General features: G+C 35.9%; 46 protein-coding genes (1 of these 46 running past the window's edge). 23 read left to right on the top strand and 23 right to left on the bottom strand.

The window, feature by feature from the left end; genetic code table 11:
* On the bottom strand, positions 1 to 1,265 hold the 5' portion of the coding sequence (locus BUA71_RS11115) for a DUF4091 domain-containing protein (RefSeq protein WP_245812575.1). Its footprint begins 469 nt before the window's first position; the window shows 1,265 of its 1,734 coding nt (coding positions 1-1,265); it begins with the start codon at positions 1,263 to 1,265; its stop codon lies beyond the left edge, outside the window.
* 345 nt (positions 1,266 to 1,610) lie between these two features.
* Here BUA71_RS11115 and BUA71_RS17620 point away from each other — a divergent pair, with 345 nt between their 5' ends.
* From BUA71_RS17620 to BUA71_RS11135, 5 genes are all read left to right on the top strand, one after another.
* On the top strand, positions 1,611 to 1,760 hold the full coding sequence (locus BUA71_RS17620; protein WP_175545952.1) for a hypothetical protein: 150 nt from the start codon (positions 1,611 to 1,613) through the stop codon (positions 1,758 to 1,760).
* A gap of 1,036 nt (positions 1,761 to 2,796) precedes the next feature.
* A complete protein-coding gene (locus BUA71_RS11120; RefSeq protein WP_072879741.1) occupies positions 2,797 to 3,351 on the top strand; it encodes a hypothetical protein in 555 nt (184 codons plus the stop codon).
* Between the two features lie 485 nt (positions 3,352 to 3,836).
* Positions 3,837 to 4,601, top strand: coding sequence for a LytR/AlgR family response regulator transcription factor (locus BUA71_RS11125; RefSeq protein ID WP_072879743.1), 765 nt, complete (start codon positions 3,837 to 3,839; stop codon positions 4,599 to 4,601).
* A gap of 11 nt (positions 4,602 to 4,612) precedes the next feature.
* Entirely contained in the window at positions 4,613 to 5,725 is a 1,113-nt protein-coding gene (locus tag BUA71_RS11130) for a sensor histidine kinase (protein ID WP_072879745.1), read from the top strand.
* A 352-nt stretch (positions 5,726 to 6,077) separates the two neighbouring features.
* A complete protein-coding gene (locus BUA71_RS11135; RefSeq protein WP_072879832.1) occupies positions 6,078 to 6,845 on the top strand; it encodes a hypothetical protein in 768 nt (255 codons plus the stop codon).
* A gap of 248 nt (positions 6,846 to 7,093) precedes the next feature.
* Here BUA71_RS11135 and BUA71_RS11140 read toward each other — a convergent pair whose 3' ends face one another.
* A complete protein-coding gene (locus BUA71_RS11140) occupies positions 7,094 to 8,341 on the bottom strand; it encodes an ABC transporter permease (RefSeq protein ID WP_072879747.1) in 1,248 nt (415 codons plus the stop codon).
* A gap of 143 nt (positions 8,342 to 8,484) precedes the next feature.
* Between BUA71_RS11140 and hisS the strand changes: the two genes are divergently transcribed.
* Complete coding sequence (gene hisS / locus BUA71_RS11145) at positions 8,485 to 9,855, top strand: histidine--tRNA ligase (RefSeq protein ID WP_072879749.1); 1,371 nt, start codon at positions 8,485 to 8,487, stop codon at positions 9,853 to 9,855.
* 155 nt (positions 9,856 to 10,010) lie between these two features.
* Here the strand turns inward: hisS and BUA71_RS11150 are convergent, their stop codons facing one another.
* Together BUA71_RS11150 and BUA71_RS11155 are read right to left on the bottom strand one after the other, a co-directional pair.
* Positions 10,011 to 10,964, bottom strand: a complete 954-nt coding sequence (locus BUA71_RS11150; RefSeq protein WP_072879751.1) for an aldo/keto reductase — start codon at positions 10,962 to 10,964, stop codon at positions 10,011 to 10,013.
* 263 nt (positions 10,965 to 11,227) lie between these two features.
* The gene (locus BUA71_RS11155) at positions 11,228 to 11,437 is read right to left on the bottom strand and encodes a hypothetical protein (RefSeq protein ID WP_072879753.1); all 210 of its coding nucleotides are present in this window, start codon (positions 11,435 to 11,437) and stop codon (positions 11,228 to 11,230) included.
* A gap of 742 nt (positions 11,438 to 12,179) precedes the next feature.
* Here BUA71_RS11155 and BUA71_RS11160 point away from each other — a divergent pair.
* Positions 12,180 to 13,514 carry a clostripain-related cysteine peptidase gene (locus BUA71_RS11160; protein WP_072879755.1) on the top strand — a complete coding sequence of 445 codons (1,335 nt, stop codon included), beginning with the start codon at positions 12,180 to 12,182 and terminating at the stop codon, positions 13,512 to 13,514.
* A 73-nt stretch (positions 13,515 to 13,587) separates the two neighbouring features.
* On the opposite strand, the gene BUA71_RS11165 is transcribed toward BUA71_RS11160, so the two are convergent.
* Positions 13,588 to 15,843, bottom strand: a complete 2,256-nt coding sequence (locus BUA71_RS11165; RefSeq protein ID WP_072879756.1) for a nitric-oxide reductase large subunit — start codon at positions 15,841 to 15,843, stop codon at positions 13,588 to 13,590.
* A gap of 329 nt (positions 15,844 to 16,172) precedes the next feature.
* Complete coding sequence (gene ric / locus BUA71_RS11170) at positions 16,173 to 16,901, bottom strand: iron-sulfur cluster repair di-iron protein (protein WP_072879758.1); 729 nt, start codon at positions 16,899 to 16,901, stop codon at positions 16,173 to 16,175.
* 377 nt (positions 16,902 to 17,278) lie between these two features.
* Between ric and BUA71_RS11175 the strand changes: the two genes are divergently transcribed.
* Both BUA71_RS11175 and priA read left to right on the top strand, forming a co-directional pair.
* Positions 17,279 to 18,793, top strand: coding sequence for a DEAD/DEAH box helicase (locus BUA71_RS11175; RefSeq protein ID WP_072879760.1), 1,515 nt, complete (start codon positions 17,279 to 17,281; stop codon positions 18,791 to 18,793).
* 204 nt (positions 18,794 to 18,997) lie between these two features.
* Positions 18,998 to 21,451 carry a replication restart helicase PriA gene (priA, locus tag BUA71_RS11180; protein ID WP_072879762.1) on the top strand — a complete coding sequence of 818 codons (2,454 nt, stop codon included), beginning with the start codon at positions 18,998 to 19,000 and terminating at the stop codon, positions 21,449 to 21,451.
* Between the two features lie 127 nt (positions 21,452 to 21,578).
* Here the strand turns inward: priA and BUA71_RS11185 are convergent, their stop codons facing one another.
* Both BUA71_RS11185 and BUA71_RS11190 read right to left on the bottom strand, forming a co-directional pair.
* The gene (locus tag BUA71_RS11185; protein WP_072879764.1) at positions 21,579 to 22,199 is read right to left on the bottom strand and encodes a YqaA family protein; all 621 of its coding nucleotides are present in this window, start codon (positions 22,197 to 22,199) and stop codon (positions 21,579 to 21,581) included.
* 149 nt (positions 22,200 to 22,348) lie between these two features.
* Positions 22,349 to 22,723: a hypothetical protein gene (locus tag BUA71_RS11190; RefSeq protein WP_072879766.1), complete on the bottom strand. Its 375-nt coding sequence runs from the start codon at positions 22,721 to 22,723 to the stop codon at positions 22,349 to 22,351.
* Between the two features lie 172 nt (positions 22,724 to 22,895).
* Between BUA71_RS11190 and BUA71_RS11195 the strand changes: the two genes are divergently transcribed.
* Together BUA71_RS11195 and BUA71_RS11200 are read left to right on the top strand one after the other, a co-directional pair.
* Positions 22,896 to 23,606: an SDR family oxidoreductase gene (locus tag BUA71_RS11195; protein ID WP_175545953.1), complete on the top strand. Its 711-nt coding sequence runs from the start codon at positions 22,896 to 22,898 to the stop codon at positions 23,604 to 23,606.
* 204 nt (positions 23,607 to 23,810) lie between these two features.
* On the top strand, positions 23,811 to 24,872 hold the full coding sequence (locus tag BUA71_RS11200; protein ID WP_072879768.1) for an ArsO family NAD(P)H-dependent flavin-containing monooxygenase: 1,062 nt from the start codon (positions 23,811 to 23,813) through the stop codon (positions 24,870 to 24,872).
* Between the two features lie 569 nt (positions 24,873 to 25,441).
* Here the strand turns inward: BUA71_RS11200 and BUA71_RS11205 are convergent.
* Entirely contained in the window at positions 25,442 to 26,437 is a 996-nt protein-coding gene (locus BUA71_RS11205) for an NADP-dependent oxidoreductase (RefSeq protein WP_072879770.1), read from the bottom strand.
* A 689-nt stretch (positions 26,438 to 27,126) separates the two neighbouring features.
* Here BUA71_RS11205 and BUA71_RS11210 point away from each other — a divergent pair.
* Positions 27,127 to 29,370 (top strand): FUSC family protein, encoded by a 2,244-nt coding sequence (locus tag BUA71_RS11210; protein ID WP_072879772.1) that lies wholly within the window; start codon positions 27,127 to 27,129, stop codon positions 29,368 to 29,370.
* Positions 29,371 to 29,892 carry a DUF6155 family protein gene (locus tag BUA71_RS11215; protein WP_072879774.1) on the top strand — a complete coding sequence of 174 codons (522 nt, stop codon included), beginning with the start codon at positions 29,371 to 29,373 and terminating at the stop codon, positions 29,890 to 29,892.
* Between the two features lie 210 nt (positions 29,893 to 30,102).
* Here the strand turns inward: BUA71_RS11215 and BUA71_RS11220 are convergent, their stop codons facing one another.
* Positions 30,103 to 31,314 (bottom strand): MFS transporter, encoded by a 1,212-nt coding sequence (locus BUA71_RS11220; RefSeq protein ID WP_072879776.1) that lies wholly within the window; start codon positions 31,312 to 31,314, stop codon positions 30,103 to 30,105.
* A 356-nt stretch (positions 31,315 to 31,670) separates the two neighbouring features.
* On the opposite strand from BUA71_RS11220, the gene BUA71_RS17495 reads away from it, so the two are divergent.
* Together BUA71_RS17495 and BUA71_RS11225 are read left to right on the top strand one after the other, a co-directional pair.
* Positions 31,671 to 31,832, top strand: a complete 162-nt coding sequence (locus tag BUA71_RS17495; protein WP_139277092.1) for a lmo0937 family membrane protein — start codon at positions 31,671 to 31,673, stop codon at positions 31,830 to 31,832.
* Between the two features lie 109 nt (positions 31,833 to 31,941).
* Complete coding sequence (locus BUA71_RS11225; RefSeq protein WP_072879778.1) at positions 31,942 to 32,466, top strand: DUF1697 domain-containing protein; 525 nt, start codon at positions 31,942 to 31,944, stop codon at positions 32,464 to 32,466.
* Between the two features lie 148 nt (positions 32,467 to 32,614).
* Here BUA71_RS11225 and BUA71_RS11230 read toward each other — a convergent pair whose 3' ends face one another.
* The gene (locus tag BUA71_RS11230) at positions 32,615 to 33,133 is read right to left on the bottom strand and encodes a DUF4251 domain-containing protein (protein WP_072879780.1); all 519 of its coding nucleotides are present in this window, start codon (positions 33,131 to 33,133) and stop codon (positions 32,615 to 32,617) included.
* A gap of 269 nt (positions 33,134 to 33,402) precedes the next feature.
* On the opposite strand from BUA71_RS11230, the gene BUA71_RS11235 reads away from it, so the two are divergent.
* Together BUA71_RS11235 and hpf are read left to right on the top strand one after the other, a co-directional pair.
* On the top strand, positions 33,403 to 34,341 hold the full coding sequence (locus BUA71_RS11235) for a cation diffusion facilitator family transporter (protein WP_072879782.1): 939 nt from the start codon (positions 33,403 to 33,405) through the stop codon (positions 34,339 to 34,341).
* 269 nt (positions 34,342 to 34,610) lie between these two features.
* Complete coding sequence (gene hpf / locus BUA71_RS11240) at positions 34,611 to 34,916, top strand: ribosome hibernation-promoting factor, HPF/YfiA family (RefSeq protein ID WP_072879784.1); 306 nt, start codon at positions 34,611 to 34,613, stop codon at positions 34,914 to 34,916.
* A gap of 212 nt (positions 34,917 to 35,128) precedes the next feature.
* Here the strand turns inward: hpf and BUA71_RS17625 are convergent, their stop codons facing one another.
* Together BUA71_RS17625 and BUA71_RS11245 are read right to left on the bottom strand one after the other, a co-directional pair.
* On the bottom strand, positions 35,129 to 35,281 hold the full coding sequence (locus BUA71_RS17625; RefSeq protein ID WP_175545954.1) for a hypothetical protein: 153 nt from the start codon (positions 35,279 to 35,281) through the stop codon (positions 35,129 to 35,131).
* A gap of 635 nt (positions 35,282 to 35,916) precedes the next feature.
* A complete protein-coding gene (locus BUA71_RS11245) occupies positions 35,917 to 36,501 on the bottom strand; it encodes an RNA polymerase sigma factor (protein WP_072879786.1) in 585 nt (194 codons plus the stop codon).
* Positions 36,502 to 36,733: 232 nt separating this feature from the next.
* Here BUA71_RS11245 and uvrA point away from each other — a divergent pair, with 232 nt between their 5' ends.
* The gene (gene uvrA, locus BUA71_RS11250; protein WP_072879788.1) at positions 36,734 to 39,520 is read left to right on the top strand and encodes an excinuclease ABC subunit UvrA; all 2,787 of its coding nucleotides are present in this window, start codon (positions 36,734 to 36,736) and stop codon (positions 39,518 to 39,520) included.
* A 349-nt stretch (positions 39,521 to 39,869) separates the two neighbouring features.
* Here the strand turns inward: uvrA and BUA71_RS11255 are convergent, their stop codons facing one another.
* From BUA71_RS11255 to rlmH, 4 genes are all read right to left on the bottom strand, one after another.
* Positions 39,870 to 40,625, bottom strand: a complete 756-nt coding sequence (locus BUA71_RS11255; RefSeq protein WP_072879789.1) for a carboxypeptidase-like regulatory domain-containing protein — start codon at positions 40,623 to 40,625, stop codon at positions 39,870 to 39,872.
* 245 nt (positions 40,626 to 40,870) lie between these two features.
* Positions 40,871 to 42,655, bottom strand: coding sequence for a DEAD/DEAH box helicase (locus BUA71_RS11260; RefSeq protein ID WP_072879791.1), 1,785 nt, complete (start codon positions 42,653 to 42,655; stop codon positions 40,871 to 40,873).
* Between the two features lie 63 nt (positions 42,656 to 42,718).
* Positions 42,719 to 43,291: a non-canonical purine NTP diphosphatase gene (locus tag BUA71_RS11265; protein WP_072879793.1), complete on the bottom strand. Its 573-nt coding sequence runs from the start codon at positions 43,289 to 43,291 to the stop codon at positions 42,719 to 42,721.
* Positions 43,292 to 43,400: 109 nt separating this feature from the next.
* A complete protein-coding gene (gene rlmH / locus BUA71_RS11270) occupies positions 43,401 to 43,874 on the bottom strand; it encodes a 23S rRNA (pseudouridine(1915)-N(3))-methyltransferase RlmH (protein ID WP_072879795.1) in 474 nt (157 codons plus the stop codon).
* A 52-nt stretch (positions 43,875 to 43,926) separates the two neighbouring features.
* On the opposite strand from rlmH, the gene nadC reads away from it, so the two are divergent.
* From nadC to BUA71_RS11290, 4 genes are read left to right on the top strand one after another with little or no spacing between them, the layout of a single operon-like run.
* Positions 43,927 to 44,784 carry a carboxylating nicotinate-nucleotide diphosphorylase gene (gene nadC / locus BUA71_RS11275; protein ID WP_072879797.1) on the top strand — a complete coding sequence of 286 codons (858 nt, stop codon included), beginning with the start codon at positions 43,927 to 43,929 and terminating at the stop codon, positions 44,782 to 44,784.
* Positions 44,785 to 44,788: 4 nt separating this feature from the next.
* Entirely contained in the window at positions 44,789 to 45,703 is a 915-nt protein-coding gene (locus BUA71_RS11280) for a YihY/virulence factor BrkB family protein (protein ID WP_072879799.1), read from the top strand.
* Between the two features lie 26 nt (positions 45,704 to 45,729).
* Positions 45,730 to 46,290, top strand: coding sequence for a chalcone isomerase family protein (locus tag BUA71_RS11285; protein WP_072879801.1), 561 nt, complete (start codon positions 45,730 to 45,732; stop codon positions 46,288 to 46,290).
* 17 nt (positions 46,291 to 46,307) lie between these two features.
* Entirely contained in the window at positions 46,308 to 46,751 is a 444-nt protein-coding gene (locus tag BUA71_RS11290; protein ID WP_083572089.1) for a DUF2147 domain-containing protein, read from the top strand.
* Positions 46,752 to 46,838: 87 nt separating this feature from the next.
* Here the strand turns inward: BUA71_RS11290 and cysM are convergent, their stop codons facing one another.
* From cysM to BUA71_RS11315, 5 genes are all read right to left on the bottom strand, one after another.
* Positions 46,839 to 47,723, bottom strand: coding sequence for a cysteine synthase CysM (cysM, locus tag BUA71_RS11295; protein ID WP_072879803.1), 885 nt, complete (start codon positions 47,721 to 47,723; stop codon positions 46,839 to 46,841).
* Positions 47,723 to 48,511 carry a serine O-acetyltransferase gene (locus BUA71_RS11300; RefSeq protein ID WP_072879805.1) on the bottom strand — a complete coding sequence of 263 codons (789 nt, stop codon included), beginning with the start codon at positions 48,509 to 48,511 and terminating at the stop codon, positions 47,723 to 47,725. Before BUA71_RS11300 ends, cysM begins: the two co-directional genes overlap by 1 nt.
* Positions 48,512 to 49,105: 594 nt before the next feature.
* On the bottom strand, positions 49,106 to 50,413 hold the full coding sequence (locus BUA71_RS11305; protein ID WP_072879807.1) for a DEAD/DEAH box helicase: 1,308 nt from the start codon (positions 50,411 to 50,413) through the stop codon (positions 49,106 to 49,108).
* A 143-nt stretch (positions 50,414 to 50,556) separates the two neighbouring features.
* Positions 50,557 to 51,009 carry a cold-shock protein gene (locus BUA71_RS11310; RefSeq protein WP_072879809.1) on the bottom strand — a complete coding sequence of 151 codons (453 nt, stop codon included), beginning with the start codon at positions 51,007 to 51,009 and terminating at the stop codon, positions 50,557 to 50,559.
* Between the two features lie 226 nt (positions 51,010 to 51,235).
* Entirely contained in the window at positions 51,236 to 52,090 is an 855-nt protein-coding gene (locus BUA71_RS11315) for an SdiA-regulated domain-containing protein (protein ID WP_072879811.1), read from the bottom strand.
* 274 nt (positions 52,091 to 52,364) lie between these two features.
* On the opposite strand from BUA71_RS11315, the gene BUA71_RS11320 reads away from it, so the two are divergent.
* Positions 52,365 to 54,668 carry a transglycosylase domain-containing protein gene (locus BUA71_RS11320; RefSeq protein WP_072879812.1) on the top strand — a complete coding sequence of 768 codons (2,304 nt, stop codon included), beginning with the start codon at positions 52,365 to 52,367 and terminating at the stop codon, positions 54,666 to 54,668.
* Between the two features lie 73 nt (positions 54,669 to 54,741).
* On the opposite strand, the gene BUA71_RS11325 is transcribed toward BUA71_RS11320, so the two are convergent.
* Complete coding sequence (locus BUA71_RS11325) at positions 54,742 to 56,565, bottom strand: hypothetical protein (protein ID WP_072879814.1); 1,824 nt, start codon at positions 56,563 to 56,565, stop codon at positions 54,742 to 54,744.
* Positions 56,566 to 56,883 lie beyond the last annotated feature (318 nt).

Genomic DNA, 56,883 nt, shown 5'->3' on the forward strand with positions numbered 1-56,883 from the left:
TCGCTTTCCAGGGTTAAGCAATAGTCATCTACATCGGGATATAATTCGGGGTGTTTGGCACCTGCAAAAGAAATTTTAAAATCTTTATCGGCTTTATGGATCACTTTTATAGTTTCCTGCATAGTTTCCATTGGACGCTCATCCATTGCGATATACGTTTTTTCAAACCAGCCTTTCTCTTTTAAATGGTCGGCAAAAGATGACAGCATGGCTACCCAAACTTCTTCATAAAGCTTTTCGCCGGGTTGGGTTTCCAAGTGTTGAGTTTTGTTTGAGGCTTCGTCAAAATAAGCAAAACTGAGTTTCCAGGGAATCATGGTATAGGCATTAATTTGTTTGGTGATGCCCTGGTCCATCATAAACTCCACCCATTTATCAAAAACTTCAAAATTAAAATGCCATTGGCCGTCTAAGGTCTTCGTCCAGCGTACCATGGAATTAAAAGGATCATGAGTTTGGCCATCCCAGGGGCGATCAATAATACTGGCGGTTATAGATTTACCACCGGCATTGGCATAATGGCCCATTTCTTTTTCTAAAGCCTTAAAATGAGCTTCACTCCATAGTTCGGTTTGATGGTAACGCGCTACCGCATAAGGGTTTTGCCAAAGGTCCAGATGAAAATCCCAATCTTTGGCTTCCGGTAAGATTCGGTCGATTACTTTTATGGAGATTGGCAGTTTTTTCAGGGTTTTATTATCCGACAGAATTTTAACCGTGCCGGTATATGAACCTGCTTTGGTGTTTTTGGGAATTTCTATAGAAATCCATCCCGGTCGGGTGTTGTGTTTTGCTATTTTTAAAGTAGGAGTAATAGGGTCAATAATATCGGCTACCAGGCTTGAATCAAAGTCGGCAGGCTTTCTGTGTCCGCAGGCACCCTTTTTATCTTTATTGAGCTCATCGGTTAACACGTAACGCACAAATGCGCTCTCCATGTGATTTTTTGAAATTTTACTATTTCCACTTTTCTCCTTCAAATCTGAAAGTTCTACGGAAATATTAAGATCTTTCCTGCCTGCAGAAACCACCCATTGCGCAGAAACTTTCTCGCCTTTCCAGGCTTGTAGGTTTATTTTTTCTGAAAGTGTAGCTTTTGAGGTTGGTACCTCTTTTTTATAACGGCTATGTGTATCGCCCCAACCAATGGTATTTTTGGTATGTTTCTTCCATTGTTGAATTGGAATAGGAGTGGGGTTTTCCAACTCCTTAAAGGATTGTACCGGAAATTTTTGCTGTCCGGTTTTTTGACCAGAGTGAGTCATTCCTTCTTTGGTTTGGGAGAAGGAAAAACTAAAAGTTAAGCAAAAGAAAATAAGCGATAGCCGGAGGTAAGTAGTTTTCATAAATCAAATAAAATTATTGCATAAAAATAACGCCTAATATAACCAGATTTCGCGGGATTACCCCTATAAAAAAATAGCTTAAATGAACTTATCTTAAATATAACTTTTTGGGACAAATACTAAAGTGAATTTATGGTATAAAACTACTTTTAAAAATAAAATGTTTGTAGCCTATCTTATGTTCTAAAACATAGAATGATTAAACATTTTTTCTCACTTCCGTTTCCTAAAAAATTTAATGTCGAACCTTTTAAATTTTGAGTTATGGATATTTTCAACATTTTCTTCGAAAATTATAAACATGCAACTGCTGGATTTCATTTTATGGCAAAAGCTTTTATTCTACTAATTCTTGCATTTATACTACTCGCTGTAGGATTTGCTATTGTAGGTACCATACAAATGTACTTTTAGCTATCCTATTCTCTTGAATGGTAAAAAGATATTTCTGGCATGCAATTGAAACGATTTATGCAGGAAAAGAGAAAGAAATAAACTTTGACCAACAGGGAAGTCTGTGTTTTTCTAACTAATCTTTCTAGATTACTCTTTCTAGTGAAGATTTCAAAAAGCAAAAAGATTAATTATGAAATCGCTTAGGTTTGGCTATAAAAGATAGTTCGCTAATTAGAAATTTATTTCTTGAATATCAATATTATTCTAAAGTTTGATGGCGAAAAAAAATTTCATAACTCGGCATAAACATATTTAATTAAATTCTATATCCAATTTTTATTTATAAGATTAGTTTCGTTATTTTGAAAAGGTGTTCAAAAGACTAGAGATATCGACTCTGGCCTTTTTTGAGCTAAGAAATGAAAGACATTCCGTGATATTTCTACGATTACCAATTAAACTGGTTTCTAGACGAATATCTAAGTACTTTTTAACCACTTTTCTGCTATTTACAATTTAGGAAGTTTTTGCAGCTAAAACTTATAATTTCCTTGATTTAGCTTGATATAAGCTTCAAAGCCATAATTTTTACTCGATAATGGAGATTTATCGGGGTAATTATCCGGAACTCCAAAGTTTGTCTCGAAATCAAATTAATTTTCTTCTATAATACCTCGTGGGCTTGCCCTAGGGGCAGTTTATTCTTAATTAACACCCCATACACTTTCTTGAAAACGACTTATAAAGTAAATTGTATCTCACCCAAAATCATGAACCTTTGAAATTATTCTTCAGTTTTAACCGACACCTCTATAACCTGACCCCAAATGAAAAAAACAGACCTTTAAAACCCGGTTTATTTTGAGATAGGACTTTATGATTTTTATATGGAAGTATAATTCTTATTTAATTATATCAGAATATAGTGTATTCAATATCAACACTTAGCGTTTCAAATCATTCTCATAGTTTCAGCATAGCTTTTTTCTAATTTTAGATTAATAAAAATTACAAGCTTGTATTTAAACTATTTATTAATTCTAAAATTTATATTATGAAAACATTAGCTATTACAGTATTAATCTTATGTTCAGGGCTAACCTGTTTTTCACAGGAGATTAAAAAACTAGAGCCGGTAGAAGTCACCCTATCACCTATTAGTTTGGTAGAAACTAAAGAACCACACAGATATGCCTACACCGTAGATAGGAACTATAACGTAGAATTTGCGAAGAATCCAATTAAATTTATGCAGAAATATTTTAATATCCAAGACTTCATTTCTTCTGTAAATCATAAGAAATACGATTCTTTCGACGTTATTTTCAATGCCGAAAATGGCTTTCTTAATGCTTCTTATTCTAAAAATGGCAAGCTTACAGGAACAAGCCAACGGTTTAAGAATGTAGCTTTACCTTATGCTGTGCGACTTGAGCTTTACAAGAAAACCAAAGGTTGGAATATGATTAAGAATGTATATGTAGCCTATGGAAAAGGAAATATTTTAAATAAGGAACGCTATCGAATTAAGGTGGAAAAAGATGGAAAAACAAAAAGTTTAAAAATCGATCCTAGAGAACTTAATACAGGTAGCCTGGCTAAAATCTAAAATTAAAATGTAAAGAATTTTAAACAGAGAATGGTAAATGATAAAATTTACACCAAGTCACCGATTTTATTGAAGTAAAAATCATCAAAACTCTTAAGTAATGATGATTTTTTTTGCAATTAAGACAGATAAGTCACTAAAGATCATAATGATGCTTCTCTAAATATCGTTTAAAGCAAATTTTAGATCATTTACATCAAAAAAGATGGACTACAAATCAGAAATTAATGTATTGCAAATTACTATTGTAAATTATAAAGCTTAATTTTTTCAATAAAAACCATCAAGATAGATCGAAAAGTTTTAATTTAACAGGAGCTATTTTGTTGATAATTATCAAAGTAAGGACTTAACCTGCAATAAGCATTTTTTAAAAAATTATCATTACAAAAATTCCTATTTGATAAACCAATCAATACTGCCTTAAAAATGATTGGCTCATTAAGAAGTGGTATATATTTTTAATTAACCTTAGGGTATTACGAATGAGGGCAATTGTTATAGACGATGAAGCTTTAGCTAGAAAAAGAATCTTAAACCTTCTTACTACTGTTCATGAAGTGGAGGTGTTGGACGAGTGCGCCAACGGTAAAACAGCTATTAAACAAATTAATAGTTTGGAACCCGAATTAGTTTTTTTAGATATAAGTATGAAAGATATGAATGGTTTTGAGGTATTACAACAAATTAAAACCAATTCTAAACCTATTGTAGTTTTTGTAACCGCTTATGATAATTATGCTATAAAAGCGTTTGACGTAGATGCTATTGATTTTCTCTTAAAACCATTTAGAGACGAACGTTTTTATAAAACCATTAAAAAAGTATTAGCCCTTTCTCATACAGAAGCTCAGCACCATTTTGAAAAAAGACTAAAAAATCTTTTTCAGGTTTATAACGCTGACTATCAAAAATCAAGACAAATTTTAAAATTACCAATTAGACAGGGTAACAAAACCATTTTACTGGAAGTTGAGGGAATTCTTTACATCTGCGCATCTGGGTATTATGCAGAAATTTTTACAGCTGAAAAAAAATACGTACTTCGGGAGTCGTTAACAAATCTCGAATATTTACTAAAGGATTATTCCTTTGTTAGAGTTCATCGTTCTGCCATTATAAACCTAAATTTTATTAAAGAGATTGTACATTCAGAATATGCAGAAGTAGATGTGAGGATGATAGATGATAAACTTTTACGCATTAGTAAACCAAACAAGAAAGATTTATTCGATAAACTGGGTATTTAAAAATCACGCTAATGAAATTTTTAGCTTTTAAAAAAAAGTACATAGATGTAAAACTTATCCTATTATTAGCAGGTTTTTATACGCTTTTTAATTTGGTTTATTTTCTGAAGCTGGCTTATATAAGAGCCTATGCGAGCAAGGAAGTACTCACACCGTGGAGTGATATTATTTTCCACAACTTAATTTACGATTGGTTCATAGTAGTGATTTACATGAGCCTTATTGCAGTAAGTACAAAACGATTGCTCAATAAACGTTATTCCTGGTATAAGATTTTTTTACTTCATACTTTATTCTCTATCCTTATTGGTTTTGTAATACGTTTTGTATTTGATGTACAGGGAATCCTTTTTGGCCGAATGAAGTTTTCAGAATATAGTTTTAAAGCCAGTATCGACAGGATGATGTATGTAATAGAATTAAATTTTCTTATTTATTTTGCGATGATTTTTATTATCTATACCTACTATTATTTAAAACAGGTAAAGGAAGCAGAAATACAAAGAAGTCAGTTGGAAAGCCAGCTTTCAAATACACGAATGAAAATGCTTTCTTCGCAATTACAACCACATTTTTTATTCAATACACTTAATTCTATCTCTGCGCTCGTAGATATTGACACAAAAAAAGCCCAGAATACCATTGCAGATCTTAGTGACTTATTACGTGAAATTCTTTACAGCGGTGAAAACTATAAAGTAAGTTTAAGTAAAGAAATAAGGATGTTAGACTACTATCTTAATATTTTAAATCTTAGATTTTCAGACCATCTAAAACTAAAAAAACACATAGATAGCAAGTTATTAGATCGTTTGGTGCCAGCTCTAATTTTGCAACCCCTTATAGAAAACTCTGTGAAACACGGCTATTCTTATAGGCATACTACCTTAGTCATTAATATCTCCATTTTAAAAAAAAACAAATTTCTTATTTTAAAAGTGGCAAATGATGGCAAACATCTACCCCAGGAAAAATTAAACATTTTTGAAAAAGGGGTAGGACTAAAAAATATCCGAGATCGACTTTTTACTCTGTATGGCGAAAAAGCGAAAATCATTATTAGAAATAGGAAAGAAAAAGGTGTTGAAACCATTATAAAAATACCAATTTCTCAAACTCATTAATTTCTATTTTACTAATAAATTTAAATAAACTTCAAGTTTAGAAAATTACTTTAAAATACTCTTTTTTTCGTAAAAATTCCTATTACAACAATTTGATTTTGTAAATCGCATAGAAATTAAAGTTACCTTTCTGCTTTATGACACTACAATAGGTTTGTATAGCGCCTCTGTACTAAGATTTAGTCGAAGTATAGCTTATGGAGAATAAGAGCAAGGAAATTAGGAGAAGTATGAACGAGCTTGAATGCGTGACTATATGGTTAAATTGGTATTAAAATCTTTTGCGATTTTTTTGATCCAGAGTGGCTATGTATCTTTAAAAGATAATTGTAATATAAAAATCTACAATACTATGAATTTCATTTCTAGAACCTCAATATTAAGCTTGTGTAGTATATTTTTATTTTTCTGCGGAAGCCTTATCGCCCAGGACACCAATGTTATGATAAGAGCCCTGGCTAAAGATGCCAAGTTTATAGGAAGTTCTATTGGCGGTGCAAAAATTATTGTTCGTAATGCCGAAACCGGAGAAATCCTGGATGAAGGTGTAACCAGCGGAAGTACCGGCAATACCAATCTCATCGTGAAGAAAGCCCGTGAAAGGTATGAGAAAATGAGCGATGAGAATGCCGCAGGTTATAATGCGACCCTGGATATCAAAAAACCAACCTTTGTGACCGTTGAAGCTATCGCTCCGATAAATAAGAAGCAAGCCAGGGTAGTTTCATCTACCCAGTTATGGATCATTCCAGGCAAAGATATAACCGGTGATGGTTTGGTTTTAGAAGTCCCAGGGTTTGTGATAGATATTCTTTCCCCCCAAACGCACGAAGCCATTGCAGCTTCAAACAAGATCAATATTAAGGCTAACGTAGTGATGATGTGCGGTTGCCCGGTAACCGAAGACGGTATTTGGGATGCCAATCAATATGAAATAAAAGCGCTAATTACTGCCGAAAACGGTACCACTCAAGAAATACCATTAAAACCAACCGATAAATCCAGTACTTTTAAACTGGAAGCCACACTAGATAAAGGACTTTATGAAATTGCTGTTTATGCTTACGATCCCGTAACCGGAAACACAGGACTGGATAAAACCAATATTATTGTAAAATAAGCTTGAACCAGTAGGCAGTCCCAGTAGGCAGTGAGCAAAATAAAGAAAAATCCAGGTTCAAAGTATCAGATTATCAATAAACCGCAAGAGATTGCCACGTCCTTCTTCCTTGCGATAATTTATAAAAAGTAGGCAGTTGCAGTATTCAGTAAACAAAATAATAAATACCAAACAGTTTACTGTATTAATTATTCAACATCGACTAATCGAACCGACTGAACGGATAACACAAAATTGATAACTGATTTCTACTCGTATCTTAGTGACTCAATGGGGTCTTGTTTTGCTGCTTTGGCAGCTGGATAACTTCCGGCGAGTATAGCGACAATAATAGTGATGGCAGTAGCCCAAATAATTGCGATCCACGGGGTGGTGAAATTGAAGTCGGCTGCTGCCGAAACTCCAAGACCAATCAAAACCCCAAAAATAATTCCAACAATTCCGCCAATTTGTCCAATAATTAATGTTTCCATAAAAAACTGGGTAGCTATGGTTTTTCGTTTTGCGCCCAAAGCTTTACGCACACCAATTTCCCGGGTTCGCTCGGTAACACTTACCAGCATAATATTCATTAGCGCAATAGAAGAACCAAATATGGTAATGATAGAAATGATCCAGGCCGCATAATTAAGATAACTGGTAATTGAAAAAATTCTATTTATAAGATCATCACTGCGTTCCAATCCGAAGTTGTTTTCTTCAATTGGGTTTAATTTTCTAATATTTCTAAAGGTCAAAATAGCTTCATCCTGGGCACCTTCCAATAAGGCTTTATCATCTACCTTAACACTTAAATTATAATTTATTTTGGGTTGGGTAAAAATAGACCTGGCCAATTGAATAGGCATAAGCACTCGTAAATCCTGGTTATTTCCAAAAGTGGATCCCTTAGATTCCAAAATTCCAATAACTTTAAATTTTGCGCCACGAATACTTATGATTTTATCCAGCGGATTGGTATTTTGAAACAAGCCCTCTTCTTTGGCAAAATCTGAACCCAGAACCACAACATTATTATTGTTTTGAATATCGAAAACATTAAATTCCCGACCGATTTCTACTTTAGAGCCAGAGTTCTCTAAAAAATTCTCGTTTACCCCAAGAACGCGTACTTCAGGATCTGTTTTTTCATTTCTAAATTTAACCTCAGCTCCTGAAGTTCCTGTAAAAGATACTGCAGTTTTTGCCTGCGGATATGCATAATTGTCTTCAAACTTTTTTACCTCACGGTAACTGATTATTGGGTTGATTTTTTCAATTTCCCCGCCACCACGTCGTTGCGAACTAAAATCATAACGCTGTATATTAAAAGTATTTGCCCCCATAGAAGCAAAGTCGCTGCTTATAGTGTTTTCTAAAGCACTAACAGCACTTAGAATCCCTACTAAAGCTGTAATGCCAATAGCAATAATCAACACCGTTAAAATGGTTCTAAGCAACTGACTTTTAATAGAATTAAAAGCAATGCTAATATTTTCCCTTAGCAATCCAAACATAGAAAGTTTTTTCAGTACGCATCTATTAGACTTCAAACCTGTTATAATGTTACTTAAAAATTGAAATTTGTTTGGGTTCAGGTAAAATTTAAGATATTTGCAGCCAGAAACAGTTAAGAATACCCTACCTATATTTATATTTTATGGCACAGAAACCTTCTATTCCAAAGGGAACCCGGGATTTTAATCCGGCAGAAGTAGCAAAACGCAATTATATTTTTGAAACTATTAAAGCCGAATTCAAAAAGTTTGGATTTCAACCTATCGAAACTCCAAGTTTTGAGAATTCAGATACTTTAATGGGCAAGTATGGGGAAGAAGGCGATCGTTTAATCTTTAAAATACTTAATTCTGGTGATTTTCTAAAAAAAGCAGATTCCAAAGCTTACGAGGTTAAAGACAGTTTAAAAATAACAGCTTCTATTAGCGAAAAAGCTCTGCGATATGACCTTACCGTGCCCTTTGCCCGTTATGTGGTTCAGCATCAAAATGAGATTGATTTTCCGTTTAAGCGTTATCAAATTCAGCCGGTATGGAGAGCCGATAGACCCCAAAAAGGACGTTTTAGAGAGTTTTTTCAATGTGATGCAGATGTGGTAGGAAGCAAGAGTCTTTGGCAGGAAGTAGAATTTGTACAGCTGTATGATGCTGTTTTTTCTGCCCTAAAGCTGGAAGGAGTGACCATTAAAATCAATAATCGCAAAGTACTCTCTGGTTTTGCTGAAGTTATTGGTGAGAAGGACAAGTTAATCGATTTCACAGTGGCCCTGGATAAATTAGACAAAATAGGGGAGGAAGGCGTTGTAAAAGAAATGATGCAGAAAGGTATTGCTGAAAGTGCTATAGAAAAGATCCAGCCTATTTTTAAACTTCAGGGCAGTTTTGCTGAAAAAATTAATGGGATTAAAGCCATTCTTAAAACTTCAGAAACGGGGAAAGAAGGCATTAAAGAGTTAGAATTTATAGAGCAGGCTATTCAGGAAATGCCTTTAAACTCAGCTAAACTAGATTTGGATGTAACTTTGGCCCGCGGACTTAACTATTACACGGGTGCAATTTTTGAAATTTCTGCTCCGGAAAATGTAAAAATGGGCTCCATAGGTGGGGGTGGAAGATATGACGACCTTACCGGTATTTTCGGATTAAAAAATATGAGTGGGGTGGGAATCTCTTTTGGCTTAGATAGAATTTACCTGGTATTAGAAGAGTTAAACCTTTTTCCAAAAGCAGTTACACAAAACACCAAAGCCTTATTTATTAATTTTGGTGATAAAGAAGCACTTTACGCTCTAAAAGCAGTGCAAAAATTGAGAAAGGAAAATATAACTGCTGAATTGTTTCCCGATAGTAGCAAAATGAAAAAACAAATGAACTATGCTAATAAGCGGGAAATTCCGTATGTGATCTTAGCAGGTGGGGAAGAGATGGAACAGGAGAAATTTACTTTGAAAAATATGAAATCTGGCGAACAGCAAAAAGTAGATTTTGCAGCAATGGTTAAAACTCTGAGCTAGTTTTATCTGAGTATTGAGAATACCTGGTACTCTATATATACTACTTCGGGACAAGCATAGGAGCTCCCAATAATATCTGGATAAAACCCGATTATTGAATAAAATCCGTCACGCAATATTTTTGAAATATTGAATGACGGATTTTTATATTGTGACTATTTTTCACTTGCCTTATTTAAAACCTCCATATCTTCTTGAGAAAGTGAGGTTTCTACAGCTTCCTTGAAAGACTTTAGATGAGAGGATTTTGTAGCGCTGGCAATTGGAGCACTTATCCCCGGTCTTTGTATCAACCAGGCTAAAGCCACCCCTGCTTGAGAAATATTATGTTTTTCTGAAACCTCATCCAGACCCTTTAATACTTCCTTTCCACGGTCATTTAAATACTGTTCAACAAACATTTTTCGGGATTGCCCTTCAAAATCTGCTTCTGTCCTGTATTTTCCGGTAAGAAAACCACTGGCTAACGAGAAGTAATTGATAACCCCCATATTATTCTCCTCACATAGTTTCAGGATTTCACCTTCAAATTTATCACGTACCATTAGGTTGTACTCTGGTTGAAACACCTCATAGGCAGGAAGATTTTTTTCTTCAGCAGTATCTAAAGCTTTTTGTAATCTTTCCGCAGAAAAATTTGAAGCGCCAATATGCTTAATTTCCTTGCGGTCTATAAAGGCTTTGTACGCGGCTAACGCCTCTTCAACCGGGGTTTCTTCATCATCATAGTGTGTTAAATATAAATCGATATAATCGGTTTGCAATCTGGCCAGGGAATCTTTAACCGCACCGGTGAGATAATCTTTAGAATTATCTTTTGGGCCTTTGGCGTGTAAGCTGGAACCACCTTTGGTTATTAAAGTAATTTGATCCCTTACTTTTCGCTCTTTCATCCATTTTCCTATGATGCGTTCTGAAGTTCCGTGAGGAACTCCATTAGCCCAGCGGGAATAAACATCGGCGGTATCTATGGTAGTGAATCCAAGCTCTAAGAGCTCATCTAGCATTTTAAAAGATTCTTTTTCATTTAAGGTCCATCCAAATACATTTCCTCCAAAAACAATTGGAGCAGATTTTAGTCCAGATTTTCCTAAATCGATAGTATTCATTGCTTGTCTTTTTTCTAAAATTAAGCAACAAGTTGAAGAAAAAAGAATTAATGCTTCTATTTTAGAAAGGTTTAACCTTAAGGAGAGCTTTTAGTAGCCGAAAAGCTGATGTTGCATTTTTTTATAAGAAAAATGCGTTTTTACTAACAGTTAATTATAAGCAAAATGAAGTTTCACAGGCATACCGATTAGGTGAAAAAGAAGAATAGTCGCATGAATCGCTGTAGAAGTAGTGTTGTAAAAAAAAGAAAAACCGGGATTGGTTATTTGAGCCCCGGAATTTCTTTCATTTTACCATTTTCAGATTTTCCTAAAACTATTACTTCTTTATTTGCTTTATACTCTTCAATAGCTAGTTCTAGTTGTTCTTTAGTATCTCTTCGGATTTTAACTCCGCCTTTTTGATTTTTACTGCGAACTTCAATGTAATATCCGTCTCTTAAATCTTTCGGTTTTGTTGTAGGCCTTCCCATAGTATATTCTATTCTTTTTGGTCAATATATAACTTAAAAATCAATTTACAAATTATGCTAGCTTATCAGGAGCTAATAACCTGTGAAAAGCGCCAGTATGACAAGCCTGGTACTTGATTATCCGAAGTAATACCTAAGCTTTTCAGGAAAGCTAAATAATTGTTAAAGTTTTTCCGAATTCTTTTTGCTGCAATTTTCTGTACTTTTTTTAATCAGGAAAGTGTAATTCACGATATTATTCTTAAGCAAATTTCCCATCTTGTCTTTTACCACGTGATGAGCTATTGGGATAGCGGAATCATTAAACTTTTACTCGATAGAACTAAACTTGTTACCAATCTATTTTAGGTTGGTTTTGAAATTATTGTTTTTAAAAGGTAAAATACCAGCTTATTTTTTTAAAATCGTACAGGAAACGAAGTTGCTTTTTTGTTCTATAAGCTACCGGCAGGCAGGAAAAATAAGACGGAAGTTGAATGAGTTTGAGTGCATCCCTACACGATTTAATTGGTGTAATTCGCATTCATTATTTTATTTTGCCTATATTTGGATAATTCTTATAACTTTAAGAAATTTTAATTTCAATTATCATTCTTCCCCAATTACAAACGCTGCTCTAATTAACCTACCTGGCGAGCTTATTTATTATTTTTATTTTGATAGTTTAATTGCATCTTAAATAGATCTTATTTTCCAGATTAACTTAAAAATAAACTGATTAAATCTTATAAAATACTAGATTATGAAACAACGAATTTTCAGTTTGCTCTTCTTTAGCTTTTTGATACTGATGAATTTTTCCTGTGAAAAAGACAACGAGTCTATTCCTGAAGATGTATCCTCACATACCAGTTTAATTTATATTGTAGCAGACAATAATTTGTACTCTTTTGCCGCAAATGATATTGAAGAAATAATTACAGGTTATGCTGAAGTAAAAGATCCTAAAAATAATAAGCTACTGGTTTATATAGATGATAAAGACGCGCCACGCTTATTAAATATGAAAATACAGAACGATGAAGTTGTGGCCGAAATAATAGAAGAATACCCAGAGCAAAATTCATTGAATATTGGGATTATGTCTAAAATTATGAATCGGGCGTTGAGTGAATTTAAAGCAGATAGTTATGGACTTACCCTCTGGTCTCACGGTGATGGTTGGTTGCCCGGTACCGAGCAGGAAAACAATGATATAGCGGTGCGATCCTTTGGCGAAGATTCTAATAATAATATTTACACTAAAGGCACCCGTATGGATATTAAAGATTTAAAAAAGGCGCTTGAAATCCTACCAAAATTTGATTATTTGCTGTTTGATGCCTGTGATATGCAAGGAGTTGAGGTAGCCTACGAACTGCGAAATATTACCGATTATTTGATCTCATCCCCGGTAGAAGTTCCCGCCTTTGGCGCCAATTATGTAAGTATGGTGCCTGCCTATTTTTCTAAATCAAATAAAGCTGAACAAATTGCCCGCGCATATTATGAGGAATATGCACAAAATTATGATGTTGGGAGTAATCAAAACACCACGCAAAAAGGAAATAATAATAATGTTTCAACCAAAGGTTCGCGCAGTAACAATAAATACGAATATGGTATAGCGATTTCAGTTATTAAAAGTGCGGCCTTAGAAGAACTGGCGCGTGCCACTAAGAATGTAATTCAGAATGCTTCCAGTAATACTTTAATTAAAACTGAAAATATATTAAGTTATGATAGTAACTATTATAACTTTTACTATGATATGGAAAGCTTTGTGGCTTCTTTAGCAGATGCCAACAGTGCGGTCTTTAAAGATTGGAAACAAGCTTATGCCGAAAGTGTTCCGCTGTTTCTCACCACTCCATCTACGTTTTCATCTTACAGTAATGGCGGATTTGGTGGCAAAGTTTCTATGGCCGGTGCTACCGGGGTTTCAATTTATATTCCGAATAATAAAAATTTTGCTCAGGCATTTCAATGGAGTAGGAGTTCAGGCGAATCTGTCTTAGACTCATACTATTATTATCAAGATTATTACAAAACTTATGAATGGTATAATGCAGTAGGTTGGGATACGATTATTGAATAAAAGCAATAGCCTCGTGAAGAAACCGTTTTATAGGATTAATCACGAGGCTTAAAAATAACTTTCCGAAGAAATCTTAAGAAATTTTTTTGTCCTGCGGAATTTCTTCGCTTTTATGAATGGTAAATGCAAACCATACAAAGGCGACCAGGCCAACGGCGAAAATAGTATCACCAATAGTACGCAACCATCTTAGGGTGTCCATTCCCGGCTGCTGCATAAATTCAGCAGAACGGGCGTACCACATCCCTTCATTAACACTGGCTATAGTTTGTAGAAGTCCTATGGGCAGCACGCTTAGTAAAACCATAAGCAATAAACCAATATTAATAGACCAAAAGCTAAAACTTAGTAATTTATTATTCCAAACTTTAACCCGGTAAAGACTACGCAGTACAAAAAGCATTAAACCAATTCCCAGCATTCCATAAACCCCAAACAAAGCGGTGTGAGCGTGAACAGCCGTGGTGTTTAAGCCCTGCATATAATACAATGCGATGGGAGGATTAATGATGAATCCAAAGATCCCGGCACCTAAAAAGTTCCAAAAAGCTACAGAAATTAGACAGTATATTGGCCATTTGTAATCTTTAAGCCATTTGGTAGCTTTACTAATTTCATAATTTTCGTAAACTTCATATCCAATAAGTACCAGTGGCACCACTTCCAGCGCACTAAATGTAGCACCAATAGCCATTACCGCGGTAGGGGTGCCACTAAAATACAGGTGGTGAAAGGTTCCCAGGATTCCTCCGGAAAGAAAAATGATAGTAGCCAAAAGCACACTAAGCGTAGCCGTTTTAGTTCGTAGTAAACCTAATCTTACAAATAGGAATGAAGAAACTACGGTAGCAAATACTTCAAAAAAGCCTTCTACCCAAAGGTGAACTACCCACCATCTCCAATACTCGGCGATAGCAAGGTTTGTTTGTCGTCCCCACATTAAACCGGCAGCATAAAATAAAGCGATCGCAGCAGAAGAAACCAAAAACATGATCAACAGGTTCCTCTCGGGCGTTTTGCTTCTTATTACCGGAATTAAAGGTCGCACCATTAAGGCTAACCACACAAATAAACCAACGAGCAAGAATATTTGCCAGAACCTGCCTAAATCTACATATTCATACCCCTGGTGACCAAACCAGAAATTCTCGGCAAGTCCTAACTTTTGCATAATTCCAAACCATTGGCCAATCATAGAACCAAATACGATAATTAGCAGACAGGTAAATAAGAAATTAACTCCAAATTTTTGAAATTTTGGATCGCTACCAGAAACTGCAGGAGCAATATAAAGCCCTGTACCCAACCAGGCTGTGGCTATCCATAATATTCCCAATTGTACGTGCCAGGTTCTTGAAATAGAATAGGGTAAAATTTCGGCCAGGTTAAAACCGTAAAATCCGTGGCCTTCTACACCATAATGTGCCGTAATTACCCCAAAAGTCACCTGAATTAAAATAAGCAAACTAACGATCCAAAAGTATTTTTTAACTGCAAGCATGGAAGGCGTGATAGCCTGTCGAAGTAAGGGATCTTCTACAGGTTTTTCCGGTTCTTCTTCCTTTTTCATTTTCGCGTAATAGAAAACCATCATTCCTATACCAAAAAGCAAAAGAATAATACTAAAGCCTGTCCATAGCAGTAGATCCCCGGTAGCTTTATTCCCAATAAGTTCATCTGGTGGCCAGTTGTGGGTGTAAGTAACATCAGACCCCGGCCTTTCTGTTACTGCAGCCCAGGATGCCCAAAAGAAGAAACCATTCATTTGCTGCATCCTCTTCTCGTCTTTTATGGAGTTTTTTGGAATGGCATAATTGTTCCTTAACTCAGAGAGCTCGGGATTATCCATAAACAAACCTTTGTAATAATCGCTTAAATGCGCAACAGCTTTGGCTCGCATTGGGGAAATGGTTATTGTTCCATCTGCTTCATTGTAAGTGTTCTCACGTAATTCTTCCTGAAGCCTGCGCTCCAAACCTGCCTGCTTTTCACTGCTCAATTCTTCATAATTGGCGTTTTCTTCTGCTTTGGCCCATTCGTTTAAAATAAAAAGCGCCTCCCGGTGTAGCCAATCTGCAGTCCAATCTGGCGCTGTATAAGCTCCGTGACCCCAAATAGAACCAACTTCCTGGCCACCCATACTTTGCCAAACATTTTGTCCGTCTTTTAAATCCTGACCCTCAAAAACCACTTCTCCTTCTGTGGTTACAATTTGTTTGGGCATAGGTGGAGCTTTTTGATAGATTTCGAATCCATAATAACCTAAAATGGCAAACGAGACCGTTACCATGACTATAAAACTTATCCAGAGTTTTCTTTCTTTAGACATACCTAAAATTTATATGATATTTAATGATCGCGGTTAGAGAGGTATTGATACTACTATTTTCTTAAGGATAAAATTGTTAAGATTACAGCCAGCTCAAAAGTTCTTTTGGGTTTTAATCTGTTTCTTGAAATAAGCGACAAATGAGGTATCTAATGCTCTTTGTTTAAAACAATTACACGACAATCTTAAGAATAAAAATGTCGCTAATAATTTCTTCATTATTCAAATTTTATTCAAAGCCCTTGGCTTTTCTGAATAAAAATGATTCCAATTATCTTGCGACATTTAAAATAAACGGTGTTAACCTCTAAAAGCGTTTGTTGTATTAATTAGTTTGAGTTTCTAAGTTCTTTTTCCAGCTTTAACACCTTTGGAAACAGAATATTATTTTCTAAATGAATATGATGGTGTAGATCCTGCTCAAACTCATCTAATTTAGCATAAAATGCACGGTAAGTATTGCAGGCTCCTTCTGGTGGCGTGTAATTACTACTTAATTTGGATATTTTCTTTAAAAGGTCTCCAACTTCTTCGTGTTCAGCTTCCATCATTTTAATGGGATTATCTACACTGCCAAAATGAGCATCTGGAACTGGTGTCCCTTCTTTTTCAGCTTGAACTAGTTTTTTGATAAATGGAAATAAAATTAATTCCTCCTTGCGTTGGTGTCCACCCATTTCTGTAGCAACCAAAGCAAATAATTGCTGAATCTCCAATAGCTCGCTATAGTGGTGACCGTGCACCTTGGCCACTTTAGCGGCATATTGCGTAATTAATGGAAGGCTTTCTTCTACATATTTATGATGTACATTTATAATATGATCAGTAAGAAAATCTAACTCCCAGCTATTGTAATTTACAGCCCTGGTGTTTTCATTCTTAGAAGCGATAAGGTCTTTTTCCAAATCGGCGTAATTTACTCCTGCTTTCTCGCAGGCTTTAGCGATACTAACCCCGCCACCACAGCAAAAATCTATACCGTATTTTTTAAATACGTGAGCTGTTTTTATATTTTCGGTTACGAGATTGGCAACAGTTTTGTCTTGTAGCATTTCCATGATTATAGTTTTTAATTGTTTTTGAATAATGAGTTATTTTAAGATTGCTCCTAAAACAGTATTTACTAAAAGTAACAATGCAAATTTTGTAAATGAACGAGACTCTAATTATGAGTTGAATCATAAAACGGACATTTTTATCAGAAATAAAGAAAACAGTAAACAGTCCCAGTAGGCAGTAAGCAGTTTTGGTGGAAATGCGAACAATATACCGATGCTTTTGAAAGTAAAAAATACTGTTAGTTATAGCTTTTAGTGGTAAAAAGAATTCTCAATTGGCAGTTCAATAGAGTAGAAACGATATTTCTACCTTAAAAGTTTCTTTAAACTTAAGAAATCAGCTATTTTTGCAAACTTGCAGATTTGAACAATAATATATGGCGGTGGAAACATTTGGAATAGAAAAAAAGAAGGTTGATAAGGAACTTTATGATTATCAGCAGAAGGATATTGACAAGATATTCAAGGTAATAGAAGAACATCCCGAACATTATAATTTGCTGTATCAACTCCCAACCGGAGGTGGAAAAACAGTAATTTTTTCACAGATGGTGCGGGAATATATTCAGCGTACAGAGAAAAAAGTACTTATCCTTACTCACAGAATTGAGTTGTGTAAACAAACTTCAAAAATGCTGGATGGTTTTGGAGTACGCAATAAAATTATAAACTCTAAGGTAAAAGAATTGCCAGACCAGGAAGATTATATGTGCTTTGTGGCCATGGTAGAAACCTTAAACAATCGCTTGCACGATGAAAAACTGGAAATAGAAGATATTGGACTGGTTATTATTGATGAAGCACACTACAATTCATTTAGAAAATTGTTTAAATTTTTTGAAAAATGCTTTATTCTCGGCGTAACCGCAACGCCTCTTAGTTCTAATATTAAACTTCCTATGAAAGATAATTATAGGGAGCTTATTGTGGGCGATTCTATTGGCTCACTTATCGAAAAAGGTTTTTTGGCAAAAGCCAATACTTATAGCTACAATGTTGGTTTAACCAGCCTTAAAATTGGAATGAACGGGGACTATACGGTAAAATCTTCTGAAGAATTATATTCCAATATTTCCATGCAAGAAAAATTGCTGAATGCTTATTATGAGCGATCGCGTGGAAAAAAGACTTTAATTTTCAATAATGGGATCAATACTTCTATAGAAGTTTACGAAACTTTTAGAAATGCCGGAATTCCCATTCGACATTTAGATAACACCACCAGTAAGCAGGACCGAAAAGATATTTTAAAATGGTTTAAACACACGCCAGATGCGGTGGTTACCTCGGTAAGTATCTTAACAACGGGATTTGACGAACCTACGGTAGATACAATTATCCTGAATAGGGCTACAAAATCTTTAACGCTTTACTTCCAAATGATTGGTAGGGGCTCCAGGGTTTTACCGGGAAAATCTGAATTTAATGTAATAGACCTGGGGAATAATTTGGTGCGGTTTGGAGAATGGAGCGCTTCGGTAGATTGGAAACAAATTTTTAGGGCTCCCGATTTCTATTTTGAAAACCTATTAAGTGACGAAGAAATTGAACGGGAATTTAAGTATGTAATGCCCCCGGAACTACGGGAAAAGTTCTCAAATACTGAAGATGTAGATTTTGATGTAGAAAAAGCCTACGATAAAGTTATTAAAAAGGGCCTAAGGTCTAAAGCTGTTTTAGAATGGTCTTTAGAACAGCATGTGAAAATGTGTGTAGAGAATTCTGAAGATGTATTTGATGCCAGAATTTTAGCAAAAGAGCTCAAAGACGATATCAATTCCCGAATTAAACAATATTCTTATTGCATTAGCAAGAGCACCAAAAACTATAGGGATTGGTTGGAAGAAGATTACTCCAGGAAGTTAAGAATGGCAATAAACAAGGAGTTTTAAACGGATTTTAATATACATCACATTGTAAATTTATTAGCGGAAATTCATAGCCTGAAAAGATTAAGGATTTCCGCATAGTTTAAGCGAGCTATTTCAGTTGTAATGAGCTGTTGCAGCACTAGGAAATGGAATTTTTTCTTTTAGAATAATAGGTTCAATTTAGCGTTGAATTTTTGCTATATTTCAATTTTCAACAATTTGCTTATGTCGCATTTTATAGATGTTATTCTTCCGCTTCCACTTCAAAAAAGGTTTACTTATGCTATAGATGAAGGAGAAGCGTCATTCCTACAGCCGGGAATGCGTGTGGCAGTTCCCTTTGGAAAATCTAAAGTTTACACAGCAATAGTTGCAAAAATACACCAAACTCCGCCACAGGTTTACGAGGCGAAACCTATAAACCAAATCTTAGATAAACAGCCGTTAGTCACCACCCAGCAATTGGCTTTTTGGAGCTGGATCGCATCTTATTATATGTGCGCAGAAGGCGATGTTCTTAAAGCCGCCCTTCCGGGAGCTTTCTTATTGGAAAGCGAAAGTGTGGTGCAATTAATTAAATCGGCCAATATTGAAGAAGCCGATCTCAAGGATGAGGAATACCTGGTTATTGAAGCTTTGCAAAGACAATCTTCCATCAAGATCCAGGAAGTCATGAAAATCCTGGATAAAAAATCTGTGCTGCCCATACTCAATGCTTTGGTGGAAAAAGATTTAGTGGTTTTAAACCAGGAGATTTACGAACAATACAAACCTAAAAAAGTAGCCTTTATAAAGTTAAATCCTGATTTTGATAATGAGGCAACTATGCATCAGCTTCTGGATGAGCTCGAGAAAGCACCCAAACAAAAGGAAGCTTTACTAAGTTATTTTACACTTAAAGCAAAACAGCCAAAACCGATAAAGATCAAAGATTTAAGCGAAAAATCGGGGGTGGCTACTGCGATTATTAAAAGCCTGGTCAAGAAAGAAATTTTAATAGAATATCAGGAAAAAACAGATCGACTTTCTTACGGGGGAGAAGCTTCAGAAAAAGGAATTAAGCTAAGCGAACTTCAGCAACAGGCATTTTCAGAAATAAAAGAAGGATTAAAAGAGCTGGAGGTTTGCCTGTTCCACGGAATCACTTCCTCCGGAAAAACAGAGGTCTATATTAAGCTGATTGAAGAAGTTATCAATAGCGGCAAGCAAGCGCTTTATGTACTTCCGGAAATCGCGCTTACCACACAATTAATTCAGCGTCTTCGAAATTATTTTGGCGATAAAGTTTTGGTGTACCACAGTAAATATTCCATTAACGAAAGGGTGGAGGTGTACCGGCATATTCTGGAAGATTCAGAAAAAGCGCGAATTATCGTTGGGGCGCGCTCTTCCATATTTCTTCCGTTTGCCAATTTGGGCCTTGTTGTTGTAGATGAAGAGCACGAAACTTCTTTTAAACAATTTGATCCTGCACCGCGTTATCACGCCCGGGATGCGGCCATAGTTTTGGCCAATCTCTTTAAGGCAAAAACCATTTTAGGATCGGCTACGCCCTCTTTAGAATCTTATTTTAATGCAGAACATCATAAATATGCCCTGGTGAATTTAAACCGAAGGTATGGCGATGTGTTAGAACCGGAAATCGAGATTGTTGATCTTAAAACCAAATACAAGAAGAAAGAGATGAAGGGGCATTTTTCCGATAGGATGCTCCAGGAGATCAAAGAAACATTAAAGCTTGGGGAACAGGTGATTTTGTTTCAGAATAGGAGAGGGTTTTCCCCGGTGTTAGAATGCAATACCTGCGGGCATTCGCCACAATGTCCTAACTGTGATGTAAGTTTAACCTATCACAGTCATAACAATCAGTTGCGCTGTCACTACTGCGGTTATCACATTGCGATGCAGAGAAAATGTATGGCCTGCGACAGCCCCGAAATTACCACCAAAGGTTTTGGTACCGAGCAAATTGAAACCGAATTAAAATCGATCTTTCCAGAGTATAAAACCGCGAGAATGGACCAGGATACCACCCGCGGAAAATATGCTTACGAAAAATTAATCACCGCTTTTGAACAACAGGAAATCGACATTCTTATCGGTACACAAATGCTGACCAAAGGGCTCGATTTTAGAAAAATAAACCTGGTAGGCATTATGAATGCCGATAATTTATTGAATTTTCCAGATTTTAGGGCACACGAGCGTAGCTTTCAGCTTATGCTACAGGTAGCAGGGCGAGCAGGGCGAACAAAGAAACGCGGTAAGGTTTTAATTCAGAGTTATAATCCGCATCATCAAATTGTACAACAGGTTTCAATCGGGGATTATGCGGGAATGTACAAAGACCAATTAGAAGAGCGTTATAATTATAAGTATCCACCTTTTTATCGCTTAATACGTTTAACCTTAAAATGCAGGGATTATTCTAAAACCAATGACGCAGCAGATTGGATAGCTATTGCTATGAAAAATGTTTTTAAGGAGTATGTCCTGGGACCAGAATTTCCACCGGTAGCCAGGATAAGAAATGAATATTATAAGAACATCTTGCTTAAAATTCCGCAGCAACAATCTTTGGGTAAAACAAAATTGGCTATAAGTAGGATTATGGAAAGCTTTAGAGCAATAAGCGCTTTTAGAAGCGTTAAAGTAGTGATTAATGTAGATCCTGTTTAAGCATTAAAAATAAGAATATTGCAACATTTTATAATAGCATAAAATTGGTGATTTTTGTTTTAGTTCTTTCGAAATTAAATTAAAAACAGTGCATTTCACATGTTAGATTCTTAAATTTTTAAAACGTCTAAACCATTTCAAAAATTACCAGGGCATAGAGATAAAACCTGGCAAACCTTAGCAAACCAAACATCAAATAACTTGGGAAAGGAAATTTTATAATTCCGGCGGCAATACTGGTCATCGCAAAAGGAATAGGCAGTAAAGCACCTACAATTATAAGAAAACCACCCCATTTCCTGGTGTTTTTAATATGCTGCGCCATTTTCACTTCAATCGCGTTGTGCACTGCCGGTATTTTAGTCATCCATCGTCCTATAAAATAGGAGATTACCCCGCCTAAATAAGACGCCAGGGCTAAAAAGGAAAGATAAAGAATAGGACTATCAGATTTTCCGGACCAGGCAATAAAGAGCTCCGGAGGAATTAAGCCCAGTAAAGATTCTGAAGCAAAAAACACTCCAAGTATGCCCAGGGGGGAATAGGTTTCAGTAACGGTTACCAACATTTGTTCTATATCGAGAACAAACCTATCTATAGCCAGTAAAGCACCAACAAAAAGCACAATTGGTAAAATAGCTTTTTTTATACTTTTCCAAACAAATTTATAAAACCCGGTATAGCTATAATATTGGTGTAGTAAACGTATTCGCGACTTCTTTTTCTTAGATTTCGCATCTTTCTTCATTACTTTCTCCTTTAGCAATTTACTCGATAATCGAGAGTGTGGAAGCCCGCCTAAAAACAAAATTTATACAAAATGTATCCAGGCTGGGCTTTATAATTTACGTAGTATTTCTTTGCTTTAAACTTTCAAAAATCAAGCCGAAATTTGCCTTAATTATCTTCAGCATATTCGTTAAATGCACTTACGTATTCCCGTAATTCAATTTCATTTACTTTATTAGAAGAATCGGCCATTAAGGAAAGTAAATAATCAAGACTTTCCTGTCCTGTTGTTTCTTCCTGGAGCGGCGCATCTTCTCCTTCTTCTACAGGATCGTCTTCTGGGATAGCAATATTAAAAGATTCGTAAGTTTCAATATGTTCAAAACTTAACCTAATTACTTTAGCCAGTAGTGGATTTCCTTCTTCAACAATAATCTTTCTTAATTCTTTTAGATCATCTACCAGGGTGTTGATAATGATTCCGTTGCGCATTAAATCACGCTGAATTTTATTAAGTAATTTTTGTGCTTTTATATTATTCAATGGACTAAAGTTAATCAGGTTAAACTATATTTTTTGCAAAGGTACTTCTTTCGAACTTTTATAAAACATTTTAACACAGAAATTAAAACAATAAATTAACAAACTATTAATTCGGAAGATTTCAGCATACAGGCATTGTTTATTAGTTTTAAGCAAACTAAAAAATAAAGATATGAGTTCAATAAAAGGAAAAGTTGCATTTATAACGGGTGGAAGTAAAGGTATTGGTTATGGTGTAGCCCAGGCATTATTAGATTTGGGAATGAAAGTAGCGATAACCAGTAGATCTAAAGACAATGCCGAAAAAGCTGCTAAAGAATTAGGTTTCTCTGATGCACTGGGCCTGGAAGCCGATGTTCGTAATTATGAAAGTCAGCAGAAAGCAGTACAAGCAGCCATTGATAAATTTGGACAAATTGATGTGATGGTTGCCAATGCCGGTATTGGTCACTATGCACCAATTGAGGAGCTAACCCCAGAACAGTGGCAGGAAACCATTGATACTAACCTAAGCGGCGTGTTCTATAGTGCCAAAGCGAGTTTAGATGCACTAGAAAAATCAAAAGGCTATCTTATTACTATTTCCAGTCTTGCCGGTACTAATTTCTTTGCAGGAGGATCTGCTTATAACGCCAGCAAATTTGGTGTTACCGGCTTTACCCAGGCAGTAATGTTAGATCTAAGACAAAAAGGAATTAGTGTTAGTACGATTATGCCGGGATCTGTCGCTACGCATTTTAATAATAATACCCCTGGAGAAAAAGATGCCTGGAAAATTCAGCCAGAAGATGTTGGGGAACTAGTGGTAGATTTATTAAAAATGAATAAACGTACCTTACCAAGTAAAATTGAAGTAAGACCATCGCAACCACCTAAAAAATAAATTAGGAAAAAAGACTAAAAAAAGGTTTTATCGCAAAAGACGGTAAAGCCTTTTTTTATTGGCTGACTCAATAATTATTAGGGATAACGCGTGGTTGAAATAATCCAGAAATAAAGCTATACAAACTAGAAATAAAAATCAATTAATTATTTAAGTGATACACTATACTCAACTACATATCAATAACTTAAAAAAATAATCTAAGTGGTAGATTCTAAAATTTATGATGCTGTAATTATTGGCGGCGGCCAAAGCTCACTTGCCTGTGCCTATCATTTAAGACGTACCACTTTAGATTTTATAATTCTCGATGAACAGAAAAAATGTGGTGGAGCGTGGCTAAAAACCTGGGATTCTTTAAGATTATTTTCCCCGGCAGAACATTCTTCACTTCCCGGATGGCCCATGCCAAAACATAAAGATGGCTTTCCTCCAAAAGATCATGTAATTAATTATTTATGTGAATATGAGAAAAGGTATGATTTCCCCGTAAAACGTCCCGTAACAGTAAATAGTATTGCTAGAAACAAAGAAGTTTTTAAAATTGATTCTTCCAGCGGAAAAATTTCAGCTAAAACAATAATTTCGGCAACCGGTACCTGGAAAACGCCATGGATCCCACAGATTAAAGGAAGAGATAAATTTAAAGGAATACAGGTTCATTCTGCTCATTATAAAAATCCTGAAATTTTTAAAGATAAAAAGGTTTTGGTGGTAGGCGAGGGAAATTCTGGCGCACAAATTTTAGCTGAAGTTTCTAAAGTAGCCAAAACCACCTGGGCCACCTTAGAAGAACCACAGTATTTGCCAGACGGTGTAGATGGCAGGGTACTTTTTGATGTTGCCACGGCGAAATATAAAGCTAAAAAAGAAGGTCGTTCCTTTACACCAAAGAACTACAACCTTAAAAGTATCGTTATGGTACCTGCTGTAAAGGAGGCGCGGAAGAGGGGAGTGCTGCAATCCTATGGTAACATAAAAGGCTTAACTGAAGATGCGGTAATATTTCACAATGAAGCTGTTAAAAACTTCGACGCCATTATTTGGTGCACAGGCTTTAAAGCGGCTACGGGTTACTTAAAAAATATCGCCAAAATTGATAAAAACGGAAAAATTAAAACTGAAGGTACGCGAGCCGTGAATTCCCCCGGACTTTGGTTAGTAGGTTATGGAGGTTGGACGGGATTTGCATCGGCTACCTTGATTGGTGTAGGCCGCAGCGCCCGGGCCACTGTAAAGGAAATTGTTCAATACACTGAAAGCTGATATATTAATCCAATTTTAATTTTTCGCAGTTGTTTAAAGGCTTTCTAAGTGCAACTCGATCACTATTAATGAATTTCCAAAATTAATTAAATTAGAAGTGACAATTTGCTTCAGCAAAAAAGTACTTTAAAGGCTTCAACAAGCTCATTCAGACGTGAAAGTTTCACCCATAGGTCACGCTAAGGCTGTCTAAGCGCTCAATTAACCCAAAATTTATTTCTAGTTTAATCCAATCACTCTTAACAAGTTGAAAAGCTTAACACTCTGGGAGATTAAAAAACCAGGACTTCGACAAGCTTAGTCGGACGTTAAAGTTTCGCTCATATGTTTTGCTAATAGCCTGTCGAAGCGCTTCATATTATAAAAGAGTGACAAGTTACTAAAGGTTTCGAATGGTAAGCCGGACGGTATAATTAATATTAACCATATTTTACTAATTGATTAAAATTATTTGTCAAAGGCCTATAAAAAAAGACCCCACAGTACTAATAATTCTTAAGTATTGTGAGGTCTAATCATTCTTTTCGATAGCAAAGCACACCAATTGCCATCAACATCTCTGCAAGGTTTTAAACTTCCACCACCATTTTACCGGTGTTTTTACCTTCGAAAAGATCTAAAAAGGCTTGTGGCGTTTCATCAAAACCTTTTACAATAGTTTCTTCATATTTCAACTTATCCTCATTTAACCAAGTGGCAAGTTTATTTATGGCCGGGCCAAATTCTTTGGCGTGATTTCTCACCAAAAACCCCTGCATTAAAGCACTTTTTTTAATTAAAATACCTTCTACACGCGGGCCTGTGGGTTCTTCTTTATCATTATAAGTAGAAATAGCCCCGCAATTAATTATGCGAGCAAATTGATTGATATTCTTCATAACCGCATCTAGAGTTTCTCCGCCTACATTATCGTAATAAACGTCTATCCCATCGGGACAGGCTTTAGCCAGGGCTTCCTGCATATTATCTGTAGTTTTATAATTGATGCCCTCATCAAAACCAAACTCATCCTTAATATGCTTTATTTTCTCGTCGCTTCCGGCGATACCAACTACTTTACAACCTTTAATTTTTCCAATTTGTCCTGCAACACTCCCCACGGCACCAGCTGCTCCAGAAACTACCAAGGTTTCGTCTTTTTCTGGTTTTCCAATATTTTTCAAGGCAAGGTAAGCTGTTAGGCCGGTCAAGCCAAGGACACTAAGGTATGCACTCGGCTTTGCCAAATCTGTGTCAATTTTATTTAATCCGTTGCCGTTGGCTGTTTGAAAATGTTGCCATTTAAGCATGCCATTTACTAAATCCCCTTTGGCAAAATTCTTATTATTGCTTTCAATTATTTCAGCAATTAACATAGATTCTACCGGCTCATTTAATTCAAATGGCGGGATATATGATTCCTCATCCCGCATTCTGCCACGTAGATAAGGATGTACAGAAATATATTTAGCTTCGAGTAAAATTTCACCATCCCCGGGAGTTGGTTTTTCAACTTCCTTAATTTCAAAGTCAGAAAGTGATGGCTTTCCTTCTGGTCGGTTTTTTAATAATATCGTTTTATTCATTATTTTTAACTTTTATTTGACTGCTCAAATTAAGATTAACTACGACACCTTCCAATTCTTAATTATTAATTTAAACTTAAAAATGAGCTTGTTATAATGAAAAAAGGAGAATAGAACATAGAACATAGAGAATAGAACAAAGAAGAAAGTTGACAGTCTCGGTTTTCAGAAAGTAAGAAGATAAAATTCGGCAATGAAAAATTTCAGAAATTAAAGCTGAATAAGTCTGGACCCAGTTCCTCCCGATGGCACATATTCTAAAATGGTTTATTTAATTGGATTTCGCTCCCTTTTAGAGCAGGGTAACGAAGAAAATCATAACAGTATTTGCTATGGTTCCCAATAATTTAATCCATTATTATAAATCACTATTGTCCGGTAAAGAAACAAGATCGCTTCGCTGCAAGAAAAAAGAGAAAAGACTAAACTCTAACTAACTGAGAATCCAACTTTTTTCATAAGTGATATTCTTCAATTAACTCTTTTTCGTAAAGATTCCTAATAGCAAGGTGGATAATTATGAAATCGCTTTTGGGCTTTGCTATAAAAGAGAACCTGCTAATTAGTTATATTTTTATCGGACATCAATGATTATAAATAATGACTTTTTTAAATGTTATCATTTTTTTAAGCTTTAGGATAAACTCTATATTACACCGTAACTTTGGCAAAATAAAAACGCAACAGCATTGTCTAATAAAATTACCACTTATTGGGAGGATTTTCTTAAATATTTAAGGAGTACAGATTTCTCCAAAGCCATGGTACTTACCGCAGCTATAGCTTCGGCAGTAGGGATTTTTCAGCAATTAGGTCATTTAGAGATAGGAGTTACCCTGGCTATGGGGGTATTGCTAAGCTCTCCCAGTGATATCCCCGGGAATTTTAGGCATCGAAACGCGGGTGTGGTACTTGCCGCTCTGTTGGCTGGAACAGTTTCTGTGATTATAGGGTATGCGGCGCCCTATCTTTGGCTGGTTTTGCCGCTCATTGGAATTCTTATGTTTGGAATTGCCTATTTTGCAGTCTATGGTTTTAGGGCTTCCCTTATTGCTTTTTCAGGACTTTTTGCTATCGTTTTGAGTTTTGCAAATGTTTCTACGTTAATAGTGCCCTGGGAACGCGGACTTTTAATTGTTGCAGGTGGACTTTGGTATTTAACTTTAAGTAATTTGTGGGGTTTTATTCACCCCAAACACCACACCGAAAAACAACTTGCTGAATGCCTGGAATTAACCGCTAAATACCTTAAAACAAGGGCGCATCTTCTTACACAGACGAATAATAGGGAAGCGCTTCAAAGGGAGTTATTTTTATTGCAATCAGATCTCAGTGACAAGCATGAAGCTTTAAGAAACCTTATTATTTCCAATAGAAGAGCCTCGGGAAATTCAAATTATGCACGTAAAAGATTATTGATCTTTATTGAACTGGTAGATGTTTTGGAACTGGCAATGGCCAATCCTGTAGATTATAAAAAAATGGATGAAGTGCTGCAAGAGGATCAGGATTTGCTAGAGCATTTTAAGAAACTGATAAAAAAAATTGCTTATCAACTAGATGAGATTTCAATCATTATAGAGAAGAAAAAGAAAGCTTCTGTTAAGGATATTAGCTACTATTTAAAATCTGTAGAAGAAGATTTTAAAGCTGTACAGAATTTAATCGCTTCAGAAAATACCGAAAAAGCTTTTTTGCTTCAGAATCTATTTGACTACTTAGAAAAACAAGGACAAAAAATAAATACCATTGTACGAATTTTACATAATCTGGAAACGCAAAAAACCAGGTTGATGAAGAATAAAGAGGCCTCGCAATTTATCACTCCGCAAGACTATAGTCCGGACACGCTTTTGGAGAATTTCAATTTTGGTTCTCCCATTTTTAGGCATTCTCTTAGACTGGCAATTGTCGTTTTAGTTGGCTTTAGCGTTGGCTTATATTTTTCTTTCGATAATGCATACTGGATAATCCTTACCATAGTTGTGATTATGCGCCCCAATTATGGACTTACTAAGGACAGGTCTAAACAACGAATTATTGGTACACTTATAGGAGCAGTTATCGCTATTGGGCTCGTTACAGTTATAAAAAATCCTGTAATTTACGCTATTTTGGGACTTTTTTCATTAACCCTGGCGTTTTCTCTTATTCAGCGAAACTATCGTACCGCAGCCGTTTTTATTACTTTGAGTATTGTTTTTATATACTCTCTTTTACAGCCAAATGTTTTTAATGTGATTCAATTTAGGGTAGTAGATACTTTACTGGGTGCCGGTTTGGCAGCACTGGGAAATATCATTTTATGGCCTACCTGGGAAGTTCAGAACATTAAAAGCGTGATAACTGCGAGTATTAATGCTAATATTAAATATTTAAAGGAGATTGATTCTTTTTACCGCGATAAAGGCAGGCTCCCCACCTCGTATAAACTTTCCAGAAAGAAGGCTTTTTTAGAAATGGGTAATCTTAGCGCTTCTTTTCAAAGAATGACCCAGGAGCCGAAGCTGAAACAAAAAGATCTCGATCCCATTTATAAATTAGTAGGCTTAAATCAAACATTTTTATCGGCGCTCGCCTCCCTCGGGACCTTTATTAGAAATCATGAAACCACCGCGGCTTCAGAAAGTTTTAATACTTTCGTACAGCACATTTGTACCAATCTTAAAAATGCCCGTAATGGATTGGAAGATAATCCCAGCTTCAAACCTGTTGATAAAGAACATACACAAAAAGCAGCATCTTCTTTACTCAAGCATTATAAGCTGTTATTGGCAAAACGAGAACAGCAGTTAAAAGAATCCCCGAAAAATACAGATAATAAAGTACAAGTAAGATTACAGGAAGCACAATTGATAAGTAGCCAATTACAATGGTTGTTGGAGATTTCAGAAAACCTTAAAAAATGCAGTTCGCAAACAAAATTCAAATAGATGAGTAAAAGCCAGCTTAAAAAGTATCTAAACGATTTGAGTAAGGATGAACTAGAAGCGCAGGTTTTAGATCTTTATCAACGTTTTAAACCGGTAAAAGTTTTTTATGATTTTGTGTTTAATCCGCGAGAAGAAGAATTATTGCGAAAAGCAAAGCTGAAGATTTCCAAGGAATATTTTCCCGATACCAAACGCAAGGCAAAAACCCGTAGATCTATTGCACACAAAGAGATAAAACATTTTAAACAGCTGGAGGTAGAGCCGCACCTCACGGCAGATTTAATGCTTTTTAATATTGAGATTGCACAGACATATGCAGAAGAAAAAAGCAACATCAAGGAGGCTTTTTGTAAAAGCATGTTCAAGTCTTACGAGGAAGCGGTAACATATATGACCAAAATGGGAATTATTACTGAATTTAAATCCCGCCTACTCAAAATTGCCGATACCGCTGAAGCACAGGATTGGCCAAACAATTATCGTTTTGAAAAAGTTGCTATGCAGTTTCAGGAAATACCTTAATTTTCTTTTGCAAGGTTTAAAATTAACTCTAGTTTAATTGAGTTATGTCTTTTGATGAACTGTCATTCCGTCCCGAGCACGGAAGAGGAATCTCCCAAGTGAGGCTTATGAAAGATTCTTCGTTCCGCAAGCTCCACTCTGAAGGACAACCGTACTGTCATTGCAACGCTATACCATCCAAAGAAAGCTTGTTTTTGTTTTATCGTCTAATTAAACCGAAATTCTCTTCGTTACATTTTTAATACGCTGGGAGTTTAGAACCACCAGGATCATTGTTGCGCAGAGAAGGAGAATAATCGTACTAAAATCTACATCATTATCTATTAAAAAACCAACCAGTAAAGGTCCTAAAGCAGTACTAATTACCATAAACATGGTGAAAACACTACGAATAGCACCCATTTTTTCGGTACCATAAATTTCAGCAATTAAGGAAGTTTTTACTGTGCCAGACATTCCGGTGGTAATTCCAGCGGTAATTAGGAATAAAAGTGCACCAATAATACTATCCATTAACGCGAAAGGAATTAGGCCCAGAGACATTGGGATTAGGTATATCCTAGACATCTTTTTTGCAGTAAATTTGTCAACCCAGGTACCGCCAAACAGCGAAAAGCAGAAACGGGCAATGGCATAAACCGTAAAAAAAGTCGCATAAAGTTGCGCCGACCAGCCTTTGTCTTCCACAAAAACATATTGATAGAAAAAGATAGCAGTATTGGTGAAACTCAAGATAAAACTGGCCGGCATCATAATCCCAAAACGTTTATCTAAAACCACGCTTTTATAATCTTTAATAAGCGACCAGGTAGAAGGTTTGCCTTCCGGGGAAAGTTGTTTATCAAAATCTATTAAATCGGTGAACTTTAACCGAATTAAGTAGAGTAGGAGGGCAACCCCACTGATGATCGCAGCAATTCTCCAATCGAAAAAAGCAATAATAGAAGTAATGATAATGGGAAAAATTGCTTCTCCCATAGAATAACCTAAAGAAGAAATACTCAGGGCTTTTCCGCGGTTTTTATCAAAATATTTTGAAATAATGGTCATACTAATGTGGCTCATCAAGCCCTGTCCGCATAATCGCAATCCCACCAGGGCGACAAAAAGTACGGCGAGATGGTAGGAAAACCCCAGCAAAATACTAGATAGGCCTAAACTAATTACGGTAAAAGCGGTTACTTTTTTTACCGGTTTATGATCTACGGTATGTCCAACCGTGAGCATAATTATGGAAGCACTAACGGTACAGGCGGCGTAAATTGCTCCAAAAGTGCCTTCAGATATAGCAAAGGCTTTTACAATTTCTGGCACATATAGAGAAATAAGAAAAGTTTGTCCGAAACTGGATAGAAACGTGAGTAACCATCCAAAACTAACTTTCTTAAAATTGCCACGTAAAAAATAGTAGTATTCTTTCAAAATAATAGTTTAAAATTTAAGCGTTGCAAAGTTAAGGGGGTTACATTAGAATATTATGGAGATTTTGTTGAATGTGTAGTTAAGGTTGATTTTGGATAATATCTTGCGGAAGACCTCACAGGTCTCCGAGACCTGTGAGGTCTAACTTTAAAGGAGAAAAAATAAATTCCCTATAAATATTTCGTGTTACCACGGGCAAGTTGAAAAGTTTGAAATTTAAAATCGGTTTTTCAATATAAAAAGTGCTTAGAACATTATTAAACGCCAGGCATAACATAAGCGTTTTTTAACAGGAAAATTACTTTTAAATGTGGGAATTAATTTAAATTCGTTTTACTAATCAAAAAAATCTAATTATGAGAGGTCTTCTTTGGCTTGTAGCCGTTATTTGCATCATTCTTTGGTTATTGGGTATTTTGGGATTTATTTCTGGTATTGGCACCGGTAATCTTATTCATATTCTTATTGTTTTGGCCATAATCATAGTGCTTTATAATATCATTGCAGGGAGAAGGTGATTTTTGTTTATTAAAGAAACAATATCGCTTTGCTGCCAGAAATAAGAAAAAAGACTAAATTTTAGATAGCTGAGAATTGTGCTTTTTATAAAAACTTTTCCTCAATAAAATGAATAACAAAATCGCAATTTTAAGAGGAATAAACGTAGGAGGAAAAAGAAAGATCCTGATGGCAGATTTGAAACAAATGTTTCAGGATTTAGGCTTTACAGATATTAAAACTTACATTCAAAGTGGTAATGTAATTTTTAAAGCCAATGCTGAAAATAAGGAATTGGAGAACAAAATAGAAAGCGCTATTAAAGATAAATTTGGTTTCGATGTTCCGGTAATTGTTAGGACTTCAAAAGAATTAATAGAATCAATTGGTCGGAATCCATTCTATAAACCAAATGCAGATATCAAGAACTTACATTTGACCTTTCTAAAAAAAGAACCGGGCAAAGAAAATAAACAATTTACCGAAACCTATAATTATGAACCTGACAAATTTATAATTGACGAAAAAGATGTTTTCGTTTTCTGTGAAGGTAAATACCACCAATCTAAATTGACCAATAATTTTTTTGAGAAAAAACTGAAAGTAGGTGCAACTACCAGGAATTGGAAAACTATTTTAAAATTAGTTGAGTAAAAGCTAAGAAAGCTTATGAACAAAAATCTAAATGCATCAAATCTTCTAATGTAAATCTTTAATATTTACATTTGCACTATAATTTATATTATGTAAAATAGAGTGTTTGCGAATACAGGAATCTATTTCAAAACTATACTCCCTATAATTAATCCTTCTCTTTTGATTCCAATGCTTTTATTTCTCCCCGATAAGAAATATTTGAACGTTGGGTAGTATTTACATTCGTGCTGGTTTTACCATTGGAGAAAACGTTGATGCGAAAAGTGAAGTTTTCTGTTCCTTTTTTTGCTTCAAATTTGATTACCTGGCGATCTTTATCTTCGTCTCTGTAGCTTTCAAAATTTTTAGCCGATCCTTTATAAGCTATTCCGCCTTCAGCATTATAGCCGCCACCAGAATACCGAACTCCAAAATATGGCAAAAATAATTCTACGCTATCTGTTTTGAATCTAATATAATTTGTATTCCCAATTAAATTCACCTGTCCGCCGCTCATGGGTAAAGCCCAGGTATTGTTTATTTCAAATTCTCCACTAGAAATTAATTCAGCAGTCCTTTCACGTTCTGCAATTTTTTCAGCAGAATCTTGCGCACTACCGCATCCTAAAAAAATTAGTATCAAAACTATAAAAATAGTTATTATGCCAGACTTTATTTTTTTCATAATAAATGCTTTAAGCTGTTCCCTGTCCCTGTATAAATTTAAGCAAAATTGCGCAAAGATCTCTCTCTAATTTATAGACTTGAGCCTGCAGCGAAAAGTAAAACACACTAATTCCAATTAAAGCCTGGCCCAATACAAGTCGTAGCATTTTTAAATCGCGATTATTTTGGAAGATTTTCTGAGTTTTTTAGCAGTGTTTAGTTTCTTAAATACATTTTAAATGTTTGCTTAAAAATTGTAATTTTCGAATCTAATTAAAACTAGACTATATGGCCGGTGGTTCTAAACTCGCAATTTATGGCGCTGTAGGCGCTAATATTTTAATCGCAACCAGCAAATTTATTGCTTCTTTTTTTACGGGGAGCTCGGCAATGCTCGCAGAAGGCATTCATTCCCTGGTCGATACCGGTAATGGCCTGCTCCTACTCCTTGGCTTAAAAAGATCTAAGCAAAATCCAGATAAATTACATCCTTTTGGATATGGAAAAGAAATTTATTTTTGGAGTTTTGTGGTGAGTATGCTCATTTTTGCCCTGGGTGGTGGATTTGCCATATACGAAGGAATTCACGCTCTGCAAAATCCAGAGGTCATGGAAGATCCTACCTGGAACTATGCCGTACTTGGGGCTGCGATTGTTTTTGAAAGCATAGCACTGGCGATTTCGCTTAAAACTTTTAATAAATCCCGTGCAAAGAAAACAAACCTTATTAGCAGTATCATTAAAAGTAAAGATGCTGCAACTTTTGCCGTAATTATTGAAGATACTGCAGCATTGGCCGGACTTCTCGTAGCGCTTCTTGGGGTATTCTTATCACAACAACTCAATAATCCTTACCTGGATGGCGCTGCATCTATTGTTATTGGTGCCATCCTACTAACGGTTGCAACGTTTTTGGCCCGGGAAAGTAAAGAATTGCTCCTGGGAGAAAGCGCCAGTCCTAAAGTGATTGATAAAGTTGAAAAAATACTACGGAAAAACATTAATATTAAAGACTGGTCGCTACCGCAAACTATGCACTTTGGTCCCGATAAAATTTTATTAGTGGTAGAAATTGATATGATTGATGGTCTTTCTTTAGAAGCCGCTGAAAAGACAATGGACAGCCTAAGGCTGGAAATTAAAAATAAAGAACCGCATATAAATCAGGTTTATCTCCAAACCACTAATAAACTACCAGGGAATAATTTTGGAAATACCAATTCCTAGATTTCTATAAGTTAGCTTTCACTATTAAGGTGAATTCATAAAAGTTACAGGTATCACAGGTTTTTATTTTTTGCTATCTATACTTTAAACAACTAAAAGAGTTGAAAATCCTTACTGTTCACAGAAAACAAATTATATTCGAAAAAAGTTGTTTTCTGAAACTACACAAGGTTAAAAAAACACAATCTTAAATCTTTGCTAAGAATCACTTAAGGATTTGTACGCCTGTTATATTTTAGGTTACTTGGTACAAACAAAACATTTAATTTATGGAAGCAATATATCAATTTGTAAAACTGGAAAAAAGCGAAAATCTTCAGGAATTCGCCCAGAAGAAATTAGACAAACTTGAGACAAAATACGACTGGATTATTAAGGCTCAGGTTTATTTTAAGCGCGAGGAAGTTCAGGATCCAAAAGGGTTTATATGTAATATCAAATTAAGCGCACCGGGACCACAGCTTTTTGCCGAATCTAACAAAGAATCATTCGAAGCCGCTACCGCCGAAACAGTTAAAGACCTGGAACGACAATTAGCAAAACGAAAAAGCCAAATGAAGACACATTCTAATTAGCCGTCAAATTCTTGTAACAACGCAAATTTTAATGCGGCAATTGACCCCGACTTTATATTAATATTTGGGGTAAGCTAATTGATTTATAATTATTAGCTGTCTAATAATTAAGCTTTCTTAGAAATGTTAGTGATGTATAGACTAATGTTTTTAAGAAAGCTTTTTTATTCCACTCGGTTTCTTTCTAAATGTAGCGTTTCTAACCCTATAAATTAATTCAGGATATTATCAAATTGCAATCCCTTATAATTGGTCACTTTTAAAGCTTTGGAGTAGTTCATTATAAAATCCAGGGTTTTCTTACTTGGTTCCAATTTATTAGAGGGTTCGTTCTTTGATAATTTTTTTGTGTAAAGTTTTGCCATTTTATTTTTTTATGAAGTTGGTTCTTAATCTTAACGCAATTTTAAATAGGATATTATGGCACAGACTTAAATATTATTTTTTTTGGCTATAGTTTAGCACTGCGTTGATAATATCCCGGTTTGTGAATCTTGCGGACTGAAAAATCTTTATTCTAAGAAAACAGATTCCCCCTACCTCGGAATGACAGCTCATAATACCTGTAGTAACCTTATTTTTTAAAATCTGAAATATTGATAGTTTCAATGATGTCCAGGACTAGAAAAGCTAATCTTTAATTGAATCAACAACCTCGACCCAAGGGTGCGAGGTATGCTTCCGAAAAAACTCTTTTATTTCATGGCTAGCCCCAGGAATTAAATCCTTGGCTATCGCCCCGCGATTAAATTCAGATAAAAATTTTCATGTATTAACCCTTCCGACTTCTTCCGCTCCCGCAGTAGAAGCCACCTTCTCGAAGGAGCAGTTCCCATTCTCCATTACTAATTAATAGACCTGCCCTAGTATTTCTCTGCAGTATAAAAATTTTCTTCAGGAATAAAAAACCACGAACCCCGAATAATTAATATTCAGGAATTCGTGGTAGGTATAAAATATGTTTGGTAAGCTTTTATTTTTCAGAAGAAAAAATCGCTAATTAATTGGTCAAAACCAGGTTGTGTTTTTCAATAATCTTACGCAGGTTAATGAGCGCATAACGCATTCTACCTAAAGCAGTGTTGATACTCACGCCTGTTCTTTCAGAAATTTCTTTAAAGCTCATATCCTTGTAAATACGCATCACCAAAACTTCCAGTTGATCTTCGGGAAGCTCTTTAATCAATTCTTTTACATCATTTTCAATTTGATCTTTTATGATCTGTTTTTCAGCATTTAAATCGTCGTCACTCAACACCGAAAAAATATTAAAATCCCCACTATTGTCAAATTTGGGCATTCTTTTATTGCGGCGAAAATGATCTATCACCAAATTATGGGCAATACGCATCACCCAGGGTAAAAACTTGCCTTCCTCGTTGTATTTACCGCGTTTTAAGGTATTGATTACTTTAATGAAGGTATCCTGGAAAATATCTTCAGCAATATCCCGGTTATATACCTTAGAAAATATAAAACTGTAAATTCTATGCTGGTGCCTATTTATAAGTTTGCTAAGTGCTAATTCACTTCCGTCTATATAACGACGTACAAGAATAGCGTCGGAGATTTCAACGTTTTCCATTTCAGTTACTTTATTCAGGATGGTAGTGTCCTGAGGGTTAGGTTATTTAGTTTTAAAGTAACTGTGTGCTATAGGCTGCGGTTTTCTATTTTAAATGGAAGTCAAATATAGCAAGATATTTTTAAGAATAACAAACAAAAGCTTTGTTTTTTAACATTACTATAAGAATGAACCTGTTTTCCACACTGCTTGTTATTGAGTACCTTTGCAGACTTAGTATAGAAAAATAAGCATGAATATTGACCTTGCCGAAATAGATTTAAAAGAAAATATTGTTATAAAGGGTGCCAAACTACATAACCTTAAAGATATAAATGTAGTTATACCCCGTAATAAATTGGTGGTAATTACCGGGCTCTCGGGTTCAGGGAAATCCAGTTTAGCATTCGATACACTTTATGCTGAAGGGCAGCGGCGTTATGTGGAAAGTTTATCTTCTTATGCTCGTCAATTTCTTGGCAGGCTCAATAAACCAAAAGTAGATTATATTAAAGGCATCGCCCCGGCGATAGCGATAGAGCAAAAGGTAAATTCTACCAATCCTCGCTCTACAGTAGGAACTTCTACTGAAATTTATGATTATTTAAAATTGCTTTTTGCCAGGATCGGGAAAACCTATTCGCCTGTTTCTGGAAATGAGGTGAAAAGGGATCGCGTTGCAGATGTTATAGATTATATTAAAAGTTTTGAAGAACGGGAAAAGCTCCTCCTCCTCGCCCCTATTCATATTGAGAAAGGTAGGACGCTAACTGAAAAAATCAAAGTGCTTGCACAACAAGGCTATAGCAGGATTAAAGTTAAAGACCAGGTGCTTCGCATAGATGAAGCCGATCTTAAAAACCTGAAGAAAAAAGACACTTTCCTGGTGGTAGATAGAATTATCACTAAAGATGAAGAGGATTTTTACAATAGGCTTGCAGATGCTACCGATGCTGCATTCTTTGAGGGAAAAGGCGAACTTTATATAGAACAAATGGAAACGGGGAAAACCAGGCATTTTAGCAATAAGTTCGAATTAGATGGAATGACTTTTTTGGAACCCAATGTACATTTATTCAGCTTTAATAATCCTTATGGGGCCTGCCCAAAATGCGAAGGTTATGGTGATGTAATAGGTATAGATGAAGATTTGGTAATTCCAAACACGGGACTTTCAGTTTACGATAATGCTATTTTTCCCTGGCGGGGAGAAAGTATGAGCTGGTATAAAGACCAGTTGGTGAATAATTCCCATAAGTTCGATTTTCCTATTCACAAACCCTGGTTTCAATTAACACAAGAGCAAAAAGACCTGGTTTGGAATGGTAATAAGCATTTTGAAGGTTTAAATGACTTTTTTGCATTCTTAGAACGAAAAGCCTATAAAATTCAGAACAGGGTTATGCTTTCTCGTTATCGTGGGAAGACTCGTTGTTCAGCTTGTAAAGGTAAAAGGCTTAGACCGGAAGCTGAATATGTAAAAATAAGCGAACACAGTATCACAGACCTGGTAGAAAAACCCCTGGAAAAGGTAAGAGAGTTTTTTAAGGAGCTTAAATTAGATGAATACGATACTACAATTGCCAAGCGTTTATTAACGGAAATCAATAGCCGCTTAAAATTCCTTTCGGAAGTTGGTCTGGATTATCTTACTCTAAACCGAAAATCTAACACGTTGTCCGGTGGGGAATCGCAACGTATTAACCTGGCGACTTCTTTAGGAAGTAGTTTAGTGGGTTCTATGTATATTTTAGATGAACCATCCATTGGTTTACATCCCAGGGACACCGAGCGTTTAATTGGTGTTCTTAAAAATCTGCGCGATTTAGGCAACACGGTAATCGTAGTAGAACACGATGAAGATATTATGAACGCCGCCGATGAAATTATTGATATTGGCCCTGAAGCCGGAACACACGGCGGGGAGGTTGTCGCCACAGGAAACTTAAAACAGATCCTTAAATCTAATTCCCTTACTTCACAATATCTAAACGGTAAAAAAGAAATTGAAGTTCCCAAAAAACGCAGGAAAGCTAAAGGAGAAATTAGAATTATAGGCGCTCGCGAAAATAACCTGCAAAATATTAATGTTAGTATTCCTCTAAAAAGCTTTACCGCGATTACCGGAGTTTCCGGAAGCGGAAAGAGTACGTTGGTAAAGAAAATATTATACCCTGCGATTCAGAAAAAAATTGGTGGATATGGAGAAAAAGCCGGACAATACACCGATATTCAAGGAGATTTTAAAAATCTGGGCAGTGTAGAATATATAGATCAAAATCCAATTGGTAGATCTTCCCGTTCCAATCCTGTGACCTATATTAAGGCTTATGATGATATTAGATCACTTTTTGCAAATCAAAAGCTTGCAAATATTAGAGGTTTTAAACCCAAACACTTTTCTTTTAATGTAGATGGCGGACGTTGTGAAGCCTGTAAAGGTGAAGGTGAAGTAACTATAGAGATGCAATTTATGGCAGATGTTCACCTGGAGTGTGAAGTTTGCAATGGAAAGCGCTTTAAAAAAGATGTGCTGGAAATATTGTATGCCAACAAGAATATCGATGATGTGTTGAATATGACTATAGACGACGCAATAGATTTCTTTGAAGAAAATGAGCTCGATAAGATTGTTAAAAAGCTTAGGCCATTGCAGGATGTTGGTTTGGGGTATGTGCAATTGGGCCAGAGTTCGTCTACCCTATCTGGCGGGGAAGCCCAGCGTATAAAACTTGCTTCGTTTTTGGTAAAAGGTACCACCAAAGAAAAGGCTTTGTTTATTTTTGATGAACCTACAACCGGTTTACATTTTCACGATATCAAGAAGCTGCTTAAAGCCTTTGATGCTTTAATTGATAAAGGACATAGCGTTGTGGTGATAGAACATAATATGGATTTAGTGAAATGCGCCGATTATATTATTGATATTGGCCCCGGTGGCGGAGTTTACGGCGGAAATATTGTTGCTGAGGGTACCCCCGAAGAAATAGCAAAATCTAAAGACTCGTTTACCGCTAAGTATTTAAAGGATAAAGTATAAGGCTTATCGGGTTAGTTAGGTAATTATAAGAGTTCCTTCCCTTCGAAGGGAAGGTGGCTTCTTCTGCGATAGCGGAAGAAGTCGAAAGGGTTGATAGTTGATATAATTTAGACGAATTTAATCACTTGAATTTTTAAGTATTCGTGAATTAGTGGCAATTTTTTTCTACACTTCCCACCTGATATTCATAATCAATACTATTGATTACCGAAGTAGGTTTCGACTGAGCTAAAACCTGACATTTCCGTTATTATTTGATATAACAATATTCTCCAAACCTAAAGAGGTAAATATGTTGACCTTAATGCTGAAAAATATAAAACTAAGAATAAGTGTTTCTTCAGAAGAACTACTTTCTATTCAGCATCTTGTATTCTTCGTAGCAGCCACTTAAAGCATCTAAAATTTGTAGGTCGTTTGCGGCTTTTAAATAGTCTTTAGAGTAATTACAGCGTTGCAGAAGTTCATTAATTTCAGCTTCATTAATTTGTAAGAGAGCAATTAAGGTCTCGCGGTTAAATTTTTTCCGCAGTAACTCCCTAATTTCATCATTTTCTTTCATTTGCCGCAACTTACGCATCTGTCGTGGTTTTTTTCCGAAGATATTATGCATTAGATCGGCGGGGTTAAAAATAGCGCCAATTACCCGGGAAACTGCACCGGGAGAGTTATCACCGGCTTCATACCCTGAGTTTAATCCAGAGATACTGTATCGTTGATTCTCATAAATGGGGATATTTTTGGCGTCTATTTCCAGGTATCCGGTGAGCGTTACTGGTTGCAGTACCACTTCTTCAAGAGCTATCCCCAATTCGGTCATCTTCACCTTTACGCTGCCATATTTAAGCCAGTCGTTCGTAACCCGCACTTTAATAGACTTAAATCCCAGGTAAGAAAAATAAAGTGTATCGTTTACCGTAGCCGGTAATTTAAAAGAACCATCATCCTTACTTACAGCGCCTTTCACCTGGTTAAGGTTCACAATATGCACCTTTTCGATAGGTTTATCGTTGGCAGCGTTCATAACGGTTCCGTTTACCACATCTTGCGAAAATGCGTTGCAGGCTATAAAAAATACTAAAAGGGTAAAAAGATACTTCTTCATAATAACTGGCGTCTAAATTATAAAATACTTATAAAAAACAATGCCATATTTTAAGTTTTAGCCATTAGAATTAAACTTATTCGTTTTAACATAGTAAAACAAGCAATTGGACTTGTCTTTAAGCTTCTAATGGTATTATAAGTAAGCAGTCGCAGTAACCAGTATCTAAATACTGCTCACCGGGACTGCTTACTGAATATTTCTATGTAAAATAGATTCTTTACTGCTTTACAAGCTGTGATAGGTTATTTTTTACCACGTCTTCTTTTAATAGAATTTTCAATATTCTTGTTCCTGTTGCCAGCTTTACTTTTTCCGCGACGGCCACCTGAAGCATTGTCGCCACCGGAGCGTCTTCGGCCGCCACCTTTAAAAGAATCCTGCTTTCCACCTCCTTTGTTGAACTTACCTTTACGTTTTCCACCACCGCGATTTCCGCGTCCGCCTGTATCTTTGGTTTCTTCAACATTAATATACCTTCCCTGATGTTGAAAATCCTTAAAGGTATTCAATACATTTTCGGTACTCTTAGCATCAGTATTAAAGAACGAGAAACTGTCTTTTACATCTACTTTAAATACATCATCGCGACCAAGATCTAAAGTTGCCTTTAAGAAATCTTTTAAGCTCATCCAATCGAAGCCGTCTTTAGCCCCAACGTTAATAAAGTAACGTGTAGAATCGCCACCATCACCTGCTGAAGCAGAAGGAGCACTTAATCCCGAAGAATTTTTATAGTAATTAAAGAACCTGGTAAATTCTACAGAAAAGAATTTTTTAATTAGTTCTTCCTTGCTAAAATCTTCCAGCACTTCATTAATACCCGGTAAATAAGCATCTATTTCGCGGTTTATTTCAGTGTCTTTTATATTCTTTGCCAAATGGAACAACTGCACCCTGCATATCTCCATCCCGTCTGGAATATCTTTCTGTTCAAATTTCTGCTGAATAATGCGCTCAATACTCTTTATTTTACGCATTTCACTCTTAGTGATAATCACCATGGAAACCCCGCTTTTTCCGGCTCGACCAGTACGGCCGCTACGGTGCGTGTAAGTTTCTATCTCATCTGGTAACTGGTAATTAATCACGTGGGTAATATCATCTACATCAATACCACGGGCAGCAACATCTGTTGCAACCAACATTTGAATTTGCTTGGTCCTAAAGCTTTTCATCACCAAATCCCGTTGATTCTGGCTTAAGTCGCCGTGCAAAGCAGCGGCGCTATAACCGTCTTCAATTAGCTTTTCTGCAACTTTTTGGGTATCTCTTTTTGTACGACAAAAGATTACTGAAAATATATCGGGATTGGCATCAGCCAGTCTTTTCAATGCTTCGTAACGCTGTCTTGAATTAACAAGATAATACTCGTGAGAAACATTAGAAGTTCCCTGGTTTTTAGATCCTACCGTAATTTCTATAGGAGTACGCATAAATTTCTTGGCAATAGTTGCCACTTCTTTAGGCATGGTAGCCGAAAATAACCAGGTATGCTTTTCTTTTGGGGTATGCGAAAGTATATTTTTAATATCTTCAAAGAAACCCATATTCAACATCTCATCGGCTTCATCCAGAACGCAATATTCAATTTTCGAAATATTAACCAATTTACGGTTAATCATATCCTGCATTCTACCTGGAGTAGCGACAATTATTTGCGCCCCACGTTCTATTTGCCTGGCCTGGTCTGTAATACTGGCGCCACCATAGACCGCCACTGCGTGTAAGCCTTGTTCGTGTTTTGAATAATTCTTAATTTCATGGGTAATCTGTAGGCATAGTTCACGGGTTGGTGAAAGGATTAATGCCTGGGTATGCTTATTGTTTGCATTTATTTTTTGGATAAGCGGAAATCCAAAAGCAGCGGTTTTTCCAGTACCGGTTTGGGCTAATGCCACCATATCGGTATCTTCTTTCAATAAAACAGGAATCGCTTTTTCCTGTACTTCACTTGGGCTTTCAAAACCCATATCTTCGACTGCTTTAAGAATAGAAGGGTTTAAACCTAATTGTTCAAATTTGTTCATATAAAAAATTAAATAAGCGGCAAAGGTACGGCTAAGAATATAAAATTGAGTTATCTACTTACTTTATTTTGAAAGATAGGCGATTAGCGCTTTAAATGCTTTTGCTCTATGACTTATTTTTGATTTTTCATTTAAATTCATTTCAGCAAAAGTTTGCTCGAAACCTTCCGGTTTAAAAACAGGATCATAACCAAAACCCTGGTCACCACGTCTTTCCTCAATCACTTCTCCTTTACAAATTCCCGTAAAAATGCTTTGCTTATTCTCTAAATTTAGTGCAATAACCGTTTTAAACCTTCCTTTTCTATTCTCTTTCTCCTCTAGTTGCGACAGTAATTTGTTCACATTAGCTTTATCATCTTTTTCTTCGCCCGCATATCGTGCCGAATGTACACCGGGAGCGCCATCTAAAGCTTCAATTTCCAGCCCGGTATCGTCTGCAAAGCAGTTATAGCCATAATGATTTCGTACATAATCGGCTTTTAATATGGCGTTACCATCTATGGTATCGGCATCTTCCACGATTTCTTCGGTACAACCAATATCTTCTAAAGACAATAGTTCAAAGTGCTGTGGTAAAAGCGCTTTTATTTCCTTTAATTTATTTTGATTATGCGTGGCGAATACAAGTTTCATAGTTTATGGTTTTAATCTTAGTATGAGGAATTTTTCACAGGCTCCAATCACCTTTTGTTTGTTCTGCTAATTTCTGCGGCCATTATCAGCCTGATTTTATACTTTGTTTCTAGCGATGGTGATAAGGTTCGTTTTTTAAAATTGTAAAGGCGCGGTAAAGTTGCTCGGTAAAAAACAAGCGCACCATTTGATGGGAAAAAGTCATTTGAGAAAGGGCTATTTTGGCATCGGCTCTTTTATAAATTGCTTCAGAAAACCCATAAGGGCCGCCAATTATAAAAATAAGTTGTTTGAGCCCGCTGTTTAATCTCTTCTGAAGGTATGCTGAAAATTTTTCCGAAGAAAACTCTTTTCCATTTTCATCAAGTAGCACTACAAAATCTGAATTCTGAAGTTTTGCTGAAATTAGGCTTCCCTCCTTCTCTTTCTGCTTATTTTCATCCAGGTTTTTCGTCTTTTTTAAATCGGGTATAATTTCGATTTCAAATTTGTTGTAAAACTGAAGCCTTTTGTAATATACTTCTATAAGTTGTTTTAGCTCCCGGTTATCGGTTTTCCCTATACAGAGTAATTTTATCGTCATTCGGTAGATTTTGCGCAGACTTTGCTACATTTACAAAAATAAGTATTGCAAAATGATCTCGAAAGCACAATTTGAAAAAGAAATAAGTCTAATTATTGAAAACGCCATTCGCGAAGATATTGGTCCCGGCGATCACAGTTCACTGGCTTGCATTCCCGCCAAGGCAAATGGAAAAGCGAAGCTGTTAATTAAAGATGAAGGAGTTCTCGCTGGGGTGGAATTTGCTAAAATGGTTTTTGAAAGAATAGATCCCGACCTGAGTATTGATGTAAAAATGAAAGATGGTGAGAAGATCTCTCAAGGTGATATTGCATTTTATATAGCCGGAAGTTCACAATCTATTCTAAAAGGCGAAAGGCTGGTGTTAAATGCGATGCAAAGAATGAGTGCTATCGCTACAAAAACCAATGCTTTCGTTAAAGAATTGGAGGGAACAAAAACAAAGATCCTGGATACCAGAAAAACTACCCCCGGAATACGGGCTTTAGAAAAATGGGCTGTAAAAATAGGTGGTGGCGAAAACCACAGGTTTGCCTTGTACGATATGATTATGTTAAAAGATAATCACATAGATTTTGCCGGCGGAATTACCAAAGCCATCCAAAAAACCAAAATTTACCTCAAAGAGAACGAGCTCGATCTAAAGATAATTGTGGAAGCCAGGAATTTGATGGAAATTGAAGAGATATTAAACGCCGGTGAGGTATATCGTATTCTTATAGATAACTTCAATTATGAAGACACGAAAAAAGCGGTGCAGTTAATTGATGGTAGGTGCTTAACCGAGTCCAGTGGGGGTATCACTTTAGATACAGCATCAAAATATGCACGATGTGGGGTAGATTATATTTCCAGTGGTGCTTTAACGCATTCGGTCTATAATCTTGACCTTAGTTTAAAAGCAATATAAAAATATGTCTGCCAAAAGGGTCTTTTTAACTACACTCGTAAAGATTTCTAATTGGTGGAGAACAAAAACCAAGAAGATTATCTTACCCGGGTTAGATGGGCTATCATTTTATGATCTTTGGAAGATTTATACCGTAGGGATTATTCAGGGGACTTTTTCAACCCGAGCCAGTGCGATCGCTTTTAGCTTTTTTATGGCGTTATTCCCGTTTTTGCTTTTTATGCTTAACCTTATTCCCTATGTGAATTTTATAGATGACTTCCAGTTGCAGTTTCTTATTTTTATGGATTCTCTACTGCCACCAAACACTCATGATTTTTTTAATGATATCTTTCTTGATATTGCCAATACTCCTCGTGGTGGTCTTCTTTCTATTGCATTTATTCTATCTATTTTTTTAATGACCAATGGCGTAAATGCCATATTTACCGGTTTTGAATTCTCTTACCATACCAGCCATAATAGATCTATAGTTAGACAGTATATTGTTGCAGTAGGGATTTCGCTGGCATTAGCCATGGTGTTATTGTTAACCGTTATCCTCGTGGTTTATCTTAATTATGTGGTTAATGATTTCAATGGAATTAACACAAATGAGGCAAGTCCGGTTTTTGTGAAATACACCGCCTTTATTTTATTGGTGTATGTTGCTGTTTCTACGCTTTATTATTTTGGAACAAAAGAAGCAAGACAGGCTCGGTTTTTCTCCACAGGTGCAATCTTTACAACTATCTTAATTGCTTTAAACACCTACTTTTTTGGTTTATATATAGAGAATTTCTCTACTTATAATGAGCTTTATGGCTCGATTGGTGCACTATTAATTTTGATGGTTTATATTTGGTTAAATTCAAACATTTTATTGTTGGGATTTGAATTAAATGCATCTTTAATAAAAATGAAGAAAAAAATTAAATAACTTTATAATTCCAAAACCTTCTAATTATGAAAAAAATTTTAGTATTACTAGTTGTTATGTGCGGTATAAACCTGTCATCGGCACAAACCGAAATCGCCGGGATAACTTTACCGGCGACTCTAACTTATTCTTCAGAAGACCTAATCCTAAATGGAGCCGGAGTGAGAGAAAAGTTTTGGATGGATATGTATGCCGGTGGCCTGTATCTTAAAAATCGCGCTGTAGATGCTTCTGAAATTATAAATAAAGATGAAGCTATGGCCATTAGATTGCACATTGTTTCTGGAATGATAAACAGTAAACGCATGGTCAATGCAGTAAATGAAGGATTTGAAAATGCTACCAATGACAATACAAAGCCTATTGCTTCAGAAATCAAAAAGTTTAAAAACCTATTTGAAGAAGAAATAAGTAAAGGCGATATTTTCGATCTCGTTTACATCCCAGATGAAGGTGTTGTAGTTTATAAAAACGATAAAAAGAGTGGCAGCATTAAAGGAATGGAATTCAAAAAAGCGCTATTTGGAATTTGGCTTTCAGACAATCCAGCAGATAAAGATCTGAAGAAAGATATGTTAGATAAATAATTAAAAGATTTTAGTGTATGATCATTTCTAGATTTATTTTAAGCAAACTAATCCTTTTATTTATTATTTGCACTTCAACGAGTGATCTTAGGGCGCAGGGAGTATTTGGAAAATGGGAAGTTAAAAATGACGCCGGCCGGGTAAATTCTATTATAGAAGTTTATGAAGAAAATGGAATAGTACAGGGTAAAGTTATTAGAATCACCAATGAAAATCACCGTGATAGAAAATGTACCAAATGTCCCGGGGAGCTTAAGAACAAGCCTATTGAAGGTCTTAGGGTAATTCGTGACTTTGAAAAAGAAGGGAATGAATATGTAAATGGCACCTTAATAGACCCAGATTCTGGCAAGCAGTACAAAGGAAAGATATGGGTTGATGAGGAAAAACCAGATCAATTAAACGTTCGTGGCTATATCGCATTCTTTTATAAGACCAAGACCTGGGAACGCGCCGATTAAATTATCTTTTAATACTTTACCAGCGATATTTAGAATATCGCTGGCTATTTTTTAAACTATTTTCAGAAGAATTAATTATTAAATCTGTTAATCAAAAATCGTGGAAGATAAATAGCGGTCTCCCCTATCACAAATAATACTCACTACAAGGCCTTCTTCAAGTTCTTCACATAATCTCACTGCGGCAGCAGTAGCACCTCCACTACTCATCCCGGCAAAAATACCTTCTTTGGTAGCCAGGCGCTTTGTCATGGCAACTGCATCTGCTTCACTCACTTCTAAAATTCGATCTACTTTTTCAGGATTAAAAATTTTAGGAAGATAAGCTTCCGGCCACTTTCTAATCCCAGGAATCTTAGAATTATCGGTAGGTTGCACTCCCACAATCTGGATATCCTTATTTTGTTCTTTTAGAAAACCAGAAGTCCCCATAATAGTTCCCGTTGTTCCCATGGACGAAACAAAATGGGTGATTTTATGTTTGGTATCTTCCCAAATTTCGGGACCGGTGGTTTTATAATGTGCTTTCCAATTATCGTTATTACTAAATTGATTGAACATAAAATAATCTCCACCGGCCATTTTTTCTTCAGCATAATCCCGGGCGCCTTCAATTCCGCCATCACCATCTGTCAAAGTTACCTTAGCGCCATAAGCACGCATAGTTTTCACCCTTTCGATCGTGGCATTTTCCGGCATTACCAATTCTAAATCCAGTTTAAATATACCGGCAATCATCGCTAAAGCAATTCCGGTATTTCCGCTGGTTGCTTCTATTAGTTTGGTATCCTTTGTAATATCTCCCCTATCCAGTGCGCTTTTAATCATATTGTAAGCAGCGCGATCTTTTACACTTCCGCCGGGATTGTCACCTTCAAGCTTAAAATACAAAGCTACATTAGGATTTTTAACCAAAGTCTGGGCTTTTACTAAAGGTGTATTTCCAATTAAATCTAAAATTGAATCGTTCATTATTCTGTTGTGTTTTTAATATTAATTTGTGGCGTATGGGAAACCATGGAATTTTTTGGCACCGAAGAAGTAAGCCAAACATTCCCACCAATAATACTGTTTGCTCCAATGTGGGTTTCTCCTCCCAGAATAGAGGCATTGGCATAGATAGTTACATTTTCTGCAATGGTAGGATGTCGTTTTAGATTTTTAAGATTACGATCTACATATAAGGCGCCCAGGGTCACTCCCTGATAGATTTTTACATTATTTTCTATCACCGCTGTTTCACCAATTACAACCCCGGTAGCGTGATCTATAAAGAAAGGGGTGCCAATTTTTGCCCCGGGATGTATGTCTGTACCGGTAAGGGAATGAGCACTTTCGGCCATTAATCTTGGGACCAGGGGCAAGCCAAAATTATAGAAAGCATGACAAAATCTATGAATAGCGATAGCAAAAAAGCCGGGATAAGAAAGAATAACTTCTTCTATAGAATTTGCAGCGGGATCGTTTCCTGCAATTGTATTGGCATCTTTGTTTAGTTTTTCAAGAATACCGGGAAGTTCTTCCAGGTATTGCTGCCAGATATCTTCGCACGGCTTTTCTGGTTCCCAACAAACCAAATTTGCCAACTCTTGAAAATCTTTCCCTAATTGATCTATATTTTTATCAACCGGAGTTTCGGCATCAAAAAGGGTATAAAATAAATTTTTTGTAAAAGCTTCCGTTTTTTCTCTTATGCTGAATTTTAAATTAGGAAGTCGTTTTTGATTTTTTATGCTTTCAATTACATCATTAGTACTCATGTGAATTTCCCGTGTAAATAATATTTAACAATTATTCCTGAAATAAAACCATTAAGTCTCCAGGAGCTATACCAATTTAACTTTGTAAAGTCGCACAGAAAGCGAAGTTGCTTTTTTGTTCTATGACGCTGCGATTGGTTTGCATAGCCGCAGCTATGGAAATTATGAGCAAGGAAATAGAGCGGAAAATGAACAAGCTTGAATGCGTCATTATATGGTTAAATTGGTATTATATTTCAAATGTAAGCAATACCTATTAAAATTTCTTTTTTTCTTTATAAATGCTATCGATAATAATATTATGACTTCAAACCCTGATTAAGCCATAACATTAAGTCTGCTTAATTTCGATGTAAAGGAATGTTTATAATTCTTCTCCAACACATGTTGTCTTATAGGATTTAGTACGGTGTTTTGGAGTATTTCTGAAGAAAAATAAAATATTAAAACTACTGAGCTTATGCATTTTCTATAAAACTCGTTATAACCGGAATCAACAACCTCTACCCAAGGGCGCGAGGTATACTTCCGAAAAAACTTTTTTATTTCGAGGCAAGCCCCGGGAGAATTAAACCCCTGGCTATCGCCCCGCGATTAAACCAACCTAATTCTTACTTTCTTGCGCTTTAATTTAGTATTATCTAATTTATTAATAAGGGTTTGGACATTTTCACCAGGAACAGCTACAAATGCACAATCTTGTTTTAGTTCAATTAACCCTAACTCCTCTTTCTTAAGTCCCCCCTCTTTTAAGAACAGGCCTGCGATATCTCCTTTAGAGATTTTGTCCTTTCTTCCTCCAGAAATAAATAAAGTACAATTTAAAACTTCTTGTGAAAGTTTCATTTTTTCCTCTAACTGATGTTCATTCTTCTGAATAAAATCGGGTAATTTTTCATGTTTATTATAAAGAACAAAAGCAGTTCCTTTCTTATGCATTCTCGCTGTTCGTCCGTTTCTGTGTGTAAATTCTTCAGCTTTTAAAGGCAATTGATAATGAATGATAAAATCAATTTCTGGCACGTCAATTCCCCGGGCAGCAAGATCTGTTGCGATGAGGATTCGATGAGTACCGTTTCTAAATTTTATGAGGGATCGTTCGCGATCTCTTTGTTCCATTCCTCCGGAAAATATACCGTGTGCTATATTTTTTTCGTGTAGAAAATCACTAAGCTGGGCAATACTATCTTTTAGGTTGCAAAAAATTATCCCTGTTTTGCTTTCCAGTTCCTCAAGCAAGGCTAATAAAGTCTTATTGGTGCTGCCAAAGGTTTCCAGGGTTTTAATAGTGACCGCCGGAGTATTCGATTGCAAAAAGTCTAGAACTTCTGCATTTTTAATACCTACAAATTCCGGGATTTTCTCCGGTTGTGTTGCTGAAGTCAAAATTCGGTTTTCAAGTTGAGGCAAGCTGGAAATAATTTCTTTCATTTCTGTCTCGAAGCCGGTTTCGAGGGATTTATCAAATTCGTTCAGCACTAAAACTTTAATAAACTCAACAGAAAAGCTTTCTCTTCTTAAGTGATCGGCTATCCTGCCAGGGGTTCCTATTAAAATAGAAGGAGGATGAATTAAATCCTGTTTATCTTTTTTAAAAGCACGGCCGCCATAAACAGCGTGAACTTTAAAGCCGGCACCTATTTCACGGGTAACCTGTTCAATTTGAATAGCGAGCTCTCGCGATGGCACTAAAATAAGGGCCTGAACTTCGGTTTTATCCGGATCTAAATTAGCCAGAATTGGCAATAAAAATGCGAGGGTCTTACCGGTTCCGGTAGGAGAGAGCAAAACGGTATCTTTTTTATTCGAGATTGTATCGTACGCTTTTTGCTGCATTACATTTAACTCCCGGATTTTAAGTTTATCCAGGATCTCCTGTAAATTCTTTATTGCATTTTGCATAGGGGAATTTTATGGGGATAGTAATAACGAGAATAAAAAAGACTTCCCCGAAGAAAATATAGCCTGCCGTAGCCTGGCAGCTTGTAAAAAGAAAAAAGGTTCAGGATATAAAAACATCCTGAACCTTAAATTTTAAAATATCATTAAATCACTTTAACGCGTACCGCATTCATGCCTTTCATTCCGCGTTCTAGCTCATAAGTAACTTTGTCATTTTCGTTAATCTCGTCTATAAGACCGGTAACGTGTACAAAATATTTCTCATTATTTTCAGCATCTATGATAAAACCAAAACCTTTTGAGTGATCAAAGAAGGAAACTTTCCCTGTACGTTGCGGATCTTCCTCTGGTAGATCTTCTTTCTTAGGAGTTCCTATTTCTATACTTTCGGCATCCACCTCTACTTTTTGAGAGGGATCTGGAGGAGTATCGGTAAGATTACCATCGGCGTCAACATAAGCGATCATGTCTTCAAAATTGCCGCCTTTATTTGAATTTTCCTTTCGCTCCTGCTTCCTGAGTTCTTTTTCCTTTCGCTTCTTTAATTTCTTTTTCTCTTTTTCAGTTTTACTAAATGTCTGCTGAGATTTGCCCATTAGTTGATTTTAATTAATAATTATTTGAGTAAGCAGATTTGGAATCCTGATTGTTTCTAAAGCTATAATAAACTTTTTCTTTAAAAAAAATCCAGATTCTTTCATCGCTTTAACTTATACAAAGATAAGGGATAAGATTCAATTTATTTAATCTAATAGAAATAATAATTAACAAATAGAAGCTTGTTCAAAAATTATTAAATCTTAGTCTGAAAGTTATTAAAAACTAATCATCAAGATTTATTTGCAAGATAGTTGCCGGTTGTCTCCTACTTTCATTAGAGATATATAAATTACCGGCTTCATCAAATGCAAGACCTTCTGGTTTGGGAAAAGTTTTGGGATTCAGAATATGAATATTACTAATAACCCCGCTTTGATTTAAAATAATTATTTTTGGTTGATGTCCTTCCAAAATATAGATTTCCCCGGTTTTAGGGTGAATGCTCAAGGCTGTAGCCCTAATGATTAGAGAAGAGCGCCCTCCTTTTAATTTCTTAAATTCCTTAGCATTCACATCCAACTCAAAAAGACTATTTGTATTGGTGGTTTTGGTTTCAAGATTAAACGCATAAATGCCTTTTCTATCTCTACGAATATTGTATTCTTTAATCATAAGCAAAAGCCGGTCATTTTTAGAATCCACCTCAATGGCTTCCAAATCGTCTAGATCTATACCGGAAACTTTATAGGAATTAATTTTTCTGTTGGCTTTTCTATAATTTATAATTTCAAATAACTTGCCATCACTACGTGTAACCCAGGCCGTCTTCCCAGCTACGCTAATCGCTTCATAATCTCCTGCGTCCCCAAAATGAATACGATTGGTTATTTCTGCCGTTTTTAAATTGTAGATATAAATCAAACCTTTTTCATCCTGGATGCAAGCCAACTCATTATTCCCAATATGACTAATTCCAGAAATCTCATTTAGTTCTTGCGATAATTCCCATTTTTCAGAAATATTATAGGTTTTGGCATTCTCATCGAACGCAAAATAACTTCCTTTTGAAAAGCCCCAATAAATTAGCGCCGTAACTATAAGAACCGCTATAATTATACTCCATACTAACTTCTTCATTCAAATTTATTTTATCGATTGCAAGTTCATTTCGCTATAATTCAAAGATTTAATTCTGTTATAGATTCTTTAATCTAAGCTATAACCCATTTTTCAAACTATTTCTGAACGGTCATTTTGGTATTTCTGTTTAAAAATAAGTTTTTGCTACAGCCATATTCTACAAAATTAGTTTCATTTAATCTTTAAAATTTATTTAAAAGCTTAAAAAACCATTAAAATTTTATATAGTATTTCATTGGTATTTGTTTCTTTGCAGCAATTATAACCAGGTATGCTAAACAAGATTAAAAAACACCCTAAATTAAAATGGGGTCTCCTCATAATTTTAAGTCTGCTTGCCCTTGCAATATTATTTTTTAGCAGCATCTACTTTGGTGCCTGGGGAAAGCTACCTTCTTCTCTAGAATTAAAAGACCTTAAACAAAATCGAGCCACTCAGGTATTGGCCGCAAACGGAGACCTTATAGGTAAATTTTACGTTTTCGATCGTCAGCCGGTAAAATACGAAGCATTTCCAGAGCACCTTGTAAATGCACTTATTGCTACTGAAGATGCGCGGTTTTTTGAACACGAAGGAATAGACAAGCGAAGTTTATTGCGTGTGTTTTTTAAATCTATATTATTGCAGGATGATTCTTCGGGCGGCGGAAGCACCATCACCCTACAACTCGCCAAGAATATTTACGGCCGTAAAGATTACGGTAGTTTGGGGATTGTGGTGAATAAATTTCAGGAAGCCATAATTGCCAGTCGGCTGGAAGATATTTACTCAAAAAAGGAGATTATAAGACTGTATTTTAATACGGTGCCTTTTAGCGATAATACCTTTGGTATTGAAAGTGCCGCGATGAAATTCTTTAATAAACACACTTCTCAACTCAATCTTGAAGAAGCCGCTGTACTGGTGGGAATGTTAAAAGCTTCGCATTATTATAATCCAAGAATTTTTCCCGAGCGCAGCAGGTTAAGACGTGATGTGGTGCTCACGCAAATGAAAAAATATGGATATATCACTGAAGCAAAGCTGAAAAAAACAATACAAAAAGAACTGGAGTTGGATTATAAAAGCTATAGTCACGATAAAGGTTTGGCGCCCTATTTTAGGGAGCAAGTGAGAAAAGATGTAAGTAAAGTTTTAGATACTTTAAAAAATAAGGATGGCAAGAAATACAATATTTATCGCGACGGACTCATTGTGCACACAACACTTAATTATAAGCTTCAGGTTTTGGCTGAAGAAGCTTTAAAAGAGCATATGGCTAATTTACAGAAACAACACGAAGCTTCTTATGGCAAGGCAGCGCCCTGGTTAACAAATAAAAACCTGGTGCTCGATGCTTTAAAAAAGACCTCAGCCTGGAAAAATCTAGCAAAAGAGGATTTAAAAGAAACCGAAATATTAAAAAAACTAAACACAAAGCATAATACTGAGCTTTTTGATTATGATGGTGTAACTACAAAAAATGTGAGTACGCGTGATAGTGTTGCACATTATTTAAAATTTTTAAACGCGGGAATGTTAGCCGTCAAACCACAAAATGGTGCTGTACAGGCTTGGGTTGGCGGTATCGATTTTCGTTACTTTAAGTATGATCACGTTTCCCAAAGCAAGCGGCAGGTAGGCTCTACTTTTAAACCTTTTGTATATACTGCTGCATTGGAAAGCGGAATTGAAGTATGTGATTATTTCTCACCCCGGGAGGTAACTTATGCCAATGGTTGGACACCTTCTAACTCTGGCGGAGTAAAGGAAGAAGATGAGCATATTAATTACAACCTAAAAGAAGCTTTAAGTAAGTCTATGAATACTATTGCTGTAAAAGTGCTTATGGAAACAGGCATTAATAAAGTAATTCGCCAGGCTCAAAGTATGGGAATAACATCTAAGCTTCCCGCGGTACCTTCTATTGCACTGGGCACAGCCTCTTTAAGTGTAACCGAATTAACCGAGGCTTATACGCCTTTTGTAAACAAAGGCCTTACCAGCAAGGCTTATTATATTACCCGAATAGAAGATGGCGCGGGAAATATTTTGGCCGAATTTGAGCCTGAAATTTCTAAAAAACCTTCCCTTACCGAAACCAATAGAAAGTTAATGATTGAAATGATGAAAGCCACGGTGAATGAAGGGACGGCTACCAGGCTGCGAACTACCTATGGCTTAAGAAATGATATTGCCGGAAAAACCGGAACAACCCAAAATAATAAAGATGGATGGTTTGTAGGTATTACGCCAAACCTGCTCGCAGTAACCTGGGTGGGCGCAGACGATCACCGTATTGGGTTTAGAAACACAGCTATTGGACAGGGCGCTAATTCTGCTTTACCAATTTTTGGAAAACTGATGCAGAAAATGAATAAAGATCCGGAGTTTAATGAATTTACAAGAGCCAGGTTTGCACCTGTTTCCCGGGAAATCAAAGAAATGATGGACTGTGATCCTACCAAGCGCGACGGGTTTTTTAAACGACTTTTTGGTGGTGGAAAAGATAATAAAGCAGAAAAAGAAGAGAAAAAAGAGAAGAAAGGCTTCTTTAAACGCTTGTTTGGAGGCGGGAAAAAGAATAAAAACTAAGGTAGTAGCTTATAATAAAACACAAACCCTGGGTTTATATTCCAGGGTTTTGTGTTTAAGAATTACCTAAGTTTTAGGCAATACTTTTTTCAGGAATGTGAACTTCTAATAAATTAAGCTCAGTTTCATAACCCGATAATGCTTCAGTCATTTGCTCAAAATCATTTTTAAAGCAATCTTTTTTGTCATTCAATAAATCTCTGTAATAAGCGATTCCCTTTAAAAGATTGTTTTTGAATTTTTTCATCTTCTTTAACTGGGGTGCAATAGTGCCGTCCTGCATATCTTCTAACTCAGTCTTAAAATAATCCATATATACCTGTAATTCTTTAATGAACATATGGGGACGACTATTCGTCCTAATTACATTGGTACTTCCATAAATATGGCCAACCATATTCTTAAGGCTCAAAGTTTTGGAAAAATAAGCCATATTAGGACCAGGACAAATGGCTACACCCTGTGCCTGGCCTTTAATTCGCAGGTCATTCTCCATCAAGGCAGCGTTACCTAACCCAACACATAAACAAGCTTTTTCGGTAATTTTATATTTCTTTTTTTCATAAGTTTTAGAACTAAGTTCAGACCTTTCCTCTTCCAGTTCTTTTAATTTGATATCCTGGAATTTTTTGGAAGCTGAACATATTCCCTGCTCATCATACTCTTTGCTTAAAGCCAGGTACTTTTTAGGGCAGGAACTTCCAGCCTTATCTTCGGCTATTCGTTTATTTTTAAAGCGCTCGTTAGTGGTTCCCCTCACCGTATTAAACGGAACACCCAGCGGAGAAATGTTGCTTAAATAAAGATCTTTTTCTTTGGCATCTGCCAGGAGTTTACGTGTCTCCATATCTACCGAAGTAGCTTCTGGCACCAATAAAAATGGAGAGCCCCAACCAACCGAAGCAACTTTATAATGATCTAAGAGAAAATCGTGTTCTGCGGCAGTTCCTACTCCACCTTGCACGGTAATATTTAATTCCGGAGCGTTTTCAACCATATTCTTTCCTTTACGTTCCAGCGCTTTATTCATAAGATCGAAGGCCGATTTTATAAGATCATCTTTCTTTTCTTTAAATTCTTCTAAAATTGGACCCATTAAGTGACCATCGGTAGCGAAAGCATGACCGCCACAATTTAAGCCAGATTCTATTCGGTATTCTGAAACCCAAAGACCTTTTTTTGCAAAGTAATTTCCCTGTATAAAAGCCGATCTATAATCACTTACTTTTAAAATTATTTTCTTTCTTAGTTTTCCCTCAGCATCTGGATAAAAATCGTCAAATTCTTCAAAATAACTGTAGAGCCTGGGATTCATTCCCGCTGAAAGCACAATGGAAGAAGACAGGTTAGAACTGGCAAAACCCTTTAAAGCCGCGTGCGCATCGTTATATTCAACAGGAAGTTGTTCATTTTTTTCGAAGTTATCTTTATCAATTTTAGACATGATATTCACATCTACACTTCCCGGACTCAAATGCTCTTCCAGGAAATTTTTAAATTCTTCTCCGGCGGTTTTACCAGATTCCATCAATTCTTGCAAGCCTTGCTTAATTTCCGACTGTCCCGGGAGCATGGCTATATAGTTCTCTAAGGCAGTTTTGTTTTCAGCCAGTTCTTCTTTAAATCCGGTAAATTTATCTTTTACTAGTTTATCTACCAGGTTGAGATAAGACCTAATACGTTCAGCCCTAAAACCTTTTACTTTTTTGGAAATTTCCTGATAAGGTAAATCGAATTTAGCGCTGTAAAAAGCGTTCATTTTTTCCATTAGTTCATCGTCTATAATAGAGATTACCGATGAAATCCCATAATGCCCAACCCTTATCGGGCTATCTATGGTAAAAGCAGTTCCCATCACGGGGATGTGAAAACTGTGCAATTGTTTTTTAAATGTCATTCCCTAATTTTTTCTATTCCAAACACGATTTTTAAAGCTTAAACGTTTTTCCTCTGTTTTTTAGAAGAAATCAGCTACGGTTTGGTTGTTTGGGATAAAGGAATGGGATAATTATAAATTAGAATATGACCCTAATCATATTTGAGATAATTCTGTAGTCGGGTATCGGTTATCGGTTGTGAGTTGCGAGTTGCGAGTTGCGGGTTTCGCGTTTCGCGTCATCGCGAGACCCACTACAAAAAATTTGAAAAACGGCAATATTGACGTAAACTTACGGTACAAATCAAAAGCGGCCATTTGTAACCGTCTTAGCTATAG

This window comes from Salegentibacter echinorum (assembly GCF_900129445.1).
Taxonomy (GTDB): domain Bacteria; phylum Bacteroidota; class Bacteroidia; order Flavobacteriales; family Flavobacteriaceae; genus Salegentibacter; species Salegentibacter echinorum.

Coding starts and splice junctions, on each gene's coding strand:
- BUA71_RS17620 (WP_175545952.1), top strand. CDS start 1,611: ATGGATATTTTCAACATTTTCTTCGAAAATTATAAACATGCAACTGCT.
- BUA71_RS11120 (WP_072879741.1), top strand. CDS start 2,797: ATGAAAACATTAGCTATTACAGTATTAATCTTATGTTCAGGGCTAACC.
- BUA71_RS11125 (WP_072879743.1), top strand. CDS start 3,837: ATGAGGGCAATTGTTATAGACGATGAAGCTTTAGCTAGAAAAAGAATC.
- BUA71_RS11130 (WP_072879745.1), top strand. CDS start 4,613: ATGAAATTTTTAGCTTTTAAAAAAAAGTACATAGATGTAAAACTTATC.
- BUA71_RS11135 (WP_072879832.1), top strand. CDS start 6,078: ATGAATTTCATTTCTAGAACCTCAATATTAAGCTTGTGTAGTATATTT.
- BUA71_RS11140 (WP_072879747.1), bottom strand. CDS start 8,341: ATGTTTGGATTGCTAAGGGAAAATATTAGCATTGCTTTTAATTCTATT.
- hisS (WP_072879749.1), top strand. CDS start 8,485: ATGGCACAGAAACCTTCTATTCCAAAGGGAACCCGGGATTTTAATCCG.
- BUA71_RS11150 (WP_072879751.1), bottom strand. CDS start 10,964: ATGAATACTATCGATTTAGGAAAATCTGGACTAAAATCTGCTCCAATT.
- BUA71_RS11155 (WP_072879753.1), bottom strand. CDS start 11,437: ATGGGAAGGCCTACAACAAAACCGAAAGATTTAAGAGACGGATATTAC.
- BUA71_RS11160 (WP_072879755.1), top strand. CDS start 12,180: ATGAAACAACGAATTTTCAGTTTGCTCTTCTTTAGCTTTTTGATACTG.
- BUA71_RS11165 (WP_072879756.1), bottom strand. CDS start 15,843: ATGTCTAAAGAAAGAAAACTCTGGATAAGTTTTATAGTCATGGTAACG.
- ric (WP_072879758.1), bottom strand. CDS start 16,901: ATGGAAATGCTACAAGACAAAACTGTTGCCAATCTCGTAACCGAAAAT.
- BUA71_RS11175 (WP_072879760.1), top strand. CDS start 17,279: ATGGCGGTGGAAACATTTGGAATAGAAAAAAAGAAGGTTGATAAGGAA.
- priA (WP_072879762.1), top strand. CDS start 18,998: ATGTCGCATTTTATAGATGTTATTCTTCCGCTTCCACTTCAAAAAAGG.
- BUA71_RS11185 (WP_072879764.1), bottom strand. CDS start 22,199: ATGAAGAAAGATGCGAAATCTAAGAAAAAGAAGTCGCGAATACGTTTA.
- BUA71_RS11195 (WP_175545953.1), top strand. CDS start 22,896: ATGAGTTCAATAAAAGGAAAAGTTGCATTTATAACGGGTGGAAGTAAA.
- BUA71_RS11205 (WP_072879770.1), bottom strand. CDS start 26,437: ATGAATAAAACGATATTATTAAAAAACCGACCAGAAGGAAAGCCATCA.
- BUA71_RS11215 (WP_072879774.1), top strand. CDS start 29,371: ATGAGTAAAAGCCAGCTTAAAAAGTATCTAAACGATTTGAGTAAGGAT.
- BUA71_RS17495 (WP_139277092.1), top strand. CDS start 31,671: ATGAGAGGTCTTCTTTGGCTTGTAGCCGTTATTTGCATCATTCTTTGG.
- BUA71_RS11225 (WP_072879778.1), top strand. CDS start 31,942: ATGAATAACAAAATCGCAATTTTAAGAGGAATAAACGTAGGAGGAAAA.
- BUA71_RS11230 (WP_072879780.1), bottom strand. CDS start 33,133: ATGAAAAAAATAAAGTCTGGCATAATAACTATTTTTATAGTTTTGATA.
- BUA71_RS11235 (WP_072879782.1), top strand. CDS start 33,403: ATGGCCGGTGGTTCTAAACTCGCAATTTATGGCGCTGTAGGCGCTAAT.
- hpf (WP_072879784.1), top strand. CDS start 34,611: ATGGAAGCAATATATCAATTTGTAAAACTGGAAAAAAGCGAAAATCTT.
- BUA71_RS17625 (WP_175545954.1), bottom strand. CDS start 35,281: ATGGCAAAACTTTACACAAAAAAATTATCAAAGAACGAACCCTCTAAT.
- BUA71_RS11245 (WP_072879786.1), bottom strand. CDS start 36,501: ATGGAAAACGTTGAAATCTCCGACGCTATTCTTGTACGTCGTTATATA.
- uvrA (WP_072879788.1), top strand. CDS start 36,734: ATGAATATTGACCTTGCCGAAATAGATTTAAAAGAAAATATTGTTATA.
- BUA71_RS11255 (WP_072879789.1), bottom strand. CDS start 40,625: ATGAAGAAGTATCTTTTTACCCTTTTAGTATTTTTTATAGCCTGCAAC.
- BUA71_RS11260 (WP_072879791.1), bottom strand. CDS start 42,655: ATGAACAAATTTGAACAATTAGGTTTAAACCCTTCTATTCTTAAAGCA.
- BUA71_RS11265 (WP_072879793.1), bottom strand. CDS start 43,291: ATGAAACTTGTATTCGCCACGCATAATCAAAATAAATTAAAGGAAATA.
- rlmH (WP_072879795.1), bottom strand. CDS start 43,874: ATGACGATAAAATTACTCTGTATAGGGAAAACCGATAACCGGGAGCTA.
- nadC (WP_072879797.1), top strand. CDS start 43,927: ATGATCTCGAAAGCACAATTTGAAAAAGAAATAAGTCTAATTATTGAA.
- BUA71_RS11280 (WP_072879799.1), top strand. CDS start 44,789: ATGTCTGCCAAAAGGGTCTTTTTAACTACACTCGTAAAGATTTCTAAT.
- BUA71_RS11285 (WP_072879801.1), top strand. CDS start 45,730: ATGAAAAAAATTTTAGTATTACTAGTTGTTATGTGCGGTATAAACCTG.
- BUA71_RS11290 (WP_083572089.1), top strand. CDS start 46,308: ATGATCATTTCTAGATTTATTTTAAGCAAACTAATCCTTTTATTTATT.
- cysM (WP_072879803.1), bottom strand. CDS start 47,723: ATGAACGATTCAATTTTAGATTTAATTGGAAATACACCTTTAGTAAAA.
- BUA71_RS11300 (WP_072879805.1), bottom strand. CDS start 48,511: ATGAGTACTAATGATGTAATTGAAAGCATAAAAAATCAAAAACGACTT.
- BUA71_RS11305 (WP_072879807.1), bottom strand. CDS start 50,413: ATGCAAAATGCAATAAAGAATTTACAGGAGATCCTGGATAAACTTAAA.
- BUA71_RS11310 (WP_072879809.1), bottom strand. CDS start 51,009: ATGGGCAAATCTCAGCAGACATTTAGTAAAACTGAAAAAGAGAAAAAG.
- BUA71_RS11315 (WP_072879811.1), bottom strand. CDS start 52,090: ATGAAGAAGTTAGTATGGAGTATAATTATAGCGGTTCTTATAGTTACG.
- BUA71_RS11320 (WP_072879812.1), top strand. CDS start 52,365: ATGCTAAACAAGATTAAAAAACACCCTAAATTAAAATGGGGTCTCCTC.
- BUA71_RS11325 (WP_072879814.1), bottom strand. CDS start 56,565: ATGACATTTAAAAAACAATTGCACAGTTTTCACATCCCCGTGATGGGA.